53 protein-coding genes and 3 pseudogenes (1 of these 56 only partly in view) are annotated in these 56,631 nt (G+C 61.7%); 35 read left to right on the top strand and 21 right to left on the bottom strand.

Going from position 1 to position 56,631, the window contains the following annotated elements:
* The 3 genes in view from AB4Z51_RS29280 to ligD are tightly spaced (at most 10 nt apart) and all read left to right on the top strand, a layout consistent with a single transcriptional unit that may run on beyond the window.
* Positions 1 to 1,498 carry the 3' portion of a PHP domain-containing protein gene (locus AB4Z51_RS29280; protein ID WP_441498547.1) on the top strand. The gene continues 185 nt to the left of window position 1, outside the view, so the window shows 1,498 of its 1,683 coding nt (coding positions 186–1,683); its start codon lies beyond the left edge, outside the window; its stop codon occupies positions 1,496 to 1,498.
* Positions 1,498 to 2,061 carry an MOSC domain-containing protein gene (locus AB4Z51_RS29275; RefSeq protein ID WP_441498546.1) on the top strand — a complete coding sequence of 188 codons (564 nt, stop codon included), beginning with the start codon at positions 1,498 to 1,500 and terminating at the stop codon, positions 2,059 to 2,061. Before AB4Z51_RS29280 ends, AB4Z51_RS29275 begins: the two co-directional genes overlap by 1 nt.
* A gap of 10 nt (positions 2,062 to 2,071) precedes the next feature.
* The gene (ligD, locus tag AB4Z51_RS29270; protein ID WP_441498545.1) at positions 2,072 to 3,019 is read left to right on the top strand and encodes a non-homologous end-joining DNA ligase; all 948 of its coding nucleotides are present in this window, start codon (positions 2,072 to 2,074) and stop codon (positions 3,017 to 3,019) included.
* A 32-nt stretch (positions 3,020 to 3,051) separates the two neighbouring features.
* Here the strand turns inward: ligD and AB4Z51_RS29265 are convergent, their stop codons facing one another.
* A complete protein-coding gene (locus tag AB4Z51_RS29265; RefSeq protein ID WP_441498544.1) occupies positions 3,052 to 3,876 on the bottom strand; it encodes a ribonuclease HII in 825 nt (274 codons plus the stop codon).
* A gap of 232 nt (positions 3,877 to 4,108) precedes the next feature.
* On the opposite strand from AB4Z51_RS29265, the gene AB4Z51_RS29260 reads away from it, so the two are divergent.
* Entirely contained in the window at positions 4,109 to 5,212 is a 1,104-nt protein-coding gene (locus AB4Z51_RS29260; RefSeq protein WP_441498543.1) for a DNA topoisomerase IB, read from the top strand.
* A 410-nt stretch (positions 5,213 to 5,622) separates the two neighbouring features.
* Here the strand turns inward: AB4Z51_RS29260 and paoC are convergent, their stop codons facing one another.
* Genes paoC through paoA form a run of 3 tightly spaced genes read right to left on the bottom strand, consistent with a single transcriptional unit; the run spans position 5,623 to position 9,430 of the window.
* The gene (gene paoC, locus AB4Z51_RS29255; protein ID WP_441498542.1) at positions 5,623 to 7,842 is read right to left on the bottom strand and encodes an aldehyde oxidoreductase molybdenum-binding subunit PaoC; all 2,220 of its coding nucleotides are present in this window, start codon (positions 7,840 to 7,842) and stop codon (positions 5,623 to 5,625) included.
* A complete protein-coding gene (locus AB4Z51_RS29250; RefSeq protein WP_441498541.1) occupies positions 7,839 to 8,792 on the bottom strand; it encodes an FAD binding domain-containing protein in 954 nt (317 codons plus the stop codon). The genes paoC and AB4Z51_RS29250 overlap by 4 nt, the downstream gene beginning before the upstream one ends.
* Entirely contained in the window at positions 8,789 to 9,430 is a 642-nt protein-coding gene (paoA, locus tag AB4Z51_RS29245; protein ID WP_441498540.1) for an aldehyde dehydrogenase iron-sulfur subunit PaoA, read from the bottom strand. Before paoA ends, AB4Z51_RS29250 begins: the two co-directional genes overlap by 4 nt.
* 140 nt (positions 9,431 to 9,570) lie before the next feature.
* On the opposite strand from paoA, the gene AB4Z51_RS29240 reads away from it, so the two are divergent.
* From AB4Z51_RS29240 to AB4Z51_RS29230, 3 genes are all read left to right on the top strand, one after another.
* Positions 9,571 to 10,869, top strand: coding sequence for a hypothetical protein (locus tag AB4Z51_RS29240; protein WP_441498562.1), 1,299 nt, complete (start codon positions 9,571 to 9,573; stop codon positions 10,867 to 10,869).
* A gap of 182 nt (positions 10,870 to 11,051) precedes the next feature.
* Entirely contained in the window at positions 11,052 to 11,489 is a 438-nt protein-coding gene (locus tag AB4Z51_RS29235) for a DUF2231 domain-containing protein (protein ID WP_441498539.1), read from the top strand.
* A complete protein-coding gene (locus AB4Z51_RS29230) occupies positions 11,486 to 12,805 on the top strand; it encodes a PQQ-dependent sugar dehydrogenase (RefSeq protein WP_441498538.1) in 1,320 nt (439 codons plus the stop codon). The genes AB4Z51_RS29235 and AB4Z51_RS29230 overlap by 4 nt, the downstream gene beginning before the upstream one ends.
* 691 nt (positions 12,806 to 13,496) lie before the next feature.
* Here the strand turns inward: AB4Z51_RS29230 and AB4Z51_RS29225 are convergent.
* The 3 genes from AB4Z51_RS29225 to AB4Z51_RS29215 are packed head-to-tail and all read right to left on the bottom strand — an operon-like array spanning position 13,497 to position 15,515.
* Positions 13,497 to 13,907, bottom strand: a complete 411-nt coding sequence (locus AB4Z51_RS29225; protein WP_441498537.1) for a DUF6527 family protein — start codon at positions 13,905 to 13,907, stop codon at positions 13,497 to 13,499.
* 5 nt (positions 13,908 to 13,912) lie between these two features.
* A complete protein-coding gene (locus AB4Z51_RS29220) occupies positions 13,913 to 15,097 on the bottom strand; it encodes a ThiF family adenylyltransferase (RefSeq protein WP_441498536.1) in 1,185 nt (394 codons plus the stop codon).
* Positions 15,057 to 15,515 carry a multiubiquitin domain-containing protein gene (locus AB4Z51_RS29215; RefSeq protein ID WP_441498535.1) on the bottom strand — a complete coding sequence of 153 codons (459 nt, stop codon included), beginning with the start codon at positions 15,513 to 15,515 and terminating at the stop codon, positions 15,057 to 15,059. Before AB4Z51_RS29215 ends, AB4Z51_RS29220 begins: the two co-directional genes overlap by 41 nt.
* 170 nt (positions 15,516 to 15,685) lie before the next feature.
* Between AB4Z51_RS29215 and AB4Z51_RS29210 the strand changes: the two genes are divergently transcribed.
* The gene (locus AB4Z51_RS29210) at positions 15,686 to 16,057 is read left to right on the top strand and encodes a helix-turn-helix domain-containing protein (protein ID WP_060913252.1); all 372 of its coding nucleotides are present in this window, start codon (positions 15,686 to 15,688) and stop codon (positions 16,055 to 16,057) included.
* A gap of 11 nt (positions 16,058 to 16,068) precedes the next feature.
* On the top strand, positions 16,069 to 16,932 hold the full coding sequence (locus AB4Z51_RS29205; RefSeq protein WP_441498534.1) for an ImmA/IrrE family metallo-endopeptidase: 864 nt from the start codon (positions 16,069 to 16,071) through the stop codon (positions 16,930 to 16,932).
* Between the two features lie 283 nt (positions 16,933 to 17,215).
* Here AB4Z51_RS29205 and AB4Z51_RS29200 read toward each other — a convergent pair whose 3' ends face one another.
* Positions 17,216 to 17,641 (bottom strand): hypothetical protein, encoded by a 426-nt coding sequence (locus tag AB4Z51_RS29200; RefSeq protein WP_441498533.1) that lies wholly within the window; start codon positions 17,639 to 17,641, stop codon positions 17,216 to 17,218.
* Positions 17,642 to 17,690: 49 nt separating this feature from the next.
* Here AB4Z51_RS29200 and AB4Z51_RS29195 point away from each other — a divergent pair, with 49 nt between their 5' ends.
* Positions 17,691 to 17,834, top strand: a complete 144-nt coding sequence (locus tag AB4Z51_RS29195) for a hypothetical protein (RefSeq protein WP_441498532.1) — start codon at positions 17,691 to 17,693, stop codon at positions 17,832 to 17,834.
* Between the two features lie 19 nt (positions 17,835 to 17,853).
* Here the strand turns inward: AB4Z51_RS29195 and AB4Z51_RS29190 are convergent, their stop codons facing one another.
* The 8 genes from AB4Z51_RS29190 to AB4Z51_RS29155 all read right to left on the bottom strand — a co-directional run bounded on the left by AB4Z51_RS29190 (position 17,854) and on the right by AB4Z51_RS29155 (position 23,657).
* The gene (locus AB4Z51_RS29190; protein ID WP_441498531.1) at positions 17,854 to 18,012 is read right to left on the bottom strand and encodes a hypothetical protein; all 159 of its coding nucleotides are present in this window, start codon (positions 18,010 to 18,012) and stop codon (positions 17,854 to 17,856) included.
* Positions 18,009 to 19,721, bottom strand: coding sequence for a hypothetical protein (locus AB4Z51_RS29185; RefSeq protein ID WP_441498530.1), 1,713 nt, complete (start codon positions 19,719 to 19,721; stop codon positions 18,009 to 18,011). Before AB4Z51_RS29185 ends, AB4Z51_RS29190 begins: the two co-directional genes overlap by 4 nt.
* Positions 19,721 to 20,215, bottom strand: a complete 495-nt coding sequence (locus AB4Z51_RS29180; protein WP_441498529.1) for an ABC-three component system middle component 2 — start codon at positions 20,213 to 20,215, stop codon at positions 19,721 to 19,723. Before AB4Z51_RS29180 ends, AB4Z51_RS29185 begins: the two co-directional genes overlap by 1 nt.
* Positions 20,203 to 21,204, bottom strand: a complete 1,002-nt coding sequence (locus AB4Z51_RS29175) for an ABC-three component system protein (RefSeq protein WP_441498528.1) — start codon at positions 21,202 to 21,204, stop codon at positions 20,203 to 20,205. Before AB4Z51_RS29175 ends, AB4Z51_RS29180 begins: the two co-directional genes overlap by 13 nt.
* A gap of 156 nt (positions 21,205 to 21,360) precedes the next feature.
* Entirely contained in the window at positions 21,361 to 21,756 is a 396-nt protein-coding gene (locus AB4Z51_RS29170; RefSeq protein ID WP_441498527.1) for a hypothetical protein, read from the bottom strand.
* Positions 21,757 to 21,794: 38 nt separating this feature from the next.
* A complete protein-coding gene (locus AB4Z51_RS29165) occupies positions 21,795 to 22,085 on the bottom strand; it encodes a hypothetical protein (protein ID WP_441498526.1) in 291 nt (96 codons plus the stop codon).
* 287 nt (positions 22,086 to 22,372) lie between these two features.
* Positions 22,373 to 22,990, bottom strand: coding sequence for a lyase family protein (locus AB4Z51_RS29160; RefSeq protein WP_441498558.1), 618 nt, complete (start codon positions 22,988 to 22,990; stop codon positions 22,373 to 22,375).
* Positions 22,991 to 23,072: 82 nt separating this feature from the next.
* A complete protein-coding gene (locus AB4Z51_RS29155) occupies positions 23,073 to 23,657 on the bottom strand; it encodes a lyase family protein (protein ID WP_441498525.1) in 585 nt (194 codons plus the stop codon).
* Between the two features lie 346 nt (positions 23,658 to 24,003).
* Between AB4Z51_RS29155 and AB4Z51_RS29150 the strand changes: the two genes are divergently transcribed.
* Positions 24,004 to 24,753, top strand: a complete 750-nt coding sequence (locus AB4Z51_RS29150; protein ID WP_441498524.1) for a hypothetical protein — start codon at positions 24,004 to 24,006, stop codon at positions 24,751 to 24,753.
* Between the two features lie 378 nt (positions 24,754 to 25,131).
* Here the strand turns inward: AB4Z51_RS29150 and AB4Z51_RS29145 are convergent, their stop codons facing one another.
* Entirely contained in the window at positions 25,132 to 25,458 is a 327-nt protein-coding gene (locus AB4Z51_RS29145) for a hypothetical protein (protein WP_441498523.1), read from the bottom strand.
* Between the two features lie 708 nt (positions 25,459 to 26,166).
* Between AB4Z51_RS29145 and AB4Z51_RS29140 the strand changes: the two genes are divergently transcribed.
* The 14 genes from AB4Z51_RS29140 (at position 26,167) to AB4Z51_RS29075 (ending at position 40,157) form a co-directional block, all read left to right on the top strand.
* Complete coding sequence (locus AB4Z51_RS29140) at positions 26,167 to 26,850, top strand: hypothetical protein (protein ID WP_441498522.1); 684 nt, start codon at positions 26,167 to 26,169, stop codon at positions 26,848 to 26,850.
* 108 nt (positions 26,851 to 26,958) lie between these two features.
* Positions 26,959 to 28,383: a hypothetical protein gene (locus AB4Z51_RS29135; RefSeq protein ID WP_441498521.1), complete on the top strand. Its 1,425-nt coding sequence runs from the start codon at positions 26,959 to 26,961 to the stop codon at positions 28,381 to 28,383.
* Positions 28,380 to 29,864 (top strand): hypothetical protein, encoded by a 1,485-nt coding sequence (locus tag AB4Z51_RS29130; protein ID WP_441498520.1) that lies wholly within the window; start codon positions 28,380 to 28,382, stop codon positions 29,862 to 29,864. Before AB4Z51_RS29135 ends, AB4Z51_RS29130 begins: the two co-directional genes overlap by 4 nt.
* Entirely contained in the window at positions 29,861 to 30,550 is a 690-nt protein-coding gene (locus tag AB4Z51_RS29125) for a hypothetical protein (protein WP_441498519.1), read from the top strand. Before AB4Z51_RS29130 ends, AB4Z51_RS29125 begins: the two co-directional genes overlap by 4 nt.
* 52 nt (positions 30,551 to 30,602) lie before the next feature.
* Positions 30,603 to 31,241, top strand: a complete 639-nt coding sequence (locus AB4Z51_RS29120) for a DNA-binding protein (protein ID WP_441498518.1) — start codon at positions 30,603 to 30,605, stop codon at positions 31,239 to 31,241.
* A gap of 598 nt (positions 31,242 to 31,839) precedes the next feature.
* Positions 31,840 to 32,130: a helix-turn-helix domain-containing protein gene (locus AB4Z51_RS29115; protein WP_441498517.1), complete on the top strand. Its 291-nt coding sequence runs from the start codon at positions 31,840 to 31,842 to the stop codon at positions 32,128 to 32,130.
* A gap of 1,450 nt (positions 32,131 to 33,580) precedes the next feature.
* Entirely contained in the window at positions 33,581 to 34,408 is an 828-nt protein-coding gene (gene fdhD, locus AB4Z51_RS29110) for a formate dehydrogenase accessory sulfurtransferase FdhD (protein ID WP_441498516.1), read from the top strand.
* A 68-nt stretch (positions 34,409 to 34,476) separates the two neighbouring features.
* Entirely contained in the window at positions 34,477 to 35,034 is a 558-nt protein-coding gene (locus AB4Z51_RS29105; protein WP_441498515.1) for a c-type cytochrome, read from the top strand.
* A 5-nt stretch (positions 35,035 to 35,039) separates the two neighbouring features.
* Complete coding sequence (gene coxB / locus AB4Z51_RS29100; RefSeq protein ID WP_441498557.1) at positions 35,040 to 36,041, top strand: cytochrome c oxidase subunit II; 1,002 nt, start codon at positions 35,040 to 35,042, stop codon at positions 36,039 to 36,041.
* Positions 36,038 to 37,951 carry a cytochrome c oxidase subunit I gene (gene ctaD, locus AB4Z51_RS29095; protein WP_441498514.1) on the top strand — a complete coding sequence of 638 codons (1,914 nt, stop codon included), beginning with the start codon at positions 36,038 to 36,040 and terminating at the stop codon, positions 37,949 to 37,951. The genes coxB and ctaD overlap by 4 nt, the downstream gene beginning before the upstream one ends.
* Entirely contained in the window at positions 37,948 to 38,550 is a 603-nt protein-coding gene (locus AB4Z51_RS29090) for a cytochrome c oxidase subunit 3 (RefSeq protein ID WP_441498513.1), read from the top strand. Before ctaD ends, AB4Z51_RS29090 begins: the two co-directional genes overlap by 4 nt.
* On the top strand, positions 38,547 to 38,885 hold the full coding sequence (locus AB4Z51_RS29085; RefSeq protein WP_441498512.1) for a hypothetical protein: 339 nt from the start codon (positions 38,547 to 38,549) through the stop codon (positions 38,883 to 38,885). The genes AB4Z51_RS29090 and AB4Z51_RS29085 overlap by 4 nt, the downstream gene beginning before the upstream one ends.
* 20 nt (positions 38,886 to 38,905) lie before the next feature.
* Positions 38,906 to 39,766 (top strand): cytochrome c oxidase assembly protein, encoded by an 861-nt coding sequence (locus AB4Z51_RS29080; RefSeq protein WP_441498511.1) that lies wholly within the window; start codon positions 38,906 to 38,908, stop codon positions 39,764 to 39,766.
* 1 nt (position 39,767) lies between these two features.
* Positions 39,768 to 40,157 (top strand): c-type cytochrome, encoded by a 390-nt coding sequence (locus AB4Z51_RS29075; RefSeq protein WP_441498510.1) that lies wholly within the window; start codon positions 39,768 to 39,770, stop codon positions 40,155 to 40,157.
* A gap of 3 nt (positions 40,158 to 40,160) precedes the next feature.
* Here the strand turns inward: AB4Z51_RS29075 and AB4Z51_RS29070 are convergent, their stop codons facing one another.
* Both AB4Z51_RS29070 and AB4Z51_RS29065 read right to left on the bottom strand, forming a co-directional pair.
* On the bottom strand, positions 40,161 to 41,078 hold the full coding sequence (locus tag AB4Z51_RS29070; RefSeq protein ID WP_441498509.1) for a c-type cytochrome: 918 nt from the start codon (positions 41,076 to 41,078) through the stop codon (positions 40,161 to 40,163).
* A gap of 467 nt (positions 41,079 to 41,545) precedes the next feature.
* Positions 41,546 to 43,867, bottom strand: a complete 2,322-nt coding sequence (locus AB4Z51_RS29065) for an FdhF/YdeP family oxidoreductase (RefSeq protein WP_441498508.1) — start codon at positions 43,865 to 43,867, stop codon at positions 41,546 to 41,548.
* A 126-nt stretch (positions 43,868 to 43,993) separates the two neighbouring features.
* On the opposite strand from AB4Z51_RS29065, the gene AB4Z51_RS29060 reads away from it, so the two are divergent.
* Positions 43,994 to 44,722: a DUF72 domain-containing protein gene (locus AB4Z51_RS29060; RefSeq protein WP_441498507.1), complete on the top strand. Its 729-nt coding sequence runs from the start codon at positions 43,994 to 43,996 to the stop codon at positions 44,720 to 44,722.
* Positions 44,723 to 44,836: 114 nt separating this feature from the next.
* On the opposite strand, the gene AB4Z51_RS29055 is transcribed toward AB4Z51_RS29060, so the two are convergent.
* Entirely contained in the window at positions 44,837 to 46,114 is a 1,278-nt protein-coding gene (locus AB4Z51_RS29055) for a hypothetical protein (protein WP_441498506.1), read from the bottom strand.
* A gap of 397 nt (positions 46,115 to 46,511) precedes the next feature.
* On the opposite strand from AB4Z51_RS29055, the gene AB4Z51_RS29050 reads away from it, so the two are divergent.
* From AB4Z51_RS29050 to glgX, 6 genes and pseudogenes are all read left to right on the top strand, one after another.
* A complete protein-coding gene (locus AB4Z51_RS29050; protein ID WP_441498505.1) occupies positions 46,512 to 46,700 on the top strand; it encodes a hypothetical protein in 189 nt (62 codons plus the stop codon).
* Positions 46,701 to 46,955: 255 nt separating this feature from the next.
* Positions 46,956 to 47,129, top strand: a complete 174-nt coding sequence (locus AB4Z51_RS29045) for a DUF2934 domain-containing protein (RefSeq protein WP_441498504.1) — start codon at positions 46,956 to 46,958, stop codon at positions 47,127 to 47,129.
* A 266-nt stretch (positions 47,130 to 47,395) separates the two neighbouring features.
* A pseudogene (locus tag AB4Z51_RS29040) lies at positions 47,396 to 47,717 on the top strand (DUF892 family protein); the annotation flags it as partial.
* Positions 47,718 to 48,068: 351 nt separating this feature from the next.
* Positions 48,069 to 48,584, top strand: coding sequence for a YciE/YciF ferroxidase family protein (locus AB4Z51_RS29035; RefSeq protein ID WP_441498503.1), 516 nt, complete (start codon positions 48,069 to 48,071; stop codon positions 48,582 to 48,584).
* A 245-nt stretch (positions 48,585 to 48,829) separates the two neighbouring features.
* A complete protein-coding gene (locus tag AB4Z51_RS29030) occupies positions 48,830 to 49,111 on the top strand; it encodes a DUF3606 domain-containing protein (protein ID WP_441498502.1) in 282 nt (93 codons plus the stop codon).
* Between the two features lie 25 nt (positions 49,112 to 49,136).
* Complete coding sequence (glgX, locus tag AB4Z51_RS29025; RefSeq protein ID WP_441498501.1) at positions 49,137 to 51,371, top strand: glycogen debranching protein GlgX; 2,235 nt, start codon at positions 49,137 to 49,139, stop codon at positions 51,369 to 51,371.
* A gap of 51 nt (positions 51,372 to 51,422) precedes the next feature.
* Here the strand turns inward: glgX and AB4Z51_RS29020 are convergent.
* A pseudogene (locus AB4Z51_RS29020) lies at positions 51,423 to 54,095 on the bottom strand (GAF domain-containing protein); the annotation flags it as partial.
* A gap of 436 nt (positions 54,096 to 54,531) precedes the next feature.
* Here AB4Z51_RS29020 and AB4Z51_RS29015 point away from each other — a divergent pair.
* From AB4Z51_RS29015 to glgA, 3 genes and pseudogenes are all read left to right on the top strand, one after another.
* Positions 54,532 to 54,744, top strand: coding sequence for a hypothetical protein (locus AB4Z51_RS29015; RefSeq protein WP_441498500.1), 213 nt, complete (start codon positions 54,532 to 54,534; stop codon positions 54,742 to 54,744).
* A gap of 21 nt (positions 54,745 to 54,765) precedes the next feature.
* Complete coding sequence (locus AB4Z51_RS29010; protein ID WP_441498499.1) at positions 54,766 to 55,242, top strand: DUF3833 family protein; 477 nt, start codon at positions 54,766 to 54,768, stop codon at positions 55,240 to 55,242.
* 168 nt (positions 55,243 to 55,410) lie between these two features.
* Positions 55,411 to 56,631: pseudogene (gene glgA / locus AB4Z51_RS29005) on the top strand (glycogen synthase GlgA); the annotation flags it as partial.

Genomic DNA, 56,631 nt, shown 5'->3' with positions numbered 1-56,631 from the left:
CGGCGATGCCATCGCCGACATAATCGCCAAGCTTCACAAGACGGGCACTCACCCGAGCCTCGAAAAGCTGCGGAAGGAGATTCCCGAGGGCGTGCTCGAGATGCTCGCGGTGCCCGGCCTCCGCCCGGAGAAGGTGCTGCGGCTCTACAAAGATCTGGGCATCGCCTCCCTCGCCGAACTGGAGGCCGCCGCCAAGGACGACCGCATCAAGAAGGCGAAAGGACTCGGCGCCGCGCTGCAGACCAAGATCTTGCAGAACCTCGCGATCGCGAAAAGCGGAGAAGGCCGCCTCCACCTGCACCGTGCCGCCGCCCTGCTGGCGCATGCCAAGGATTCGATCCGCAAGTCGCGGCCCGAACTGACGCGGGTCACGATCGCTGGCGATTTCCGTCGAGGCTGCGAACTCGTCGCCGACCTCGCGATAGTTGCGGAGGCTCCGGCGGCCGCCAAGGCACCGAAGTCGTCACCCGCCGACGGACTGCAGATTCGGCTGTCCGATCGCAAACACTTCGGCGCCACGCTTCTGTTCGCGACCGGCTCCGCCGCTCATATCGAGCAGCTCCAAGCTTTGGCCGCCGAGAAAGAGATGCGGTTAGAGGCCGATGGCTTGCACAAGGGGCGCACCCTGATCGCCGGCGAGGAGAGCGAGATCTATCACGCACTTGGTCTGCCCTTCATCGACCCCGAACTCCGGGAGGGGCGCGGCGAGATCGAGTTGGCTCTGAAAGGCGAGTTCCCGAAGCTCGTCACCGACGAGGACCTGCGCGGAATCCTTCACTGCCACACCGATGCCTCCGACGGCACGGAGACGCTTGAGGCCATGGCCAAGGCGACGCGGCAGCGCGGCTTCGAATACTTCGGCGTCGCCGATCATTCCAAGTCCGCTCACTACGCCGGCGGCCTGTCGGTCGAACAGATCGCCGAGCAGCACCGGGAAGCCGACCGCCTGAACAAGCGCCTCGGCAAGGATTTCCGGATCCTCAAAGGAATCGAGTCGGACATCCTGGCTGACGGCTCGCTGGACTATCYGGACGAAGTGCTCGATCGGTTCGATTTCGTAGTAGCCAGCATCCACGGCCGCTTCAAACTGGACCGCAAGGCGCAGACGCAGCGCCTTCTTCGTGCCATCAGCGATCCTCATACCACCATCATCGGCCACATGACCGGGCGACAGCTTCAGCGGAGGCCCGGCTACGAGATCGACGTCGAGAAGGTGCTGCGGGCCTGCGCCAAGCACGACGTTGTCGTCGAGATCAACGCCCACCCGTGGCGGCTCGACCTGGACTGGCGCTGGCACCAGGCGGCGCTCGAGTTCGGCTGCATGGTGAGCATCAATCCGGACGCGCACTCGATCCCGGAACTTGACCACATGCACTGGGGCGTCGAGATGGCCCGGAAGGGCGGAGTTCCCGCCGACCGGGTCCTGAACGCGATGACGCTTCCGGAGATCACGCGCTACCTTCGCCAGAAGCGGCGCTCGCTCGCCCGCGCCGCTTGATGCCGCAGAAGCAAGATCTCTCGCTGCAGGGAAAGGTGGTGGCGGTCGCTGCCGATCGCGGGCACCACTTCAGCAAACCAACGCAGGACCGCATAATCCTGGTGGAGGGCCAGGGCGTCGAAGGCGACGCCCACGCCGGCCCGTTCGTCAGGCACCGCTATCTGGCCCGCCGCCGGCCACGCCTGCCCAATCTCCGGCAGGTCCATCTGATCCCGGCCGAACTCTTCGCGACGCTACATAAAGCCGGCTTCGAGGTCGGCGCCGGCGACCTCGGCGAGAACATCAGCACCGCCGGCTTGGCCCTCGAGCGGATGCCGCTCGGGACGCTCCTCGAGTTCGGACCCACGGCGGTTGTTGAGCTGACCGGCCTCCGCACGCCCTGCGTTCTGATCGACCGGTTCAGGGCGGGCCTCAAACGGCACGTGCTCTCGTCGGCGGAAACGGGCCCTGCGTTCAAATCCGGAGTGCTAGGCGTGGTCCGGGCCGGGGGACCGGTCGCGGCTGGCGATATCGCGCGGGTTTGCCTTCCGTCGTCCTCGTTTCGGCCTTTGCCGGCCCTGTAGGAACCCTGTCATGGCCCGAAAATCGACCCTGCCTTATCGCCTGCAACCCATGCTGGCCACGCTGACGGATGCGCCGTTCGACGATCCCGATTGGGTTTTCGAGGACAAATTCGATGGTTTTCGTATGGTCGCKGAAATCCGGCGTGGTCAGGTCGCGCTCTACAGCCGCAACGGGAAGATCATCAGCCACTCCTACGTGGAGGTCGCGAAAGCTCTTGAAGGCGTGAAGATGGACGCCGTGATCGACGGCGAGCTTGTCGCCATCGGCAAGGATGGCGTCTCCCATTTCCAGTTGCTTCAGAACGCCCTACGCCATGAGGCCAAACTCTTGTACTGCGCGTTCGACCTCATGTTCGCGGACGGCGAGGACCTGCGTGCGCTGCCGCTCCTCGATCGCAAGAAGCGGCTAAACGCCATCCTGCCGCGCCACAAGCTGATCGCGTTCAGCAACCACCGCAAACGCGAGGGGACGAAGTTCTTCGCAGAAGCCGAGCGAAGGCATCTCGAAGGCATCATGGCCAAGCGCGCCGACAGCCCATATGCATCCGGACGCCGGACCGCCGATTGGCTGAAGGTGAAGACGGCGCAGCGGCAGGAGGTCGTGATAGCCGGCTTCACGGCTCCGAAACGAACCCGGCCCTTCTTCGGCGCCCTCGTCCTGGCGGTACGGGAGGGGGATGCATGGCGGTACATCGGCCGTGTCGGCACGGGCTTCAGCCACCACGTTCTCGAAGACCTTCATGGCAAGCTCATGAGGCTCAAGATAGGCAAGTCGCCGTTTTCCGTCCTGGTGAAGGATGAGCAAGTCACGACTTGGGTCCGGCCTTCTTTGGTTGCGGAAGTGAAGTTCGCCGAGTGGACCAGCAAGGGAGAATTGCGCCAGCCGGTCTATCTCGGCCTGCGGTCCGACAAGAAGGCTAAAGAGGTCGTTCGCGAAAAGAGTTGGTCGCGAAAATAGTGCCGCCGAGAAAGAGGAGACGTCCGACCCCGTCAGCCGGCTTCGCGCTCGGCTGCCGAAGGCCACGGCGGCAGGGGCGGCAACCCGAGAGCCTCGCGCACGGGTCCGAACGACCGACGGTGAGCTGCGCATGCACCGAGCCTTGCAAGAGCTTCGTAGTGGGCCGGCACGGGGTAGCCCTTATGATCCGCGAAGCCGTAGCCGGGGTGACGAATGTCGAGAGTCCGCATGACCGTGTCACGCGCGACTTTCGCCAGGATCGACGCGGCAGCGATGCTGGCGGACTTGGCATCGCCCTTGATGATCGCTTGCTGGGGGATGCTGATTCCCTTCAACCGTTTCGCGTCGATCAGCAAGTGCTGCGGCGTCAAGCCCAGCCCCCTGACCGCGCGCTGCATGGCCTGGATGCCTGCCCAATAGATGTTGATCGTGTCGATCTCCTCAACCTCCACGAGGGCGACACACCAACTCTCAGCCTTTGCCTTGATCTCCATCGCGAGTTCCTCGCGAGTCGCGGCGTCGAGTTTCTTGGAGTCGTCGATTCCGATTATCCGCGTGCCGGGCTTCAGGATCACGGCGCCGGCGGAGACCGGCCCGGCGAGAGGGCTCATTCCGGCCTCGTCCACGCCTGCCACCGCATGATGGCCGCTTTCCCAGAGACAGGTCTCGAAGCGGAGCATCTTGCGGAGGCGCTGCCCTTCGGACCTATTCTCAAAGCGGCGTTTATCGATTGAAGCCAGGATGGCACGGGCGCCCGCGCGGGTGTCAGCTCGCAAGATCTGCTCGACGCTAGTCTCGAGCGGTCTTTTCTCGACGACATAGCGTTGACGCAGCACATCGAGTGGAAACCGGGACATGGAAGCCTTCGCGGAGATTGACTGTGCGGGGAGCGTGTCGGTGAACTTTGTGGCGATTGTCTGAAGCTAAGCTGCGCCGCCCAGCGACTCCCAGCGTTGTCGAAAAGGAACCCGCCCGACCTCACCCTTGTATGGATTGCATCCACCAATCTCAGAACGGAACCAACCGGTGTCTTCCTCCCTTTACGAGGAGTGGAGCCTCGATCCCAGGGTGCTTCCGAGGGACAGGCTCATGCTCCGAGAGACCGGCAACGAAGAACAGGTTCTGGATCACACCGCCGAAGTGGCGGCCACCATCGCGCAAGAAGGGCTCCGGTACGTCAGCGACTCCGCGCCTGGCTACACGCGCAAGCGGACCGGTACGACCTTCAGCTACTACGACAAGGATGGAAAGCGCATCACCGATGCCACTGTCATCCGGCGCATCAAGTCGATCGGCATCCCGCCGGCCTACGAATCCGTGTGGATCTGCCCTTCGGCCAATGGCCACATCCAGGCGACCGGGATCGATGCGCGAGGTCGTAAGCAGTACCGCTACCACCCAAAATGGCGCGAGCTGCGCGACCAGAACAAGTACGAACACATCATCCAGTTCGCCGCCGCGCTGCCCACGCTGCGGGAGCGGATCGCCGCCGACATGAAGCGGGACGGACTGCCTCGCGAGAAGGTGCTGGCCACGATCGTCAGTCTTCTGGAGAAGACGTTGATCCGGGTCGGCAACGCCGAGTATGCCGAGAAGAACAAATCCTACGGGCTCACAACCATGCGGCGAAAGCACGTCGCCGTGGACCGCGGCGTCCTTCGGTTCGACTTCACTGGCAAATCGGGCAAGCAATGGAAGCTGCGAGTCGAGGATAAGCGGATAGCCGCAATCGTCAAGCGCTGCGCAGAGATCCCGGGACACGAGCTATTCAAGTACTTGGACGACGACGGACAACCCCGCACGGTCTATTCCGGCGACGTAAACGCCTACATCAAGGACATCACGGGCGAGGACTTCAGCGCTAAGGATTTCCGGACCTGGGCGGGGACGGTTCTCGCGGCGTTAGCCCTGGCCGAACTCAAGAAGTACGACAGCCAGGCCGAGGCGAAGCGTAACGTCGTCGCCGCGATCGAGAGGGTCTCCAAGCAGCTCGGCAACACACCGGCCATCTGCCGAAAGTGCTACGTGCATCCGGAAGTCCTTAACGCCTACATGTCCGGCGACCTCGTCAAGATGATCGAAGCCAAGGTCGCGCAGAAATTCAAGCGCCAGTACGCCAAGCTCACTTCCGACGAGATTATGGTGATGGCATTTCTTCGCAAGCGTCTCGATTCTCTGAAGGCTGCCGCCTAGCCACGAAGCGATCCCGCCGGACGCCATGGACAAGCTGTTCGAGCCGGTCTTCCGCGGAAAGGCCCGTGCAAGCAGACGAAGATTGGGGCTCGCCTCTTTATCGCGTCCTAGATGGCCGAGGCGCACGGCGGCGAACTTGTTGCGACGTCGAATCCCGAGGAGACGAGATTCACGTTCACGATGCCGTTGACCGCAAACTCCTGAAGGAGACCTTCATCCGCGGCAGCGGCGCGGTGGCCGGCAGACGTCGATCCATCGCATGAACACCAACCGTAAATCACGCATCTTCTGCAGGCGTCCGTCTATATGGTCAGGACGCGATCTGGCGGGACGTCGTCCAGCGCCTGTTGGACAACACGTGCGCTGCTGATGGTCGCCTCGACGAAGACGGCTGGCCGTCAGCGCCCCAGTCAAGAGACCGCCGGCAACCTGTCGAGGTGTTTGTCCAAAGTGATGGGATAATTGCGCACGCGGACGCCCGTCGCATTGTAGACGGCATTGGCGACGGCCGCCGCGACCCCGCATATGCCAAGCTCGGCCACGCCCTTCGCCTTCATCGGCGAGACCTTGTCGTCGGCCTCTTCCAGGAAGATCACTTCCTGATGCGGAATGTCGGCATGGACGGGTACCTCATAGCCGGCGAGGTCGTGATTGACGAAGAAGCCGCGTCGCTTGTCGACCGCGAGCTCCTCCATCAGAGCGGCGCCCACGCCCATGGTCATGGCTCCGATTACCTGACTCCGCGCGGTCGTGGGATTAAGGATGCGGCCGGCCGCGCAAACGGCCAGCATGCGGCGGATCCGGACCTCACCGGTGAAGCCGTCGACTGCAGCCTCGACAAAGTGGGCTCCGAACGTGGATTGTTGGTAGCTCGTGTCCAGGCCGCCCCATTCGATCTTGTCCTCGGCGACGAGTTCACCTTCGCCGACGGCGTCGGCGAGCTTCGCCGAGCGGTTTCCACTCATCACCTGGCCGTCCGAGAACGTCGCCTCCGCAGAGTTGAAGCCGAGCCGCTGCGCAACGGCTTCCCGAAGCTTTACGCAGGCCGCGTAGACGCCCGATGTCGAGCAGTTCGCTCCAAACTGCCCTCCGGATCCGGACGAGATGGGGAAGGTGGAATCGCCCAGGCGCACCACGATCTTTCCGATGTCGACACCCATCATCTCAGCGGCGGTCTGTGCGATGACCGTATAGCTGCCGGTGCCGATGTCGGTCATGTCGGTTTCAACGATGACGAGCCCATCTCTCCCCAGCCTGACGCGCGCACCCGAAGGCACCAGTAGATTGTTTCGGAAGGCGGCCGCGGTGCCCATGCCGACGAGCCAGTGTCCGTCCCGCACGGCGCCCGGGGTCGCGCTCCGGCGCGTCCAACCGAAACGTTCGGCACCCTCCCGCAAACACCGCACCAGGTTGCGCTGGGAGAAAGGACGGTCAGGCTTCTCGGGGTCCACCTGGGTGTCGTTGCGCACGCGCAGCTCGACCGGATCGAGGCCCAACCTCTCGGCCAGTTCGTCCATCGCGATCTCGAGCGCCATCATGCCAGGCGCCTCGCCGGGGGCGCGCATCGCGTTCCCTTCCGGCAAATCCATAACGGCGAGCCGCATAGAAGTGAGACGATTAGGGCCGGCGTACAGCAGTCTGGTTTGATTGATCGCCGTCTCTGGCTGACCGTCGGGGAGATCGCCGGACCCGCTTTCGTGCGCGATGGCAATGATGCGTCCATCCGCGCCCGCCCCGATCCGGATGCGCTGCCGCGTGGCAGGGCGGTGGGTTGTATTGTTCGGAATGAACGGCCGGGGTAACGCGACTTTGACGGGCCGGCCCGCCGCCTTCGCCCCCAGCGCAGCCATCACCGCGTCAGAGCGCAGGAACAGCTTGCCGCCAAAGCCCCCGCCGATATACGGCGACACCAATCGCACGTTGTCCTTTGGGATGCCCAGCGTGGTTGCGAGATCCGTCCTTCCCCAGTCTATCATCTGGTTGGACGTCCACACCGTCAGCTTGTCGCCATCCCAGGCCGCGATCGACGCATGAGGCTCCATCATCGAGTGGCTCTGGTCGGGGGTCGTGTAGAGTTCGTCGAGCTGCACAGGTGCCTGAGCGAAGGCCTGTTCGAAGTCCCCGGTCCGACTTTCGGGAGGCGCATCCTTTTCGGGACTGTTGGGGTCCTTTGCAAGCTGTGCAGTTTTCAGCGCCTCCTCGAGATCGAACCTGCCATCGACGGGCGCGTATTCGACCCGTATGAGCGCGGCCGCGGCCGTCGCCTGCTCGAAGGTCTCCGCTACGACCACCGCGATTGCCTGGTGATAGTGATCGATGTCAGGGCCGCCGAGCAGTTTGGCAGTGTTGAACTTTCCCTTGCCGAGCTTGCCGGCGTTCTCGGCGGTCACGACCGCCAGAACGCCGGGCGCGCGCTCCGCCTCCGCGAGAGACATGCTGGCGATGCGCCCCTTGCCGATCGCGGACCCGAGGACGGCCCCGTAGGCCAGATTGGCCATAACATCGTGGTGCTCATAGGCATACGGTGCCCTTCCCGTCGTTTTCAGGGGGCCGTCGATGCGAGGCTGCGCTCGCCCCACCACCTGCATGCGGTCGATGGGGTTGGCTTCGGCGGGTTTGTCGAATCTCATCGCTGCCTCGCATCGTTCAGAGCGGCGGCAACCGTCCGCTCGACCAGGGGTATCTTGAACGCGTTGCCGGTTGTCGGCTTCGCGTCGGCGAGCAACCGCGCGGAGAAGGGCTTGGCACCCTTCGACAGATCGGGTTCGGCCTCTTCGACCCGCCACGGCTTGGGGGCGACGCCGCCGATGGCCACCCGTCCGGACCCGTCCCGCTGCACGACGGCCGCGACGGACACCAGCGCGAACGCGTAGGACGCTCGATCTCTGACCTTTCTGTAAACATGGGTGCCGCCGACCGGCCGCGGCAGCGTCACGGCCGTGATTAGTTCGCCGGCGGTCAACGTCGTTTCAATGTGCGGCGTATCCCCCGGCAGGCGGTGGAATTCGGCGATCGGGATCTTGCGAGTTCGACCCCTGTCGTCGACGGTCTCTACCTCAGCGTCGAGCGCGCGCATGGCGACGGCCATATCCGAAGGGTTGGTCGCAATGCACGATTCGCTGGTACCGATCACGCCCAATTGTCGGCTCACGCCCTCGATCGCTGCGCAGCCGGAGCCGGGGCTTCGTTTGTTGCAGGGCTGATTGATGTCGTAGAAGTAAGGGCAGCGCGTGCGCTGGAGAAGATTTCCGGCCGTCGTGGCCTTGTTGCGGAGCTGGCCGGATGCGCCGGCGAGGAGAGCGCGGCTGAGCACGCCGTAATCCTTCCGGACGCGCATGTCGGCGGCAAGCGTGGTGTTTCTGACCAACGCGCCGATACGAAGTCCGCCATCCTCGGTATTCTCGATCTTATCGAGGCCCAGACCGTTGACGTCGATGAGATGTCGCGGAGTTTCGATCTCGAGCTTCATCAGATCGAGGAGGTTGGTGCCCCCGGCGATGAATTTCGCGCCTGGCGTCTCCCGCGCCTTGGCTGCCGCTTCCTGGGGCGAGGTGACGCGTTCGTAGGTGAATTCCTTCATGTGCTGCTCCCGGCGACCTCTGCGATCGCTTCGGCGATATTGGAGTAGGCGCCGCAGCGGCAGATGTTCCCGCTCATGCGTTCGCGCAGTTCGGCGTTCGTCAGTTCAGGAGGAGCGGTCAGGTCGGGGCTGACATGGCTCGGGATTCCTGCCTTGATCTCATCGAGCACCGCCACCGCCGAGCAGATCTGGCCGGGCGTGCAGTAGCCGCACTGATAACCGTCATGTTTGACGAAAGCCGTCTGCATGGGATGAAGCCGCTCGGGCTCGCCCAATCCCTCGATCGTGGTGATCCTGTCTCCTTCATGCATGACGGCGAGGGTGAGACACGAATTGATACGCACTCCGTTCACAATCACCGTACAGGCGCCGCACTGACCGTGGTCGCATCCCTTCTTCGTGCCGGTAAGCCTGAGATTTTCGCGCAGGGCATCGAGAAGCGTCGTGCGGTTGTCGACTTGAAGGCTGCGCGGCTTTCCGTTCACCTCGAATGATACGCCGGTCGGACGCTGCGAGGGCATTTGAGACGAGGGTGGTGATTGCGCCCGTGAGCCGGGGACGACGCCGACCATAGCCGTCGCAGTGCCGGCAGCCAGAAGGCGCCGCCTCGATACTTCCAGTTTGACCGGTTTTGGCATGTCGTCTCCTGGATTTCCCCCGATCTGGGGCATGTTCCGACGTTAATTCTCATGTCGGGCTGGGGTTCGACCGCGCTGCGACGCAATCTGCGTTGAGCCAGATAGTGCGGTGTCTGGAGGAGCGCCTGGGAATTCGATTGTTGAACCGCACGACCCGCAGCATCACGCCGACCACGCCGGCGAGCGCCCGTTCTCAAGCCTGGAGCCGAGTTCACCAAAATGGTGTCGATCTCGCCGAACTGAGCATGGTGCGGGAGAAGCCGCCGAACCATCCGTTGACCGCGACCGAGTACGCCCTCCGCCGAGATTTGTTGCCGGCCCTGAGAAAGCTCCTGCCCAAGTATCCCGACATTCATGTCGAGGTTGGTCACGACTACGGGCTCACCAACGTTGCGCCGCAGGTCGACGCCGGCATCCGCCAAGGCAAACTCGTCGCCCAGGATATGACCGCAGTCCGCATCAGACCCATCTCCGAACGGCCGTTGTCAGCTCGGGGTCCCAAGTTTCATCCGAGGAACTTGCCGCCAAGGTGCGCATTTAATGGGCATCAACGGCTGAAGGAAGGAAGCGTTATGGCTGAAGGATTCGCACGAACTGCGGCGGAGGATGTTGCCGAACCGTCGGTCGCCGGCGTGTCCTGGGCGGCCGTATTGGCGGGTGCTGCGGCGTCGCTCGCCATAACCCTAGTGCTGCTGTCCTTCGGCACGGGCATGGGCTTCGCGGTCGTGTCGCCGTGGGGCAATTCCGGCGTGTCGGCGACGACGTTCAAGATCGGCACCGGTCTCTATTTCATCGTGATGGCGATGTTGTCGTCCTCGATCGGCGGCTATCTCGCCGGGCGTCTCCGGACGAAGTGGGTCGGGGTGCACACGACCGAGGTCCTATTCAGGGATACGGCCCACGGCTTCCTGGCCTGGGCGGTCGCGTCCGTGATCGGAGCAGTGCTGCTGGCCTCGCCCGCCAGCACGCTTCTCGGCAACGCTCTCGGCGGCGCCGCCCAAGGCGCGGCAAGCGCGGCGAACTCTGGGCCGATGGCGGGTTACGTCGACACGCTGYTGCGTCYCAACGATCCGTYCGCACAGGCCCAAGGGYAATCYGATYCGCGTCYAGAGATGGTGCGTCTGCTGACCACCGACTTCCGTACCGGAAGCGATGTGAACGCGAACGACAAGGCCTACATCGCCAAGGTCGTGGCCGCTCGCACCGGCCTGAGCCAAGCCGATGCCGAGAAACGCGTGAACGACGTCGTGATCCAAGCCAAGGCCGACCTCGATGCCGCTCGCAAGGCCGCGATGCAAACGGCCATCTGGCTGACCCTGTCGTTGTTCATCGGTGCATTTTCCGCGACCCTCGCCGCCATGGAAGGCGGCGGACTTCGGGACGGGACTTGGGGAAAAAAGCGCTCCGCAGCCGGTCAATCATCAGTGGCAAGAACCTGAGGAGATAGAACCATGCCCATTCTGCTTTGGCTCGTTGGAATTCCGATCCCGCTCATCATCTTGATCATGCTTCTGCGCTGAACGGGGTACGCCACGCGGTCTTCGGCCGCGTGGCGACCTTTTATTTCGACAACCGGCCGCCCGTCGCTCGGCGCGAGCCGTCAACCCCTTTCGGAGAGTACATGGCAACATCGGCGCCCGAAGCTCGTCCGAGGTCTCTGCTGCACCCCGGCTTCATCGGCGCAGGGGCAACGCTGCTGATCGCCGCGCTGGCTACCGACATCATGTACTGGGACACTTCGAATTGGCAGTGGGCTAACGCGGCAGCGTGGCTGATTGCCGCCGGTCTGGTTCTGGCTCTCATCGCTACGATCGCCCTATTCATCGATTTATTGACGCACCGTGCAGGGCGCATCAACTGGATCTCCTTCTTACTCGTCGCGGCGGCCGCCCTTCTCTCTCTTCTGAACGTTTTCGTCCATAGCCGCGACGCCTGGACCTCGGTCGTGCCGCAGGGGATCTCGCTCTCCGTGATCGTGACGATTCTGCTCCTTATGGCCGCAGTCAATGGATGGAAGGTGACCACGGTTCGTACCATCGCGACCGGAGAGAGCCTGTGACTCATGAAACGCTGCGAATCCTGTTCGCCCTCTGCGCTCTGGTCGCATTGACCGGATGCGATCAAGGCGGCGATCCCATGCGGCAATACGGGGCTGATCCCTATCTCCCTGAGCCTCAGAACTATCTGTTGCCGCCCATGAGCGTTCCCAAGGAGGTGGGCTGGAAACCGGGGGAGACGCCGACGGTCTCCGGTGGATTGAAAATTCACGCGATGGCAACAGGGCTGCTGCATCCCCGCATCGTCTACCCTCTGCCGAACGGTGATATCCTGGTCGTCGAAGGTAACAGTCCCGGCACCACACCTTTCCGGCCCAAGGACTTTATCCAAGGAAAAGTGAAGGCGAGAGCCGGAACCGCCGGCAAGGGCGGCAATCGCATCACCCTTCTTCGCGATGCCGACGGCGACGGGAAGCCGGAAGAGCAAACGATATTAGTCGACCACCTTCACTCGCCTTACGGCGTGACTTACGTGGACGGCACCCTCTACGTCGCCAACACGGACGCGATCATGGCGTTCAAATACTCGCTGGGGCAGACTCAGATCAAGGAGCCGGGTATCAAGCTTGCTGACCTTCCGGCGGGACCTATAGACCACCACTGGACCAAATCGATGGTCGCCAGCGCGGATGGATCCAAGCTCTATGTCGGGGTCGGATCCAACAGCAATATTACCGAAAACGGCCTCGACGTCGAAGAAGGCCGAGCGGCGATCTACGAGGTCGACCGCCTGACGGGTGCCAAGCGCATTTATGCCTCCGGCACGCGTAACCCGACCAATCTCGCAATAGATCCCGAGACTGGCCGGTTGTTCGCCGTCGTGAACGAGCGGGACGAGATTGGTCCCGACCTGGTCCCGGATTACCTCACCATGGTGCAGGAGGGCGCCTTCTATGGCTGGCCTTACAGTTACTGGGGCGCGCACGTCGATGTCAGAGTTCATCCGCAGCGCCCCGACTTGGTGGCCAAAGCGGTCAAACCCGACTACGGATTGAGTTCGCATGTGGCAGCGCTTGGCCTTGCATTCAGTCAAGGCGAGAAGCTCTCACCTCAATTCAGCAACGGTGTGTTCGTCGGTGAGCACGGCAGTTGGGACCGCAGCCCGGTCAACGGCTATCAGGTGATTTTTGTGCCGATGGTGAACGGCCGACCTGAAGGCAAGCCCGTCCCTGTCGTTACCGGATTTCTCGGCGACGACCACGGAACGGTGCGAGGCCGGCCTGTGGGCGTAGCACTCGATCGCACTGGCGCACTGGTGGTCGCCGATGATACCGGCAACGCGGTGTGGCGCATCAGTTCGGAGAAGTCGGCGCAGTAGGCAGCGGCATCTCATCCAGCGCGGCGAGGGATAATCGGACGAGCAAGGAATGGATGGACTGCCAGTTGGAGACCCAAACTGTCATGGGCTATGACCACTGGATCGTGGACTTGGAATTTGAAGCCAACGGGCGCTTAAGCGACGCGCGCGTAATATCCTTTACTTTTTCCTTTGACGGTTGGGGGTAATTTCCGCTGTTGGCTCCCCGTCGCTGCTCCGCCGGGCGTGCCGTGAGGTCTCCTTTCGATAGGTGAGATTGACAAGGTTCGCTGGTTGTTGAGGGCCATCGACCTCAACGCGCTTCCGCCGTCAGGTCCGCCACAACTCCCGCAGGACGCCTCGAAATCGTCCGGCTTTGACGGCCGAACCAGCCGACGAGGTGGTACACAGCGGTGGTCACAAATCGCGGCCGGGCTTTCCGGGAATCCTTGTTTTTCGGCGGTTTTCGCGCATCCGGCGCTCTGGGGAAGAGAGTCCCACTCTCTCCGCCACCGAATTTCAGTAGCGAAAAAGTCCTTCAAAATCAGGGTCTTCCTGAGCCGCCGGTATTCAGCGGTGGAGCAACGTGATCCCCCTAAAAAACACTGCTACGGGCGGTCTGCGCCGTCAGCAATAATCTGCATCACTGACGGAGAACTTACAGTCTTCTCGAGCAGGGGACACGCGGCCCGGGATCGCGTGCCTCACCGTATCACATTCGCAACATCTGCTTGAGCCGTCCGAACGCCCTTGCTGCGATCATGCGGATCCAATCCGTCCAAGTCTGCAGCTTGGCTTCGCGGTCGACATGCCGAGCGATCTGCCCGCGCATCGTCGCGGAGGCCATGGCGTCCGAGAACGCGGCGAGCCACTGCACCTTGCCGGACGTGATGATGTAGTGGGACTTGCAGGGCGCGTCGCAGACCGAGATCGATGGCCGCACGGTCGCGAAACCGTTCTGCTGCGACACCTGATGACTGTCGGGCACCAGGAGCATGACGCGATGTCCGCAGCCGCAGGCGCAGGAAAGCGCCGCGACCTCGAATTCTGCAGAGTGATAGAGGACGCCTTGTTCGAGTTGTTTGGGCAGGCGTTCAACGGCCCGGTATGAGAAACTGACCATACGTTCTATTCCATCTCCATCGTCGCAGTATCGAAGATGTATGATGTCGCCTCGTCGAGACGATCGAGCAGCTTGAAATGCTGCTTGAACCTGATCATGGCCATGATAGCGTTCATCGCGTTCAACTCCGTGATCTGCGCCTGCTTGCGATACTCGTTCTCCTTGGCGTTCTCGACGGGGAGCCGCGCGCTCCCAACGTTGTCGTCGTATGCCTTGCGATCGGTGCCGGTGATGCGGACGAACCCGCTCAGACCTACCAGAGACCGGTCCAGCCCCATCCCGCAGTCGACGTAGGGAATTTCCCGTGCGCTCAGCCAATCGACGATCAGCTTGCGTGCCGGGCCGTCGTCGACGGACACGAACACGAAATCGAACCCGGCCAGGCGGTCGATGTTCGCCGAGGTGATGCGCTCGGGCACCGGCTCGAGGCCCGAGTGCCAGTTGCCGTACTGCCGCGCCAGCGCGTCCACCTTGAGGCTGCCGATGGCATCAACGATGAATCCCGGAATCCGGAAGATCGTGTGGACGTGCACCTTGTCGTCGTCGAAGAGCGCGATGCGATCGAGATGCGTTCGCGCGACGAAATCGAGGATGTAGGAGCCGGTCCCACCCAGCCCGACGATGGCGACGCGCTTCCCGCGCAGCAGGGAGGAGATGTCGTTCATGTGATACCTCGAGGACATCATGTCGGGAATGCGCAGTGGACTACCCTGGGCCGCGGCCTTCACCGCGATGCCGCCAAACGGCGTCGCCTCCGGATACGCCGCCATCGCCGGCGCCGTGATCGCGTCGAGATAGGTCTGCACCTTCTCCTCGAACGAACGGTAGTCTCGGTTCGTGCCGTTCTCCTGCAGTTTGAACGAGAACGACTGATCGGTGATCAGATCCGCGGCGACCGTCACTTGATGGACGCCGCCGCCGAGCCTGATCTGCCGCTTCTGCTGGTCGAACGGCCGGGTGCCCCGCCACCATACCTGGTGGTTGTTGGTCGGCGGATCGATCGCCGCTCCATTGAGGTCGAGGGTGCTGGCGAGGTCGCCGTACTTCAGCCTCCCCTCCTCGTCGAGGTAGGGCAGACGGTAGATGACGAAGTAGCCACCGACGAAGTCGAGGTGGTAACCGAGTTCTTCCAGGTCCCTGACGAAGGGGTTACGATTCGCCAGTTCCGGCAACCCTAAAGCGCATGCCATCTTTCACCACCACCTTCTGTCCAGGAGCCAAAGTGCCGCTCGTGTTTTCCGCCGGGCCGTGGGAATACTTCACCAGGTATTCGGTCGACGGACTGCCGCCGCCGCCGAGATAGAGTTCGACCACCTGCGCGTAGGAGATGTGTTTCTTCTCGACCTGGTGCTCGTCCGTGTTAACGAAGATGTCGAACACCTTCTGACTGTAGAAGTGCTCGTCTTCCCTTAAGTGGATGGGCTCGCCGTCGCGCGGCACCGGCTTGTCCTCCTTGTCGTCGTCGACCTCGCGGTAGAGACGCTGATGCGCCGGGATTTCCGCCAAGGCATAGAGCGCCTCGCCGGTGGTCGGGTTCGGCGATTCGAAAGCCTCCCGGTTGATGTGGATGCGCACAAGGTGCGCGGCGACTTCGACAGACATATCCATTACCTTTCCCGCCCTTCGGCGCTTGCAATTTTTCCGAGTCGATGTAAATCGGTGTCTAGCCAGACAACAGTTCGGCCCCGAAAAACGCCCGTGTCCGGCTTACGACCAGAGGGCGTGTTGTCCATACAGACAACACCCAAAATGCGGCGAAATTCTGACGAGGAATGCCAATGCCGGAAACGGCGCTAGGGACGTGGTTGAAGGATTTGCGCAATCGCCGCGGCTTGAGCCTGCGCGATCTTGCAGAGCGCAGCAGCGTCGATCACGCCTACATCTACCGCCTGGAAACCGGCGCGAAAGAAGCCCCCTCGGACGTTGTGGTCGAGAAGTTGCTGTCGGCGCTTGCGCCGCCCAAACGCGATGAGGAGATTCTGCGCTTCTTGGTCGACCACAGTAACATCGACATCAAGCTCCTCGATTTCGTTCGCGACGATCCGAAGGTCGCGTTCGACGAATTCCATATGCTGACAACGACGGTCAACCGCGGCGCGCGGCCCGACTATGCGACTATGCTCGCCCGCATCCGGAAAATCATGAAATAGGAGCCCGGACTATGCTCGATGAACTCGATATCGCTACGAAGGCGCGGGAGTTCATCAGGCATTGCGGGCCGCTCGCGTTGCCGGTTTCGGTCCACGCGTACGCGGCGCAGATCGGCGGGACGGTGGTCGAAGACACGCTGGGAGAGAAAGAGGACGCGTGGTCCTTCCGTGAACCCCGCGGCAAGCTCCACATCTGCGTGAACTGCGCCCAGACCGCGCGGCGTCGGCGCTTCAGCGTGTGCCATGAAGTCGCCCACGTAGTCTTGGGCATCGAACCAGACCATTCGGCGCCAAGCTGGAGCTACGCTCGCCGGCCGCCGGGCGAGATCGCATGCGACGACTTCGCCGCCGAACTTCTGCTGCCCTATAAGCTGTTCAAGCCCCGGGTCGACAGCGCCGACATGGGGCTTTCGGCGATCGGTGCACTGGCCGACGAATTCGACGCGTCGCTACAGTCCACCGGTTCGCGGTTCGCGACCTTCTCGCGCGAACTGTGCGCGTTCCTCGTCTCGGAAGGGGGCAAGATCAGCTACAGCGCGCGATCGCCGCGTCTGCGCGAGGCGAAGGGCTGGATCAGGCGGGGCATGCCCGTGCCGGCGGATTCCTACAGCGCGCGCGTCCGCGCCGGCGAGGGATTGTCGAGCCCCGAGGAGGCCGAGCCCGATCAGTGGTTCGAGGACTGGCAGCGCGACGGAGTGCTAATCGAAGACACCCTTCATCTGGGACAATGGGACCAGACGCTGACCCTGCTGTGGTTCGACGACGATGAGTTGGCGCCGCCCGCCCCCGAACGGAAGCAGTGGGATGAAGACTCCTTTCGGCTGCGCGAACTCGATGGCGTGCTCCCCTGGCCTGGCCGCTCCAAGCGCAAGTAGAGCAAGAGCGCGGCGGCGCGGAAGGACCGAGCGCGCCCGCTTGGTCGCCTGATCGGTTGACGCAGAACCAGCGTCGCAATGCGCTTTCGATCATCCAAGCCGGTTCTTCCTTCTGCAATGCACCAACTCAGATGCACGGGGTGCCGCAGCGCACCGTTTGCTGCGTCCGGTCGCGAAGATATCTCAGCACTTCGTCGGGGCGATCGGTTCGGTGGAAAACGGCCGCACGCAGCACTTATTTTGCGAAAGGCATTTCAATCAGAGGTTTATTGCGTGTGATACATTATTGCGATCTCGGAGCCGGTTGCTGTCGGAAATCTGCGCTGGCCGACGAGCTTCTTAAACATCGGATTTCCACGCGAACGTTGTTGTTGGACGAGGGTTGCGCGAACGAACGCGATGCGCTGATCGAGGCAGGTAAGCGCTCGGCCTCGTCGTCCTCGGGGCAGCGCTGGCGGCCGACGCCGAGCATGAGCTCCGCGTTGTAGAGGTCGGCCGGCGTGTACATGCGCTCGGTGAAGACGAGCAGCCGATTGACGAGCATCGGCGGGATCTGGCTCGCGATCAGCGAGTGCGTCTCGCGAATGCCGCTGCTCTCGACCCGGGCGGCGGGCTTGACGTCGACGGCGACGATGCTGCCGTCGCGGCGGAAGACCTTGAGGTCGAACACGTGGGTGCGGAGCTTGCCGACGCCATCGAGGTACTGCACCCGCGGCGACTACTCGAAAAAGGGAAAGCGAACTCCGATCGGCGACCGGGTGACGTTCATCGCGATGATGGACAAGGACGTCATCGCGGACATCAAACAAGTCGCCCTCGACGAGCATCGGACTGCTTGGGACGTGATGGAACAGGCAGCGAGGGAGTTTCTGAAGCGAAGGAAGGCGAAGAAGGCGCCGTAACGGGCGCTGTTGGTCGCGACTAGAAGAAGCCCTTTCGGCCCTCTTCTCCCTCGTTGCCTACGAACGAGAATATCGTCGCGTGGCCGGCGGCGGAATCGGGCGGCGGGTCGTTCTCGATGATGATGAATTGCGCCTCGGCGCTCTTCTCCCTGAGATAGACGAAGAAGCGTTCCTTCACGCCGCTGGCCTTGATGGCCTTCTCGTCCTCGGAAAGCTCTCCGTGGCGGGACTTCTGCCCTTGGCGATAGGTGAGCAGTGGGCTGTCGAGCACCAGGACGCCGGGGTGTGGTAACTGCTTCTGCCTGCAATAATCCAGCAGGGCGATCTTGAAGGCGGCATTGAGGAGCGCGCGGACGCCCTTTCCGTTCGACCGGCGGTCTTTGCCGTTGACGAGGATGTCGTGCGAGGCGTCGTCGAACGACACGTTGGGATCGCCCGGGAAGTGCCAGGCGCGCAGGACCGACTGCACCGCCATGGCGAGTTCGTGTCCGATGACGCCGCCGATGCCGACGTTGATTTCCGACTTGGCGACTTTGGTCGCCGTGAACGAGTCCAGTTCGCTCTTCCGCTGTTTGAGTGCCTCGACGCGCCTCGCCAAAGAGAGGCCATCCGGACGTTGTCTCGCGTGCGAGCGATTTCCTCATAGCTGGATCGGCTTGCCGTTTCGCGCGGGCGTCCTTCGGCGATCCGCCCGTCGACGGCCTCCAGGTCCCGCTCGATCCGCTCGGCGCGGCGGGCGAGGCCTTCCTGTTCGACCCGGAGTGAGGAGGTGGCCTTCATCAGATCGGATCGCTCCAGTTCGATCTTGGCGATTTCGGCGCGTATCGCCCGTTGCGCCTGTTCGACCTCGTCGAGACCATGCGCATGTCGCTGGTGTTCGGGGTCGGCGCCGCAGAGCGGGCAGGGCCGTTGAGCCGTGGCCATCAAGGCTGCGCCGCCTTCCTCCAGCGAGGAGAGGCGCTCGACGTCGCTGTCGTAGATGTTCTTCAACAACGCGAATCGCTCGAGGGCGAGGACGAGCTCGGTTTGCCGTTCCTGGGCCTCGGACAACGAATCGACGGCGAACCGTCGATCGTGACGAAGCTGATCCAGTTCGTTTTGGCGCTCGACCAGCGTCGAATGAAGCTCGTCGCTGGCCTTGTCGAGTTTCGCGAGTTGGGATTCTAGGTCCGCCGGATCGGGATACTCGCGGTTCAGCTCCTGCTCCGCGGTCGCGAGCATTTCGTCGACCATCTGGATTTTGCCGGAGTTGATCGATCGCTGGGCGTCCACCCCCGGCGTCTCGAGAACCGCGGAATCGTCGACGCCGGTCGTGATGAACTTGAGCACGTTCTTGTCCAGCGTGTCGCTATTGAAGTCCGAGATCCGGATCGGGCTCCACTCTCCCATCATGTCCGTCTCCTCCGTGAAGAGGTAGGGGACGAAATGGCGGAACGAAAACGAGGCTTTCGCGCCGTGCTGGGTTCTGGAAACGGATTTGTCGGCGATGCCGATTTCTGCGAGCAGAAACGCGGAAAGGCTGTCTTTTCCCTTGTGCTCCGGCGAAAGCGTGCGGGTCGCTTTTTCTTCGGTGCCGGGCTCCGCCCAATGATCGTACAGCCCGAAGCTGCCGCCGGCGAGCGCGCGCACAAGAGTGACCTGGCCGGACTTCGGGAGGACCAGGTGAAGCCAGGCCTTGTCGTAGCCTTGCCGTTCGTTGATGTTGGGAAGCATCTTCGGCTTCGCCCCCGACAGGAAGTCGAGGAGCTTGACGATGAAGGACTTGCCGGTGTTCGACGCGCCCCAGACGATGTTGACGCCGTCCGCGAACAGCAGTTCGGCTGTCGGGACCTTGGGGCCCGTCACGGTCAGCCGACGAATGATGAAGCGCGCGACACCCACCGTCATCACCCTTGGAGCGAGGTCCCGCCGGTTGTGCCGAATGCCTCGGTCCAGTCTCCGATCTGGGCGCGCACGAAGTTCTTGAACTGCGTTTTGCCGAGCGACCTCAATTGGAGTGCGACCCAGTCGGCGCTGTCCTTCAGCTTCTGGGAATAGTGCGTCTCCAAAAGCTCGATGTAGCCGGCCGCTTCGTCGGAAGCCCTGTACATTACGCCTTCGTCGGTGATCTCCTGGTCGACGAGGTGGCAGCGGCGCATCAGGTCGAGGCTCCGTTCGACGAGGCGGCGCCTGACGAGAAGCTCGCCTTTGCGGTCGGACAGATCCGGATGCAGGCTCGGCGGACCGCCGATGTCGGCGGTGTGCACCACCATGTGGTCCAAAAGCACCATCTCGGCGAGATCGGCGGCTTCCGGACGCAGCTTCTCCAGCACCACGACGGCCCTTATCCCTGCCTCGAGCGGGGAATTGAACAGCTTCCCGAAGTTTTCTACGGAATCCATTTCATCCGCCCCTCGTTGGCCAAGTGATGGCACATCCCCTGCTTGACCGGCACTCGCACGACGCGACCGATAAGACCGGCCGGCAAGGTCGAGGCGTGCCGCATCACGGCGTCCAAGCGTTCCAGCCTGCTCGGATGGCTCTGGCGATGGACGTCGATGACCCCATGGTAGACGTCTTCCCGGAAAGCGGCCAACGCTTCCGTCGGCGTGCTGTCTCGATGGAAGCGCAGGAAGAACTGGGCGTCGAAGTAACGGGTCCGCTGATCGTGGAAATGTTGGCCGTGCTCGGCATGCAATTGGATCTCGTCCGCCGTCGGGATCTCGCTTCCGGATGCCTCGCTGTAGACCCGGCGAAGCTGATCCACGTAGGCAAGCTCCTCGGGCTGGATGGAGTCTGGCGTGACCCCCGGCGGAGCCTCTTCCGGGATTAGGTTGAGAACCTTGACCAGGGCCGGGCGCGCGGCCGGATCTTTGACGATCAGGGGGGCCGTGAGATGCTCGACGTTGGAGTAGTCGTAGCCCTCGATCAGGTCCTTCAAATTGTCCGTCAACGGGACCGGCACGTTCGTGATCTTGTTCTTGCAGTAGCTGTCCCAATTCCCGATGAGCGCAGCGGCCACGGTCGAAGGATTGTAGAGCAAGGTCATTAACGGGCCCACAATGCCCCTCGGCGAGACGAAGATAATCCTGATCGGGAGCGTGGCGTAGGCTCCCTGGGAGTGATGGTAGAAGACCTTCCCGAGCTCCAGCAGTGCCTCCGGAAGGCCGAGCTTGGAGTGCAGCGTCTTCCGCTTGCATTGGTAGAGGTCCCAGGGACCTTCGTGCCGCTGGCGCGACAGAAACCCGATGACGTCACGGCCCTTGTCGTTGGCTCCGCCGACCCGCTCCACGCTCAGATATTGATGGGACTTTTGCGTGGCCCAGATGTCGATGAATTCCTCGAGGTGGTCGTCGTCCAATTCCTGAATTCGTATGGCGAGGCTGGTCATCGTTGTCTCCGGCAGACTGGGCCGGATATAGCAAGCAACACCCAGGGTTGAGAAGGACTAGCTCGGCGCGAAGCCGAAGCGCTGAACGAGCATCCATAGAAAGAGACCCCGCCGTCGCTGGCGGGGTCTTTTTTTATCCAGGGTGTGGCCGTTTCGCTACTGGACCTCGTCGCCGTCTTGAAAACGGTCGTAAACCGTGTCGCAGGCTTGGCACATGAACTTGTGGCCGACGGGGAAGAGCTTCTGCTGGCCGCAGCAGGAGCAGACCTCGCTCAGGTACGAAGTCTGCGGAGAAGCGGGATTGGACGACAAGATCTCCCAAACCTCGTCGGCGATCTTCTGGACCCGAGCCGCAACCGCAGGTCTCGCGAGCTCCTCTTGCACCTGCTCGAAGTAGATGCACGCGGCAGCCAAGCTCACGCCGGCCTGTACGGACACCTCGTCTGCCGAGGAGAGGACGCGCGCGGTGGCGTCGTTGATAAGGAGCGCCCCGCCGAAGACCATGGCCTGGTGCTCGGCAGACTTGAACTTTGGGATCCAGGCCGGGGTCACATTCCCCTCGCGACGCCGTGGAAGCGTCGCTCCCTGCATCAACTGATCGATGTGAAGAACGGCGTGGCCGAGTTCGGGGCAATGGTGTATCGCGCATAGCCGTCACCCATGAAGGCCTTGTGCCGGATCCGCCTTGGAATCTTCACGACGATGCATGTGCCGTCGAAAGTGGTCAGTCCGGAATCGTCGGGGAGTTCGGCATCGGGCACGACTTCCAGCCTAAACGGCTTTTTCCCGCGAACGGTCCAGATCTCGTTGACCGATTCGATCGAGAGGATCGACCCGCTCGGAATTCTCCCAGCCCAGAGATCTGCGCAAGGTCTTCGCATGCCCGTGGACTTCGAGGTCCCGCAGCGGATCGACTATGAAATCGTCACTCGACACCGAATTGACCTCGCCGAAACGAACAATTCTTCACTCAGTGGTGCCTGGGGCACCTGGGCCTAGGGCCGGGTAGATGCTGCCGGCGGCAGGGCCGATTGGGGCCCCCCGTCGGCTGGATTCCCCGCGGTTTTGCGGGGAATCGCGGATTTTGAGGCTCCGCGATCGCGGGCATCAGACTGGTAATCGCAGGCTTTCTTTAGTGAAAACGACAGTCGGCCCAAGCCCTTTCACGTCAAAGCTCGCTGACGAGGTCGGGCGCCAATCCCGTGTACGTTGCGGGCGTGAGGGCCTGGAGGCAAGGAATAGGGATCGTGATCCGCGAGCGACCGGCAACGATTTCAGCGCGAACGACAGTCTGAATCGCCTCCGCGAGCACTTCCCAATTTGCATCGAGGTCGACACGAAGCACGTCCTCTGCGAGGAGAATCTCGCCAAGGCCGCGCTCCAGGTTGTCCAAGGCGAGCAGCGAGTGCCCGAACGCGACCCCTATGTTGCGCTGAGTCGTGGAATCGGTGAGGTCCCGTTGAAGGCGTGAGGTGACCAAGGTCTGTGCGATCGTACTGAACAGCCCTCCTGAAATCTCTAGGTTTGCCTCGGCGTTCTCGAAGCGGATGGGGTTGACCTTGTGCGGCATCGTGGACGATCCGGTCGCGCTGTCGACAGGAATTTGCGCGAAATAGCCCATGGAGATGTAGGTCCACATGTCAGTAGCGAGGTTGTGCAGAATTCCGCCGACATGCCTGACACGGTCGTAAAGCTCCACCTGCCAATCGTGTGACTCGATCTGAGTGGTGAGAGGGTTGAGAAAGCCCGAGCGATTCGATGAACGCGCGGCTGAGAGCCCGCCAATCGACGGTGGGGTCAGCGGCCATGTGGGCCGACCATGTGCCGGTGGCGCCGGAAAACTTCGCTGTGTACTCCGATGCCTCGATCTACTTTGCGACGCGCTTCAGCCGCCACGCGAACACCCCGATCTCCTTGCCCATCGTTGTCGGTGTCGCGGGTTGCCCGTGGGTACGGGCGAGCATGGGAGTTGAGCGGTGCGACGCCGCCAGCGCCGTCAGCGAGCCGATGATGGCGTGCAGCTTGGGCAGCCATACCTCCGTCACTGCGCGCTTTACGATGAGGGCATAGGCAGCGGAATTGATGTCGTCGCCGGTGCAGGCGAAGTGCGTCAGTTCGCCGATCGCTCCGAGGCCTAGTTGCTCGAGCCACTCGCGGACGAGGTATTCGACGGCCTTGACGTCGTGCCCGCGTGATCGCCTCGAGTTCGGCGAGCCGATCGATCTCGGCTTGGCCGAAGCCCGCGCACAGATCCCGCAGCCGCTGCTTGTCGGCGGCGACAACGGGCGAGGCGCCGAACATCGAGCGTTCCGCGAGGGCGAGAAGCCATTCCACTTCGACTTCGACCCGGGCCCGGTTGAGCCGGCCTCGGAGAGATAGTCCGCAAGCGATGACACGGTCGACCGATAGCGGCCGTCCAGCGGACTGAGCGGCTGAGGGGGGAGGGAGGTCACGAAATCTCCGGGCAAGGACTGTTATCGACATGCGGAGCGGATCGGGCGCCGGACGAGGACCGACCGCCGTCCTGGATCATACACTGGGTCGGGTCCACGCTCCATTCGCCACATGTAGGCTCCTTCCGAGCGTCATCAACGGAGCGGAATCGATCAATTGAAGGGCAAAAGTCTATCAACCTCCGCGGGATCGTTGAAGAGTTAGCTTCCCTCCGCTTCGTTTTCCCCGCATTTCTGGTCATTGCGCGCACGCGAGCCTTTCCTTGCATTCTCTTCCGTGCCCACGCTGGCATGTGCCCTCGTCCGGAGCCGGGCAGGTGCCGTCACAGAGTGAGGAGTAGACAGTTTGCGAGGCATCAGAGCCATCTCGATCGATCCGGCGGCGCGGTCGATCACCACCATCCAGATCAGCCCCGAGAAGTGGTCGCTGCGTGCGTTCTTCGGCGAGAAGCCGATCGTGACGGCGAAGCTTCCGAAAGGCGACGTGTTGCTCAAGACGGTCCGAGAGCACGGGGAGGCCTTCACCGTCGGCGGATCGCGGCCCATCGTGGGTAACGGCCTGATCGTCGGCCGCCCGGGTGAATGGGGTAGGCGTGTCTCCGCTCGTATCGCTCTCGACGACGTCGTCACGATGGTTCGCTGGACCTCCATCGAGAAGCCCGTTCCGCCGGTGCTGCCCCCGGCGCCAGAAAGCGTGCGCGCAATCATCATCGACCCAAAATTGGGCATCGTCGAAGAGGAAATCATCGCGGCCAATATGTCGGCGGCGGAGCGCTTGCTGGGAGGCGTGAACGACTGGCATATGTGCCTTCCGAGCGATGACTTCCTGCTTTCTGCCAAGACCGACCGGAGCTACCGCTGGTGGGTCCGCCTCTACGGCGAAGTGAAGCTCATCGGCCGCTGCGTGATCGTTGGCCATGACTCCGAGACGGACTATTTCGCCGACGTGGCGGTCGGGCTCGATCACGTTCGGGAGCGTGTCGAATTCCGCGGGCCCGACGACAAGCTTTGGATCAGCTATGCCGATCGCCAGGCGATGGGCGCGCCGGTGGCGGCCGACGATCGTTCGACCGCGTCGCACGAGAAGGAGCGATGAGGGCCCTTCGGCGCGGCTATGCCGCTCGGATCCGTAACGCAATGTAACGCTACGTAGCGTTACGTAGCGTTACATTGCGTCGAGCATCGCCGTAACCACGGGGGCTGCGCAGTGCTCGGGCTCCTATTGATTTCTCCTTTGAAGGTCTGAGCACGCGGTCCATCCGCCAGGGCCGACGGCTGTCGGATGAAAAAGGCCTCGTTCGATCTTCCATCGATGAGATACGCGGAAGGGTGGCGCCCCTGCCGGCAAGCGCTCGCAAGGGCCGGGCTTCGCCGCGAAGGACGAACTCGGAGAGATCGTCGGCACTTCACCCCCGGCTGATGGCGGAGACGGCGACCGAGTTCGGCCGGCGCCCACGTCGAAACGCCATGTCGACTAGCCCGAGGTCCGGCGACCCGCCGCCGCGATGTGGGCGAAGACGTTCTTCTCGGTGAGCGGGCCATCCAGCGAAGCCGGCTCGTCCGAACGGGGCGAGCAGACGCTCAGCTCGCTAAGCGCGGCCTTGGTCGTGAGATGCTTGCCGGCGACCACGGTGATGGCCAACCTTCCGTCCCGGGCCGCGGTCCGCAGCGAGGCCGCGCGCAGAGGGCCGTTCGGCCACATCAGCAGGGCCGCCTCGGGTAGCGTCAGCAACTCGTCCGGCGCCCACTGCGCCGGGTTGGGCCTGGCGTGCACCCTGCTCAAATTCGGTTTGGTCGGCATGCTCATCACTCCTACGTGGCCGCGGAAACTTCCGGCGGCTTCTCACTGATGTGATAAATCACATAAAACGGAAGTCAAGATCGGTTATTTTAAATAACCGAAATCGTTGGCCTATAGGTTAACGAGTTCTGTCAAAGGCGGCGCGAAAGGGCGGGACTGAATCCTTGAAAACGGACAGGATTGGAGTTGCGGCCGTTCCAGGTGCCGGCAAGCAGGTGAAGCGGATCGGCGTCGGTCAACAAACGGGTGAAAGATCGAGGCAGGGGGCACGAACGCCGTTTCGACGATGACCCAAAGCAACTGGCATATTTTCCATCCGCTACCTAAATACCGTCATTTCAGCGTCCTCCGTGCCACAATTGAGAGGTCGAGCATACCGATTCGGACCGGTCGGGAAGTATTCAAATCAGGTTCAATACTTCCAAAAGAAGCCAGAATGCTTCAAGTTGGATCAAAAATGGCGTGGAGTGATGTGTATGCTGTAAGACACGGCCGCCTGCTAACGCATTGATATAACCGAAAATTGCGCCATTTATCGGAATTTTCGCCACATTTCCGACACACTCGCGAGATTGGTGCAATCTTCTTCCAATCGGAGCATATCGTCGCAAAGCGGCTCACGCTTTACTTTCGCAGATCCACTTTCTATTGTCTTTTGGACGTAAAGGGGAGCCGGCGCTGGCCACGTCCACACAACTCATAGCCGTCATGGCGAAGATCGTCCACCGAGATCCCGAGACCGTGGCCGTCGCCATGCGCCGGCTCCGCGAGGCGGGCCTGGTCGAGGTGACGGGCAAGGGGCGAGCGGGCAAACAGATGAGCGCGCGCGACGCCGCCACACTGCTTCTGGCTGTCACCAGCGGCGCAACTCTCAAGGACTCGCCGGCGACGATCCGGGGCTACTGGAATCTGCAGCCCGTCGAGCGCCCCCACGCGGGCGCGAGCTGGGGGCACGCTCCCGGCTCGAGACCGTCGCTCGGCGGCAAATACTTCGCCCGGCTGTTCACCAAGCAGATCGGCCCCCTGGACCCCTTCGGAGTGGCCCTGACCGCATTGATCGAGGCCGCGACGGAGGGGCCTCTCTTCCCGGCGCCTCTTGCCGGCGACTGGATGAGCCCGGCGCCGAACGGCGACGGCGAGGTCCCGGGCGGGCACCTTCACTGTGGTCTCGAGGTCCGGATCTTCGGCCCGACCAGGGCGGCCTCGATCGCCGCCCATATCAACTACCGCCAGTGGCAATTCGAGCGCCACTACGCAGCCCCGGGCGAGGTCGGGTCCGCCACTGGCGAGCGAGAGCGAGCGGACCGTCCGGCCTCCGGGAGCGGCCCATATCTCGAAACCCGCATGATTTCAGTCGGCGCAATCCTAGCGATCGGCGAAAGCCTCCGCTAACCGTCCTTCCGATCATGGTCTAAAAGACGCTGGACTCTGACAATCGGACTGATTAGACAACATTTTGTCTGATCCTAAAGTCCTTTTATCCGAGTTCAGGAGCCTTCCGTGGCCAAACTTCCGACCGCCAAAGAAATCGAAACCCACATTTCCGAATCGGGACTGGGCCCGCTCGCCAAAGCCGGCAAGACCGTCCGCCGCATGGCCCGCGCCGAAGCGCGCGCCAACGATCTCGTCTGTGCGGACGGGGTCTCGGCCCGCGACAGCGAACTCGCGGTCAACTGGCCCGAAGTTCTCGACGACGCCGGCTCGGCGCACGCGATGACGGCACTCGAGGACTACCGGCGCCGGCTCGGCACGATCGATGAGAAGGAAGTCCTGATCGGCGCAGCGCTCCTCGAGGAGCTCGGCCCCGAGCCGCCTGCCAACGCTCCCAAGGCTCAACGCCGCACGTGGAAGCAGGAGAAAAAGGCCATGGAACGCATCGGTCTCTTCTGGGGGCCGATTCCGTACGGGGCCGTGTCCTCGTTCACGACCGACCGCTACCAGCAGGCCTGCAAGCTCATCCCCAACAAGAGGTCGGGCAAGATCGGGTTGGCCTACAGCACCGTCAAGACCGACATCGAGAAGGTCCAGCTCGCGGTGAAGAAGTTCGCGCGAATGACGAACCTCTCGTTCTACCCCGTGCTCGAAATCCCGAAGCACAAGGTCAAGCGGGAGTTCTACCTCCTGCCGAACGAGGATGCCCGTCTGCTCTGGGCCTGCCGCGGACGGGTCTGGAATCACGAGACGATGGACTGGGTGAAGACGATCGGCCCCGACGGGCGCCTCGTCAACGCCATCGACGAGGAGACGCTCGAGAACTCCAAGGGCATCGCGCGCATGGTCGTGACGGAGGTCTGGTCCGGCTGGCGCGACGAGAACATGCGCCTCGCGACCTGGAAGCGCCGCCCGTCCCACGGCAGCCTCGACCCAGAAAACGGCAAGATCCACCGCACCGGCTATTCGGCCCCGCCGACCAAGAAGAACAAGTACCCGTCCACGCGAATGCCGGTGCGGCTGCAGCAGCATTCGGCGCGCTGGAAAAAGTCGGACGACCGTGACGGCCACGACTTCATCTTCCGCAAAGGCGACGACCAGCCCTACGCCAAGGTGACGGTGCAGTACAACAACCTGGTCGAGGCGGCGGGTCTCAGCGCCGAGGTGATCCTGCACACGCATCGCCACACTTTGGCGACGTGGTGCGCCCACATGGGCGTTCCGATCCAGTCGGCCGCCAAACTGATCGGCGTGACGCCCAAGACGCTCCAGCGCATCTACGAGCACTTCTCGCCGCAGACCGAAGACACGGCGGTCGAGATGCTCGCCGACCCGAACTGCCGCAAGAAGCTGCGCAGCCTGACCCGCGAGGCCAACGTCAAGGCCGTCTCCTTCAACGGCGTCATCGCTCCCGAGCGCGCCCCCACGCGAAAGGTCAAGGTGCTGCAGCGTGTCCAGAAGATGCGCGACAGCGACGCGGCGGTGCGCAAGTGAGCCGCCGCAGCGCCCTGTCCGCCGACCGGCTCCGCAAGGCCCTGTCGCCGCAGACCTACAACTCGAGCTGCGCGACGGACTACTGGGTCCAATGTCTCCGCGCAGCCATCTCCGCCGTCCGCGCCTGCTGCGGGCTCACGAATGCGGAGGTGAGCTATTTCCATCGCGCCAACTGGCTCGAGGATGAACGGATCGTGCGCATCGTCGACATGAACGCGTTCTTCCAGCGCGACGTCCCGATGATGGACGCGGCCCGGCTCGTCGTGAGGCGGTACATGGACGCGATGCCGGCGCCGTTCAAGGAGTCCCGGTATCTCTTCGTGTCGCCCAAAGGCAAGCGCCTCGACGTGGCCTCGATCAAGCAGACGATCGATCAGGCGGCGCAGCGCAACGATCTCTCCCAGAACCTGTGGGGCGACCTCGGCGCGACCTTTTCGAAGGCGGTCCACTCCGATCCGGAACTGGACGGCGCCGCTCTGGTCCTCACCCGCAAGGGCCTCGCCGCGCACGGCCTCGACGACAACAACCGGCCGGGCATCGAACGTCTGGGGGAATGCCTCGACCGGCATCCGCTGGCCAAGTACGGCGACGTCTCCTTCTTCGAGGTGAACGAGCCCAGCTCGCGCCTCTACCGCCGGATCCGCGTCTGCTGGGAAAAGCGCGACCTGACGGATGACCAGCGCAGGAACCTGCGGCTCACCGAGTTTCCCGAAGCGATGGAACTGCACGACCGCGGCCTGATCACGCAAACCATCATGGCGCGCTACTTCGGCCTCAAGGACAAGCAGATGCGTCACTGGCGCGATCATTATGTGCTGAAGGGCGAGGCTTCTCTCCGCGGCAACCGCTCCGGCACCATGACCCAGGAATGGCGCACGAAGATCCAAACGCTGTGCGTCGACCGACCCGACACCGAGACGCGGCGAGAATTCCACGCCTTTCTCGTCGAGAAGCACGACTTCCCGTGGAAGCTGGCCACCCTCCAAACGTTCCTGGCGTCGATCGGATACCGATCGGAACACCGATATCGCAAGGTTTCGATCGCGTTCGGCGACCTCATCGAATCGGAGTACGCCGAGCTTTCGGCGCCCCCGCGTCTTCCGTCGTTCCATCGGCAGCTTCAGGCCAAGGGCTTCACGTACGGTCCCGAGGCCTTGCGCCGCTTCATGGACGACAATGGCTTGGCCCACATGCCCGACAAACACGGTCGCGCGTGGCAGCAGCGTGTCGTCGACGTGGCACGCGCGACCCGACCCAAGACGTACCGGGAGCTCCATGCCGTCATGGTCAAGAAGGGCTACCCGTGCTGGCCAGGCACAATGACCAAGTGGCTTCGCGAGGCCGGCATCGAGCTCAGCGCCAGGGCTCCGGGTGGCCGACGCTTCGGACGGCCGGGCGCTGCCGCCGACCCCGACAAGCAGAATCCGTGCAGCTCAGTCGCAACCTGCGTCCCCGCAATGGTCGAGGAGAAATCAACGTGATCAAGTCGCAAGAAGTGAGGCGCCATCTTTTGGGTTCGGACATGATCCGCGATGAAATCGCAGCGCGCCTCGAGTTGAACCCCAAGCTGGTCTCGACCTCCTTGGCCGACCTGATCGACGCCAACGCCGTGCCGTGCGACCTGCGGGACACAGCCGCGGCGCTGGCGTTCGACGGGGCGGCGGTGTTGATGGCCATCGGCGGTCGGCAGCGTCACCCGCCGACCGCGATGCGCACCGTGACCCGGTTGAGCGCGATGCCGTTGCGCAACGAGATCGGCGACGCGGCTCCCGACGGCGGCACCGCCGACACCTACCCGAACGAATCCGATCGGTTCGGACAAGCCATCGGCGAGCTGCTGCTCAAGCTTTGGACGGCCTCCAGGGACCCTTCCACGAAGGCCTTCTCCGGCGTGTCCGTCGGCATCTTCTGGAGCGCCGCTCCGGAGGACCTGCTGTTCGGAACGATCGAGCACAAAGCGACGTCGCGCCGCCGCGTCTACGCGGGCGAGCCGCCGCCCACCGACGGGGCTTGGCCCGCGCCGGTCGGGGGCATCATCTTTTCGCCGAGGTCCATTCTTCGCTTCGGCGCACTTCTCGATGCCGCGGTGACAGATACGCCGGCGGCATTGAAAGATCCGGGCGTTCCGATGCGGAGGAGCGTGGCGACCGATACGAAGTCGACCTGAGGCCGTTCGGCCATTCTGTTACCTGTTACGTAACGTTACGGAGGTGAGTACGATGTTGGATAGAGTTCGTGAAGCTATGAAGGACCTCGAAACGCGTGGAAGCGCAACGTCGGTGCGCGAGGTGAGGAAGCTCATCGGGGGCGGTTCGATGACGGACGTGGGTGCGGCGATCCGCAAGGTGAAGGAGGAGCGCGATGCCCTAAACACCGTTCGGACGGATTTGCCGCAGGCGCTCCAGGACAAGGTGTCGATCCTCAGCGTCGACTACTGGAAGGCGGCGCAGGAACTGGCCAACCGAGCGATCGAGGACGTCCGCCTGGGCGCCGAGGCGCGCATCGCGGCGGCGGACAACCAGGCCAGAGAAATGCTGCACGAGGTCGACGACGCCGAGCGGCGGCTCGACGACCTGAAGAAGAGGCTCGAGGATGCGGATCGGGCGCGCTCCGACCTCGAGCAAACGCACAAGAAGGCCGTCGCCCGCGCAGAGAAGGCCGAGATGCGCGTTGTCTCGCTCGAAGCCGAGGTGAAGGTCTCGCTCGATCATTTGAGGAGCCGCGACAAGGAGTTGGAATGGGCGTATGCGAGCCTCGAGCGCATGACCGCCGCGCTGACGGACCCGCGCAAGGGGAAGGCGTCGGCTCCGAAGCGTCCGAGCAACGGCGCCGATAAGCCCGAGACCGTGGCGGAATAGCGTCACTCGAGTTGTCACGAAATGAATGCCCGCCGCCGGCGGGCTTTTTTTTGTCTCGATCACTTGGCCGCTGATCGGTCATCAGGGAAGGCGTCTCGTCACTGAGGAGCGAGTGGGCGGCTCGAAGCCACGATGTCTAGAACGCCACTGGCTGTCGTGCCCGCCCGTTCGCCGCGAGAAGTTCGGGCTCAATGGCTAACGCCGAGCCGTCGGCGAACCGGTCTGCCAGCTATCGGCATGGCTTCCCCAACGGGAGAGACGCCCTGGCACAATGGCCACGCTTCCCGGCGACCGTTCTGCGTGTTCTAGCCGACCAAGCGTCAAGGATGACATTGCGCGTCTGGAAGGCAAGGTCCCCATCACGGAACGCGGCAGCTAGAACATCGCCCACGTCGTTGGGGCGCCGACCGGACGCGCATCTTCGGTGAGCCGTGGATCGCGAGCTGGATTCTACACGCTGCGAAGTAAGCGGTGGATGGTTATGGCTTTGCGGCACTAACCCGTTGAGATCTTAGGCCCTGGCATTCAAGGTTTCTTGGTCGAGAGGTCGAGCATCCGACAGATCGAATACATGCTCCAGGGGATCAGGCGCCTTCCAATGGCGAGAAAAAAGAAGAAGGAGCAAAAGCCTTTCGCAGATCGTTTTCCGACGCGCGAGTCCACGATTCTTGAGCGCCTAGGGGAGAATGTGCGTCAGCTTCGCGAAGAATGCGGGCTTTCTCAGGAGGCCCTGGCCGATAGAACTGATATCCAGCAGACCGAGATAAGCAAAATCGAGAACTGTAGGTCGAACCCAACGGTTCTTACCCTTGAGCGCCTTGCCGAAGCATTTGGAGTGACGGTGCCGGAACTGTTGCAGCCGGGCGTGGTGCAAAAGCGGAATTCCTGAACGGACCACGGCGGGACCGGCGGGACGCAACGCGGTCTTCACTAAGAAATCTGCTGAGAGAAGCGGATTTCGAGGACATGGTCGACTTGAAAGCGACTACCGTCCCATGGCATGGCCAGTGAGCGTTCATAGACTTTCTCGACTGCAAATGCAGTGAAGGATTTTGGTGTCGGCAGCGAAGGAGGCTCCGAAGCCTTGGAGGGATACCTCACTACTAAGCTTACTCAGGCGCGTATCTGCTAATTGGCGCGGTCTGGACGCGCGCGGGCGCACTTGCGGCGAGCACATTCGTGTCTCATGTCTGGCGGCGCGCCGGAGAAGAAGCGGCGAGGTGCCCGGGCATGAGATTGTAGGAACCGATAGGTTCCAAGAACGCTTGCTCAACGGCGTTTGTAGAAGGATCCCATAGATGCAAGCGATACGTCAGCGATAACTGAGGCACGAGGGCTGACAAGGGCTCAGGACCTGAGAATTCTCCGGGGAGGTCGGCGACGCGGAACCAAACTATTCTCCGACGGTCAGCAGAAGAGTTAGCCGGGCAGCTCCGGCAGATGGCCATGGAGGCGCCGATGCGTTCACTCTTTGCGGCCTTCGCGTTGGGAATATGGTTTGCCCGTCGGCGTTGAGGTAGTACGCCACGGATGGTGGCGCCTCCACGCTGCAAGTGGAGACAAGTACCGCGCAAATTCGCCGAGGGAAGGCCCGGGACGCTTAGACTGACGTGGCAGGACTTCGCTTCCCTCCTATGTGTTATCCGGACTGGCGGATCAGCGCCCCCGGAGTTCGTCGGAAAGACCTTGTGCGGACGATCGCTCGAAAGGAACGTCGTTTACAGCAAGACGTTGGCGGGCTGCGGCAGGACCAACCTGACGCCAAATGGCTCATTCGGAGGATCGCTATGAAATTGTTCGTAGGTGCGCTTGCAGTCGCGTTCGCTCTGTCGGCTTCCGGGGCGAGCGCTCAAACCAGCCAGCCAAACGCCGCCAACGCCCCGAGCTCTCAGAATTCTGGAACCGGGATAGCCGGCCAGCCCGGAAACAAGAACGGACCCGCGGGCAAGCCGGGCGATACGGTCGGCTCATCCAGCGGCACGAATTCGACAGTCCAGCAGCAGGATACGTCCAGCGTGAAGGGACTTCCTGGAAGTAAGAGCGGACCAGCCGCCAAAAAGCCGGATCGAAAGTAAGGACGCTGCCGTAAGGCGGCGCATTCACCGCACCGCAATTACGCCGGCAAACCTTCGAAGATCCTTTTCGATCGAGACCTTAGCTGGTCGATCGATAGTTTGCGAATACGGCGCGCTCTGAGCAGCGACGGAACAACCTCCGATCCCTAGCTGAGTCGTAGCGGCCGTGAAGATGGGGAGCGGCGCTTCGCTGCCATCACTTCGATGAGTTAGTGCCGGGAACCATCGCTCATTGCAGCGTCGCATATTTCTTTGGAGGTTGCAGTGCACGGTTCGCAGTTCGAGAGCCAAGAGAGATTGCAGAATGCCATCGTCGAAGCTGGTTACAGCAACCAAGATGGGCGGCTTGCTGCCCGCAAGCTGGCGGAAGAAACCCCCGTAGCGTTCGTGTACAATGGAACAACTTTCGCCGTCGTGATGGCGACCCCCGCCGATCTCACCGACCTCGCCTTCGGCTTCAGCCTTACTGAGGGAATTATTGCCGCGCCATCAGAGATCGAAAAACTCGAGATCGTTCGGCACGGGGATAGTGTCGAGCTGCGAATGTGGCTCACTTCCGACCGAAGCGACCGTCTCGCGGCACGGCGGCGGAGGCTGGTCGGCCCGACGGGTTGCGGCCTCTGCGGGATTGAAAGCCTGGCTGATGCATGTCCGCCCATCCCATGCGTTACAAGCGATCTCTCGCTTGGCCCCGAGGACATCTCGTCTGCTCTGGACGCTCTGACAGCCGCGCAGGAGATCAATCGTGCGACCCGAGCAACGCACGCAGCCGGAATCTATCAGCCGGGTTCAGGATTGTTGCTGCTGCGCGAAGATGTCGGCCGGCATAATGCTCTCGACAAACTCGCGGGAGCGATGGCCGCCGAGGGCGTGAAAGGCTCCTCCAGCGCCCTTGTTCTCACCAGCCGCGTATCGATCGAGCTTGTGCAAAAGGCTGCCGTCATCGGCACAGGCATTCTCATTGCGGTCTCCGCGCCGACCGCGCTCGCAGTCCGAACTGCATCTGCGTCGAGGATCACGTTGATCGGCATTGCGCGCGGCAGAGAATTCCAGGTCTTTAATTGCCCGGAGCGCATTAGAGCAAAGACTTGAACTTCCAGGAACCAAGCAAAAACACACCGATTGTTAGTTCCCTTGAGTTGACGGGTCAGATGAAGCGGATGGCCAGCATTTTCCTTGCAGTTGCGATGGCGCTGGCGGGCTGCCAGCGGGAACAGCGACAATTGCGGCTCGATCCACCCGCAGCCGATGCGCTCGACAAGGTCGCGCTGATGCCGAACGGCATCGCCGGCGCGCCCCCGCAGGTCTATTTCGCGCTGGGCCAGCCGTATGAGGTCAACGCCTACAATCTGAGCCAGGGCAAGCGGCTGTATGCGTGGTTCGGCTGCAAGAGCTGCCATGGCGACGGCCAAGGCGGCAGCGGGCCGGCCTTCCTTGACGGCTGGTGGTATTACGGCCCCGAGATGGTCTCCATCTTCGCCTCGATCCGGGATGGGCGGCCGCACGGCATGCCGTCGTTTCGCGACAAGATGACGACGGATCAGATCTGGCAGCTTGCAGGCTATGTGCAGACCATCGGCTCCTATGAAGGCAAGACCGCCGCGCCGAGCCGCAACGACGAGAAGCAGACCCGACCTGCCGAAAATCGCGCACCAGCCAAGCTGCTATTCGATCAGGGACCCTCACCGGTTCATTTGGATCAGGGACCGACGCCGTGATCCGCGTGCTGCGCAAGGCCTGTTTGAGCGCAACGCTCGCCGTACCGCTGGCCGCATGCGGCAGCAATTGGCAATCCGCACTCGACGTTCACGGCACCTCGGCGATCAGCCTGAAGCATCTCATCCTTCTGATCGTTGCGGTGTGCTGCGTCGTGTGGATGCTGGTGATGGTCGCGCTGATCTGGGCTTTGTGGCACCGGCGGGAAGGCCGGCCGACACCACCTCAGCCCGCCCGCGAACGTCGCATGACCATCGCGGTCACTGGCGCCGTCATCGCCACCACCGTCATCATCGGCACGTTCACCATCATGAGCTTCTTTGCCACGCGGAGCCTCAGCGTTGCCGGGCAGGACGATCTGACGATCCGGGTGCGCGGCCTGCAATGGTGGTGGGGCCTCGAGTATATCGGCCCGGATCCATCCCGGCGATTTGAGACCGCCAACGAAATCCACATTCCGGTGGGCCGCAACGTGCGGCTCAAGCTCGAGGGCCTCGACGTGATCCATTCGTTTTGGGTCCCAAGCCTTGCGGGCAAGCAGGACCTGATCCCCGGTCGCTCGAACGAGTTGGTTATCCGCGCCGAGAAAGCTGGTGTCTATCGCGGTCAATGCGCAGAATATTGCGGCATGCAGCACGCGCACATGGCACTGCTGGTGATCGCGGAGTCGCAGGACGATTTCGACAAATGGGCGAACGCGGAGCGGAATGCGGCGGCCCAGCCGGTCGAAGAGGAGGCCGCCGCGGGGATGCAGACGTTTCTGACGAAGCCGTGCGCGGCCTGCCACACCATCCGTGGCACCCTTGCGGCCGGCACCACGGGGCCTGATCTCACCCATGTCAGCAGCCGCCGGACCATCGCGGCGGGGCTGTTCGAAACCACGCGCGGCTCGCTCGCAGCCTGGATCGCCGATCCACAGACCATCAAGCCGGGCAACAACATGCCGATGGTGCCGCTAACGCCCGACGAGCTGCGCGCGGTCTCCGCTTATATGGCGAGCCTGAAATGAACAGCCCCGCCACAGCATCCAGCCCGCGCGACATCGACATCCAAGGCACGCGCCTGACAGAGGCGCTGACGGAAACATGGAAAACGCCGCCCGGCGTCTGGGGCGCGCTCACCACCGTCGACCACAAGATCATCGGGCGCCGTTACATCTTCACGGCCTTTATCTTCCTCGCCCTCGGAGGAGTTCTCGCCGCGCTGATGCGGATTCAACTCGCGCAGCCGGAAGCGCGCCTGCTCGGCGCCGATCGCTATAATCAGATCTTCACCATGCACGGCTCCAACATGATGTTCCTGTTCGCCGTGCCTGTGATGGAAGCCGTGGCGGTCTACCTGGTGCCGCTGATGGTTGGCACCCGCAACATCGCCTTCCCTCGCCTCAACGCATTCTCCTACTGGATCTATCTTGCCGGCGGCGCGCTGCTATGGATTGCCTTTGCGCTCGACATGGGACCCGACGTCGGTTGGTTCGCCTATGTGCCGCTATCCGGGCCGCAATATGCGGCCGGCAAGCGCGCCGACATCTGGGCACAGATGATCACCTTCACCGAAGTCTCCGCGCTCGCGGTCGCGGTCGAAATGGTCGTCACCATCTTCAAGCAACGCGCGCCGGGCATGACGCTCGACCGCATCCCCGTGTTCGTGTGGGCGATGCTGGTGACGTCCTTCCTGATCATCATGGCGATGCCGGCGATCATGGTCGCCAGCACCAGCCTGATCCTCGACCGCCTCGTCGGCACGCACTTCTTCAATCCGGCCGAGGGCGGCGACGTGCTGCTCTGGCAGCATTTGTTCTGGTTCTTCGGCCATCCCGAGGTCTACATCATCTTCCTGCCCGCGGCCGGCATGGTCTCGACCATGATCGAGCCTTTCGCACGGCGGCCGGTGTTCGGCTATCTCGGCCTGGTGATGGCACTGATCGCCACGGGAATCCTCGCCTTCGGCCTGTGGGTCCACCACATGTTCGTGACGGGCCTGCCACGTCTCGGAGAGAGCTTTTTCACGGCGTCCAGCATGGCCATCGCGATCCCTGCCGGCGTTCAGATATTCTGCTGGCTGGCAACGTTGTGKGACGGCAGGCCGGTGTTCAAGACGCCGCTCCTCTTCATCATCGGGTTCTTCGTCACGTTCGTCATCGGCGGCCTGACTGGTGTGCTGGTTGCCTCCGTGCCATTCGACACCCAGGTGCATGACACTTATTTCGTCGTCGCGCATTTCCATTATGTGCTGGTCGGCGGCGCCGTTTTCCCTCTGCTCGGCGCCATCCACTACTGGTTTCCCAAACTCACCGGACGGATGATGAGCGAGACGCTCGGGCAATGGTCGTTCTGGCTAATCACCATCGGCTTCAACGCGACCTTCTTTCCGATGCATATCCTCGGTTTGGAGGGCATGCCGCGGCGCATTTACACCTATCAACCCGACCTGCCGTGGCACGCTCTCAATTTGTTCGCGAGCCTCAGCTCTGTCGTGCTCACCGCCGGGTTCCTGGTCTTCTTCATCAATGTCATTCGAAGCGCGCGCGCCGGCGACGTCGCGTCCGACAATCCCTGGGGCGCACCTACTCTGGAGTGGGCCACCACATCGCCTCCCCCCAGCTACAATTTTGCGATGATCCCCGTGGTCAATAGCTTGCATCCGCTGTGGGACAGCCGCGACGCGCTTGCAGTTGCCGAGGGCCTGCGCACGGATCGGCGCGAGCTGGTGGTGACGTCGCTGAATACCGCCGAGCCACAGGCGCGCGAGGCCTCGCCGCGGAATTCGATCTGGCCTCTGCTGACGGCGATCGCAACCAGCATCATGCTGATCTGGTCGATATTCACCCCATGGGCGGTGGTGTGGGGCTCGATCCCGATCGCGGTCGCGCTGATCGGCTGGTTCTGGCCCAAGGGCACGCCAGAGGATGAGGCATGAAGGAAAGGATCGTGCTTGATCTCGGCAAGTTGCCGTTACACGGGATGGGGACACAGAGTGCCACCTGGTGGGGCACGCTCGCCTTCATGCTGATCGAAGGGACTGGCTTTGCCCTGYCGATCGCGGTCTACCTCTATCTGATGGGCCTGGCGACCACCTGGCCGATCAACGCTCCCCCGCCCGACGTGCTTCCCGGTACATTGGTGACGCTGATTCTGCTCGTCAGCCTGGTGCCCAACATCCTGATCTCGCGCTGGGCGGAGCAGCAGGATCTGCGCAAGGTCAGGATCGGGCTCATCGTCATGTCGATCCTGGGAATCGCGCCGCTGATCGTGCGCATCTTCGAATTTCCTGCGCTTCGGATCAGCTGGGACACGAACGCTTACGGCTCCGTGGTCTGGCTCCTGCTTGGCCTCCACACCACGCATATCATCACCGACCTCGCCGATACCCTGGTTCTCGGCGTGCTGATGTTTACGCGCCACGCGCAAAATGCCCGTCGCTTCGGCGACGTCCAGGACAACGCCATGTATTGGAACTTTGTCGTTGCGGCCTGGCTTCCGATCTATGGCTGCATCTATTGGCTGGCACGGATATGATTTCAAAGTTCCTGACCCATCTCACGATCTGGGGCGGCCTTTGGTTCGCCGCCTTGATCTGGGCCCTGAACATGCAACTCGGACAAATACTTCCCGATGTCGACTGCCGATCCCCGCTGCATATCTCTGCCATCATCTCCCTTGCAGGCGCGACCTTGACCGCTCTATCGGGCGTCGCGTCGTGGTCCTGCGCACCACGGCCGGGTGTCGCGAGCGCCCCGGCTCACACGATCGATTTCGCCCGAGCGGTCAGCGCCCTCTCCGCCTGCCTTTTCACCTTTGCTCTTGCGATGCAGGGCATGGCCTCTCTGGTGTTGACGGGATGCGAAAGATAGCGGCAATCACAACTGGCCTGATGGCGAGCGGTGCAGCACATGCCCACGAACTGACCCCGGACGTGAGCGGCGCTTGGACGCTCGATCCCTGGATCGTCCTTCCTCTAATTGCTTTCGGCTTCATGTACGGCATTGGCGCGCTTGTTCTGCTCCGGCGACGGGCTCGTGGTCCTTGTGCCGGACTCTGGCAGGTCGCTGCCTGCACGGCCGGCTGGCTCTCGCTGATCGCGGCGCTGGTGTCGCCGCTGCACTGGCTTGGCGAACGGCTGCTGAGCTTTCACATGATCGAGCACGAGATTCTGATGGCCGTATCCGCGCCGTTGGTGGTGATCGCGCGACCGGTTGGAACGCTGTTGTGGTCCCTGCCCCGCCGCGTTCGGTTGTCGATCGGCCACTTGATGCGGCTGCCTGCCACTGACGCCGTGTGGGGCCTGCTCAGCACCGGTCGCAACGCCACGATTGTGCACGGAATGGCGATCTGGGGCTGGCACGCGCCGCTCCTGTTCGATGCAGCCGTTTCCAACCTCGTCATGCACAGGGCGCAGCATCTCAGCTTCTTCCTGACGGCCGTCCTGTTCTGGTGGTCAGTGTTCAGGCGAAGTGAAACCGGTGCCGCCGCCTGGCATGTCTTCATCACCATGCTGCACACCAGCGTCCTCGGTGCCTTGATGGCACTTGCGCCGCATCTGCTCTACCGGGAGCAACAGGAGGCCGCGGCGGCGTGGGGGCTAACCCCGCTTGAGGACCAGCAACTGGCTGGCATCATCATGTGGGTGCCGGCGGGAACCATTTATGCCGGCGCGGCCCTTGCCCTGATTGCGCTTTGGATCACGCGTGCCGCGAAACAAACGGAGCGTACCAATGCCCTTCGTGCGCAGTAGAATGTCCATCTTCCTGATTGTCGCAGCCGGCGCGCTGACTGCCTCGACCGTCGCAGGCGTCGTCGCCCAAAGGTATCGCAAGCAGACCGAGAACACCGCCCGGGCCATGACCGCGGGCGATCCAGCCCGGGCTCCTGCCCTGATCCGCCGCTATGGCTGCGCCGGATGTCATACTATTTCCGGCATCCCTGGCGCCGACGGTCAGGTCGGAAGTTCCCTCGTCGATCTCCGTCAACGCGTCTATATCGCTGGCGTGATGACCAACTCGCCGGACAATCTTATAGGATGGATCGTAACGCCGCAGACCTTCTCGCCGAGGACAGCGATGCCGGCCACGGGGATCAGCCAGGCGGAGGCCCGCGATGTCGCGGCCTATCTCTATGCGCAGTGAGGATCAGGGTCGAGGCGTCGGCCGGGGCGGGAGCGACTTCACATAGACGGCGATCGCCTTGCGATCGCTGTCCGGCAACATCGCCGTATTCGTGACGACATCGGCCATCGACGAGCCGACGCGGCCGTGATTGGGCGTATTACCGGTCTGCAACATCTCCGCCACCTGTTGCTCCGACCAATCACCGATCCGCGCCGGCGTGATGTTGGGATAGAAGCCGGTGCCTTCGGCGTCCGGCCCCCCGGCATAACGGGTCCCTGATTTGATGCCGCCGAACAAATCGCGTGATGAATGGCATTCCGCGCAGTGAGCGAGCGCCTCGCTCAGATATCGACCCCGATTCCAGGATTCGTCATGCCCGGCATCGGCCACGATAGGACCCGGCTTGAAGTAGAGCTGCTTCCAGAACCCGACAAAGCGGCGAATGCCGAAAACCAGATTGAGCTCGTGATCGGGCGCACGTCCCTTCACAGCCGGCAGCGTGCGGAGGTAGGCCATGAGATCCTGCACGTCACCGGAGTGCATGTGCGTGAAGCTAGAATACGGAAACACGGGATAGTAGTGCCGGCCGTCGGGAGAAACACCACGCAGCAGCGCGTTTGCGAGATCCTTCGTAGTCCAGCTTCCGATGCCGTCTACCGGATCCGTCGAGATATTGGGCGCGCGAAACGTCCCGAAAGGCGAGGCCAGCGCCAATCCGCCGCCGAGATGCAAGCGATCAGTTTGTCCCGGCGAGGCATGACAGGACGCGCAGTCGCCGGCCGTAAAGACGAGTTTCCCGCGTGCGGCATCGCCGGCGGTGTCAGAGACACCGCCGGCCTCCGTTGTAGTGAAACGCCCCGGCGCCGTCAGGAACCAAATGCCTCCAGCGGCGACCATGACCGCGGAGATTGCTGAGGTCACCCAGAGGCGTCCGCGCATCTTTCCCCTCGTTCACCGCCGATGCCAAGCCCGCCGTGGTCAGATCACCAGCGTCGATAGTGGCGATAGTAACGACGATGACCGTAGTAAGGTCCGCCGTAAGCATAGCCGGGGCCGTAGGCGTAAGCGGGGCCATAAGCGTAGCCGGGGCCATAGCCCGGACCATATCCTCAAGGGCCGTAGGCGCCGTAAGCTCCTGCCGCGAGTGCTCCGGCTGCGATTCCGAAACCGATTCCCGGGCCGCCCCATCCGCCGCCGCGCCAATGCGCATCGGCGGGGGTGACCGCGACTGTTGCCATCACGGCTACAGCGGCTCCAAATATTCCGATTGTCTTCATCTCAAACTCCAATCATCAAGTCGATGATGGTTCAATTCGGAAGGACCGTCGAAGTTTCTGTTCACCTATGGCGCCAGGGGTGAGCTCGGGACTTACGGACGACACGAAGGCTTGGCACTGCAGCCGGGCTCAGCCGGTCGAGATCGGGACCTCTCCGCCTTCGATGATCTCTGGAATAACATCCTTGAACAGGCGCACTGGAACGGACTTCGCCGCGGGCACCTTGCTGCCTTCGGCATAGTGCCACAGCGGGATCAGCCCGTTGCATTCCGGGTAGTAGCCCGCAAGGCTCTTGCGCGGAATATCGTAGGGCACAACCTGGAGCTCACTCAGGCTGCGTTCGACACCATCGCCCGCTTCGGTGACCAGCGTGACAGTATCTCCGGACTTCAGCCCGTCGTCCTCCATATCGGCTGGATTCATCAGGAGGACATAACGACTGCCCTGGATACCCCTGAATCGATCGTCTTCCGTATAGATCGTCGTGTTGAACTGTCCATCGGCACGCATTGTCATCAGCTCATAGATGCCGTCGCCCTCTCGCGGCGGCGCGAACGCCGCCTTCGGCACAGTGAAGTTCGCCTTGCCATTGGGCGTCTTCCATATGCGCTCCCGGGCTGGGAGTGGCCGAGGGAAGCCACCGGGTTCGAACATGCGTTCGTTGAACTCCTTGAACTGATCCGGATAGGTGCGTTCGATGGCGTCCCGCACCCGCGCATAATCAGAGACCCAGGCATCCCAGTCGACCGCGGGATTGGGCCCCAGCGTTGCCTTGGCCAGCGCGGCCACGATCGCCGGCTCTGACAAAAGATTGTCAGCGACCGGCTGGCGCTGACCGCGTGAGCCATGAACGCAGGTTGTCGAATCCTCCATCGATACGGCCTGCGGGCCGCTTGCCTGCCGGTCGATCTCGATCCGACCGAGACACGGCAGCAGATACGTCACCTCGCCCGGGACGATGTGGCTGCGATTGAGTTTTGTCGCGATCTGTACCGACAGGCGCAGGCCCGACCATGCGGGCTCCATGAGCGATCGCTCCGGGATTGCGCGCACAAAATTTCCGCCAAGGCTAACGAAGCTGCGCACATCTCCTTTCAAAATGCCCTCGCAGGCATCCACGGTCGAAAGGCCGTCCCATCGCGGCGGCTCGAAGCCGTAGAGTTCGGCGAGCTTGTCGAGCGGCACGAGTTTGGTCTTTTCGGAGATGCCGACGGTGCGCTGGCCCTGCACGTTGGAATGTCCGCGGATCGGTGAAATCCCCGCGCCGGCCTTGCCGATATTGCCGCGCAGCAGCAGCAGATTGACGATCATCTTGGCGGTTTCGACGCCGTGCTTGTGCTGGGTGATGCCCATGCCGTAATTGGCAATGACGGCATCGGCCGCCATATAGGTGTTTGCCGCGTCAAGCAGAGCGGTTCGCGGAAGTCCCGATGCCCGTTCGATCTGGTCCCAATCCTGGGCACGACAGAAGGCGGCAAACTCCTCGAAGCCAGCCGTATGCTGTTCGACGAACGCGACATCGACCACACGCGGACCACCGTTCGTTCGCGCGAAATCATCCGACTCGATGACCCATTTACAGATGCCGGCGATGGCCGCGGCGTCGCCCCCGATCCGCACCTGATGATATTGCGAGCTGATGCGCGTACCGCCCGCAATCATCTGAACAGGGCTCTGCGGATTGACGAAGCGCTCCAGCCCGCGCTCCCGGAGCGGATTGAATGTCACGATCGGCACGCCGCGCTGGGCCGCTTCCTGAAGCGGATGCAGCATCCGCGGCGCGTTCGTCGTGGTGTTGTGGCCGAAGAAGAAGATGCAATCGGTCTCGTCGAAGTCCTTCAACAGTACCGTTCCGACCGGGACGCCGATCACTTCCGGCAACGCCACCGAGGTCGTTTCGTGGCACATGTTCGAACTGTCAGGGAAATTGTTGGTGCCGTACATCCGGCCGAACAGCTGGTACATATAACTCGCTTCCAGCGAGGCACGGCCGGAGGTGTACATAATGACCGAGCGCGGATCGAGCGCATTCAATTCTGCGCCGATCTCCCGGAAGGCTTCGCTCCAATCGACCGGCAGATATTTGTCGCTGCCGGGATCATAGCGCATCGGCGTCGTCAGGCGCCCCTGCTCCTCAAGTTGGTGATCAGACCAAGTTCGCAGCTCGGTGAGCGTGTGCTGCGCGAAAAACTCCGGCGTGACCGTCTTGCCTGTTATCTCCCAGGCAGTCGCCTTGGCTCCGTTCTCGCAGAACTCGAACATACGGGGGTTCGCGGGCTTGGCCCAGGAGCAGCTCACGCACATGAAGCCACCGGTCTTGTTCTGCTTCAGCAAGATCTCGCTGCCGAGAAGCGCAACCTCTTCCTGCGTGAGGATGTGAGCAACCGCACTGAGCGAACCCCAACCCCCGGCCGGCGCATCGTAGTTTTCAATCTTTGCCTTTTGCCGCATGCTGGGCTCCTCAACTAAGGTCTGTCATGGGAAAACCTGAGAGAACATCGCCAGTTCCTCAAGATCAGGAACATTGCTTTGGCATGAGCGTCGATAGGTCGTTGGAAGCGTATGGACGACCTTAGAATGGCACGCATTCTTATCGGCACCTCGGGCTGGCACTACGCCTCCTGGCGAGGCCCGTTCTTTCCCGCAGACGTCCGGATTAAAGACCAGCTCAGCTATTATGCCGATCAGTTTGACACCACGGAGCTGAACGGGGTGTTCTACCGCACGCCGACGCCGGAGGCGGTGACGGCATGGCGGGAGCAGACTGGCCCCGATTTTGTCTTTGCCTGGAAGGCGTCGAAGTTCATCACGCACTGGAAGCGTCTTTCCGATCGCTCCGATAACAGCCTCGAACTATTGGAGGACCGAATGTCGCTGTTGCGCGGCAAGGCGGGGCCGATCCTGTTTCAGCTACCGCCTCAGTTCAAGCTGGACGCCGAGCGGCTCGGCTCGTTTTTCAAGCTCTTGTCCAGGAAACGTCGCTACAGTTTCGAATTTCGCCACCCGAGCTGGTATCAGCCGCGCATTCTTAGAATGCTGTCCGACGAGAACATTTCGCTTTGCCTGTCCGACCATCACGATGCGCCGGCGCCTTGGAAACGCACAGCGGACTTCGTCTATGTCCGTGGCCATGGCCCGAGCGGACGCTATCACGGCCACTATTCGCGGGCGGCGCTCTGTCAATGGGCAGAGCGCCTGAAGTCTTGGAAGCGTCAAGGCTGCGACGTCTATGTCTATTTTGACAACGACCAAAAGAGTGCAGCCCCCGCCGACGCGAAGGCTCTCAAAAAACTGCTCAGCGGTTGAACGGCGAACAGCAAGTGTGAAGATGTAGCCAACGCGAGCGAGAAGTGCCCCCCGTACGACAACGCCCAATAGAGATCGAGAGTTTACCTCGTCATGGTGACTCGGCGAAGCGCTTTACGAAGCACATGGGCGATCAAACTCGCTCCACCATCGTGCGATAGCTTCGCTTTGCTCGTCCCAAATTGCGGTGGGAAGGTCCGGGAACGCTATGCGAACCGCGAACCCCTCGCGTCCGATGTCGCGAACCCACTCCGCGGCCCCGAAGTCGAATCCGAAGCTCCCAGCATGACGGATTCGATACCCAGCGCGCCGAAGATCGTGGCTCATTTCTGAAGCAGCCTCTCGTGCCGATTTTTCGTCCATCGGCCGCCTGCATTTCAAGGTCACATAAAGCCCGTGCGCGAAATCCAACTGGGCGACCAGGCCTCGCAAAGCACCGCGGAAAAAGTGAGCGGTGCGGCGGCCATTGCGTAGGATCGCTGCCACTCGCCTCGCCGTAAGTGTGGGATAGTCCCGTCTTCCTACATACGGTGGGAAGTGCGCGGGGAGTGCAGCCGCGCCAAGCAGCCTTACCGCGTTACGCATTTCGCCTCGTAGTTTTTTCAGGCCCGAGGCTGCCCAGATCTCGTCATTATGATACCGGACAAACATTGAGGACCCCAGTCGCCCGTATTCGGCACCGAGCGAGTCAAGTTTGGTATGGCTACGGACTAGAACCGTGGGAAGATGCGCGGTTCGGGCCTTTCTGAGCGCTCTCTTTATCTTGCCGGATCCGGAGGAGAAACACGTCGTATCGAAAATGCATAGGTCGAACTGCGCCCATGATGACCGAAGGCAGGCTTCGAAATCTTTAGCCAATGTGCAGGAGTCTAGAAGAAGGATGCGGGCCGTCGGGGAGCCTGTTTCGCCACCCGAACACCCGACGGCCGTAATCCTAAGGTGACGGCCGTATCCTTCCACAAATTCTATGGTCTCTCCGTACGAACCCGGCAGCACGACGACGTCCGCACTGTCGAAAACATGCGACGTAGCGAGAAGTAGGGCCGAGATGGAGGCCATGCCGGATGAGGTGTAGACGATGTCGCTTCCAAAGAAAGCTTCGTCGACGTCATAGAATGACGGGCCGACTACCTCGAGATCGGCGCGCTGGTAGTCATACGTGAATTCAAAAGGGCCGTCGCGACCTTTCTTGCCAGGCGACCAGGCTGTTTCTGTCGCGGTCCAATCGCTCAGATCGTGCTGAGCTCTAAGTGCGGCAGTAAGTTTGAATTTCAGTTCGATGCCTTCATCTATTGACCGAGGTGGCGCCGAGGCGATCGGTTCGTGCAGGCAACTGTCCAGCAGCCTCAGTTCTTCGTATTTTCGCTGAAGGTAGGCTTCGATAGTTTCCATGATGCTTCAACGTCCCACGCTTGCTTTGGCTCCTTTCGCCAATCGGCGAGGGTGAAAACGGCATGAACCTGCTCAGCCCGCTGGTGCCCACTCACGACTTCCCTCACGCCCGGAATCCTTCAGTATTCGCGCGGCAGAAGGCCCATCGCGGTCCACCGGCCTCGCCATGCAGATGAACCATTCCGTGCTGGCCGGTTTACGGCCAAGCGCTCTGGCGGTCATGCTCATTGTCGCGAAGACGTCCCCGATACGGCTGTCGAAGGGCCCGTGGTCAAAACACAACGGTCTCTGATTGCCTGGGGCGGCAGCGTACAATTTCTTGAACTGACCTAGTCAAACAGCCCCGGAGCTGGGTTCTTATCTGTCCGGCCCCGCCAAGTCCGCTGGACGAAAGCGGATGACCAGCTATTCAGAGTCCAAGGTCGGCAAGAGCCTGACTTTGATAATTGTTAAGCTGAAGCGCCCGATTTCGTCGATCCGCTCGCGGGCGCACGAGCGTGGTATCCATCTGCCGGGCACCCGCATTGGTCCAGCCCGAAAGCTTTCAGGGTTGCAGAGCGGGTGCTTTCCCGGCGATCAGCGTTGAGGAGACGAGCGGTCAAACATTTCATGGCGCGCACGGCTTGAGGGCAACCCGGCAGTAAAAGTTAGCCAGGCGTAGGAGAGTGAGCTACATCAGACAGGTTTGTAGATGATCCGCCCGCCCGACGACTCCAAGCCGGGATGACTCTGCGAATCACGAAGAGTACTTGGGGATCAACGTGCCGGCCTACGCTACACTTTTCAGCTCATAGGAACCGCCATTTTTGCGCGTGCGTTCTATCGTAAAGGAGATAGCACCATGGCCTTGACTGAAGAAGATATCCGCAAGCGAGCATACATCCTTTGGGAAAAAGCGGGTCAGCCGGCAGGGCAGATGGACACCTTTTGGTATGAGGCGGAAAAGGAACTCATCGCCGAGCGAAAATTGCAGGGCGAAATGTCCCCTCACTTGCCCGACTTGGCAGCGAACTAAGGACGGGGTTCGACAGAGGTTTCAGTGCATCCAACGTCCACATGGCCTTGGGGATCTGCTTGCGACCGCGCTTCTGTTCCTCGCAAGTAGCAGCCGCGACTTACCTGGCTCAACAAGACGCACACGCATTCCGATTGGCTAATGGGCTGAAATTGAAGTCTGAGCTTAGGAGGAGTCGGCACGCAGCCGATGTCCTAAAAGGGCCGGACGCTTGAACCACAATAAGCCAGCAGATCCGCCAAGTTCGAACATCATAGTAGTCCATCGCCAAGCCTTGCAAAGGGATGGCCGGCCTCGTCGAAGGAGGGCAGGAAGTCATCGGCGGGGACAACGAAGATGCCGCCGCCGATCTCGCCCTTATCAGTGCCGCCCAACGCGTCAAACACTGCGAGATCGACGGCGCGCAGCCTGGCGCAGCAACTGGGCCACAGTCAGATCGACAGCCACGTCTCGAAATAGCTGGCCGAAGAAGAGAATGCGGACCAATTGCTCAATCAGTCGCACGCTCTTTGATGACCGTCCAGAAAGATGCCGGCTGCAATTGAGAGAGGCGAAAGTGGACAGGCTTATGGGACCCTTCTCTCCTGACAGAAGACAACGTCGACGCGTTTCTCGGGAAGGGTTCCAAGTTTGCTGCGACAGGGACGAGAGCCGCAATGTCCCTTCGGGCAATAAACCGGTCTGCCATGCGGGAAAGCCGTTAACTTGAATGGGCTTAAGGCTCGATCACGTAGAGGACTTATTTTGTTTGTTCAGCAAGCGAGCCCCGGTTGCCGTCTATCTGGTGGTAAACAGCAAAGCTGCATGCCGACGCGCTGCCGCATAGGCCTGTGTCATCGTTGTTCCGGCCGTCCGTTCGCGCCAGAGCTGTTTGCCTCCACATGATCGAGGAACCGTGCCCTCGGAGCCGCRTTGCCGGTTCTTTCAGAGGAGGATCGGATGGGTTTATTCACAAAAGACATCAAGACGATGGACGATCTGCTGCTGCATGGTCTCCAGGACATCTATTACGCCGAACAGCAGATCTTGAAGGCCTTGCCAAAGATGATTGATCTCGCGACGAACCGAGATTTGGCGACAGGCCTTCGAAGTCACCTGGAGGAAACCCATAAGCAGGTCGAGCGCCTTGAGAAGGTTTTCGCGAAGCTCGGAAAGGAGCCCAGCGGCACGCAGTGCCCGGCGATTGATGGCATCATCAAAGAGGCGAACGAGACGGCCGGAGAGATCGAAGACAAGGCGGTTCTCGATGCCGCTATCGTGGCCAATTCCCAGGCGGTCGAACACTACGAAATGTGCCGCTACGGGACGCTAATCGCCTGGGCGGAAGAACTGGGGCACGAGGATATCGTACGCTTCCTTACGACCAACCTGAATGAGGAAAAGGCGGCGAATACCAAGCTCAATACGATTGCCCTGCGTAAGGGCGTCAATAAAAAGGCATCGACCGCGGCGTAAGGCGCGGAACAACCGTCGGCTCCGGAGGTTAGTGCGGCAAATCAGTGGTGCCGCAACACTTCCCCCGGTGATGTCGGCTTTGAAGAACCCCGCGCTCCCTGGCCGGGGTTTTTCTCATTTGGCCTGCCGTAGGCTCTTTGGTCGGAGTCGCGGTGCGCGTTGGATGGCTCCTGTCGGCCGGGAATAAATGATCGGCGGGAACTTCACTCTTTGCTCCCTGTTACGGCTAGGGACAGGAGAACGTTATGCGTCGGTCAAAGCCGCAGCCAATTCGAAACAAGCTCGATCTCGGCGATCGCGTGCAGGTTCGCCTCATAAAGAAGCGGCTGGGTCTCTCGGAAACGGAGCTGACCGCAATTGTCGGACGGATCGGCAACTCGATTTCCGCGATCAGCAAGGAAGCAACGGCGCAGCGGGCAAGCATCATTCCGCAGCCGCCGCAGATTCCACCGGCTGCTGTCATTGCGACCGTAGCAGGATCCGATCAGGCAGCATCCGATATCATAACGACCGAACAGGCCCCCTAGCAGGGGCTATTCTTTTGGGGCAGCAATGATTGAACGAACATCGTCTCATGACGAATTGACGCGGGCGGCCGCGAGCCTGCGGCGCTCTCGTGTGACGGAGGGCAAGCCATTCCCTCTGGGAGCCACGTGGGACGGCCTCGGGGTCAACTTTGCGCTGTTCTCGGCGCACGCAACGAAGGTCGAGCTTTGCCTGTTCGATGAGACCGGCGCGACCGAACTCGAACGTATCGAACTTCCCGAATACACCGATGAAGTCTGGCATGGCTATTTGCCATCGGCCCGGCCTGGCACCGTCTACGGTTACCGCGTCCACGGTCCTTACGAGCCGGATGCCGGTCATCGCTTCAACCCCAATAAGCTGGTGCTGGATCCTTACGCGAAGCAGCTGGTTGGCAAGTTGACTTGGGGGACCGAATTATTTGGTTATCAGCTCGACCATTCCGACAAGGACCTATCGTTCGACACGCGCGACAGTGCTGACTTGATGCAGAAGTGCCGGGTCATCGATCCGGCCTTCACCTGGGGAGCTTCACCCAAGCCTGAAGTACCGTGGGAGCGGACTATTTTCTATGAGATGCACGTCAAGGGCTTTACCCAACTACATCCTCTCATTCCAGAAGCCGAGCGCGGCACCTTTCTTGGTCTGGCACATCCTGATGTACCCGGCTACTTGCGATCGCTCGGTATCACGAGCGCTGAACTTTTGCCGATCCACGCCTTCGTCGATGACAGCTATCTGGCTGAAAAGGGCCTGCGCAATTATTGGGGCTACAACTCGATCGGGTTTTTCGCGCCGGAGCCGCGTTATCTGAAAACACCATTCCCGTCCGAATTCAAAACCATGGTCAACCAGTTTCACGCCCATGGCATCGAGGTCATCCTTGATGTGGTCTACAATCACACCGCTGAAGGCAATGAACTCGGGCCCACCCTCTCGTTCAAAGGCATCGACAACGCCAGTTACTATCGTCTGATGCCGGATAAAAAGCGCTACTACATCAACGATACCGGCACCGGTAACACGGTCAATCTGTCGCATCAGCGAGTGCTTCAACTGGTTGCGGATTCATTGCGTTATTGGGCGACCGAGATGCGGGTCGACGGCTTTCGCTTTGACCTGGCGACCATTTTGGCGCGAGAGCCTTATGGCTTTGATGAGGGCGGCGGGTTTCTTGATGCCTGTCGGCAGGACCCCGTTCTGTCGTCGGTGAAACTGATTGCCGAACCATGGGACATTGGTCCCGGTGGCTATCAGGTGGGGCAGTTCCCGCCCGGTTGGGCCGAGTGGAATGACAAATTCCGAGACACGGCGCGCGCCTTCTGGAAGGGCGACGCCGGCACGATGCAGGATCTGGCCAAGCGCCTCTCGGGATCCGGCGACCTTTTCAATAAGCGCGGCCGCCGGCCTTGGGCGAGCGTCAATTTTGTCACCGCACATGATGGCTTCAACTTGAACGATCTCGTCTCGTATAACGACAAGCACAACGAGGCCAATGGCGAAGACAATCGCGACGGTCACAGCAACAACCATTCCTGGAATTGCGGAATTGAGGGACCGACCGACGACCCCGAGATCACCTCTCTACGCGAGCGCCAAAAGCGCAACCTGCTTGCCACGATGCTGCTGTCACACGGCACGCCTATGCTTCTTGCCGGCGATGAATTCGGCCATACTCAGGCAGGTAACAATAACGCCTATGCCCAAGATAACGAGACGACGTGGCTGAACTGGATGGGCATATCCTCGCGAGGCCGGTCTCTGCGGGAATTTGTCCGCAAGTTGATCGCCTTGCGCAAGGCCTTTCCCATCCTTTATCGCAGCCGTTTCCTCGTGGGGTCGCGCAATGAAGAGCTTGACGTCAACGACGTCACGTGGCTTTCGCCGTCCGGCGAAGAGATGACGACCGAGCAGTGGCAGGATGGCAACGCGAAGTGTTTTGGCATGCTGCTGGACGGCCGTGCACAAGAGACAGGTATCAAGCGCCGCGGCTCGGATGCAACCATGCTTCTTGTCTATAACGCACACTATGGCGTGGTAAATTTCACGCTGCCCGCGGTGCCTGAAGGCCACTCCTGGTTGGGCTTGATCGACACTAACCAGCCTGAAGCGCAATTGCCTACCTTTGAATTTGGTCACGTCTATGCGGTGACGGGCCGGTCTCTGCTTGCCTTGGGCCTCGCTTCCGAGGCGCACGCGTCCCGGCGCCTGCGACAGGGTCTCGGCGCTTTGCTGGACATCAGCGAGACGCCGCTCGAATGAGAGCGGCGGTCGGTGTAAAGGATAGGATGGCCATCGTCCATCGTCGTGCAATTACGGTTCGTCCAGGATTTCCCGTACTTTTCTCGCAAGCTCACTGATCGCGAACGGTTTGGAGAGAAGATGTGTGCCTGGATCCAGAACGCCATTATGTACAATGGCGTTGCGCGTGTAGCCGGTCGTGAAGAGTATCTTCAGGCCAGGCCGCAAGGCTCCAGCGCCGTCGCCAATTCCCTTCCTGACATCTCCGGCATGACCACGTCGGAGAACAGCAGATCCGGAAGGGCGCCGTCCTTGATCAATTTCAGCGCCTGACCGTGAGTCGCGGCCTGCAGAATCCGGTACCCAAGATCGCTTAGGGCTTCGCAGGAAATCGCGCGAACACGATCATCATCTTCAACAACGAGGATGAGTTCACGGTTTTGGCCGTCGTCTACCATTCCGGACGCCGCTGGCTCGGACTTCTCCACATCACCAATATATCTCGGCAGATAGATCTTGATGGTGGTGCCCACGCTTGGCTCGGAATAGATTTTGACGTGACCGCCGGACTGACGAACAAAACCATACACCTGGCTTAGGCCAAGGCCAGTGCCCTTGCCGACCCCTTTGGTTGTGAAGAAGGGATCGAATGCTTTGCTTGCCGTGTCCGGATCCATGCCGATCCCGGTGTCGGTCACGGCGATGAGGACATACTGTCCTGGACGCAGGCCATAGTCGCCAGCATATTTGTCGTCGACCGACGCGTTCATGGTCTCAATCGTGAGCTTACCGCCTCGGGGCATCGCATCGCGCGCGTTGACCGACAGGTTCAGCAGAGCACTCTCAAGCTGCGTGGGATCGGCCCGAACTTGCCAAAGGCCCGCAGCCAGCACGGTCTCTACCATGACCGTCTCGCCGAGCGCGCGATCGAGCATCTCGCTCATGCTCTGGACAAGCCTGTTGAGATTGAGTGTTTCGGGCGCGAGGGGCTGCTGCCGGGAAAAGGCGAGCAGGCGTTGCGTCAGCGTTGCCGCCCGCTTTGCTGCTTCAGTGGCGCTTTCGACGAAGCGGCCGATATTGGTATCGCCTTTCTCCAGTTTTCGTTGCGCAAGATCGAGACCACCGATCACCACGGCGAGCATGTTGTTGAAGTCATGGGCTATGCCGCCGGTCAGTTGGCCAACCGCCTCCATTTTTTGCGCTTGCCGTAACTGCTCCTCAGCCTTCGAACGCTCGAGGATTTCCGACGCAACACGGCTTTCGAGATCGCGGTTGAGCGCTTGCAGTTCGGCCTCAGCTCTACGTCGCTGTTCGATTTCTCGGTTTGCAGCCTGAAACAAGCGCGCATTATCGATGGCTGTGGCAGCATGGCCTGCGATGCCAAGCAGGGCTGTTTCGTGCTCCAACAGAAATCGTCCGGGCTCGGAATGGCCAAAGAACAATCCGCCCAACACTTCCGCGTTGCGTGAAATAACGGGAACGGCAAGGTAGGATCTGACCGGCAAATGCCCTTCCGGCATACCCTGGCGTGGCGGGTTTCGTCCATAACGTGCGTCTTTCAAGATATCGTCCGATCGAACGACAGCGGTGCCGAGAAAGGTGGGCTCGAACACGGCGGTGGCGCGCGGCATCGGAAAATTCTCAAAGGCGCTTCGCGGCGCGCCTGAGAGGGCATACAGCATATAGCTGGCGCCACTGTCGTCCAGGACATTGTAGAAGAAGGCGCCGAATTCAGCGCCGCTCAACACCACCCCCGCATCGGTGACGATTTGAACAACTTTTTCAAGGTCGAGTTCGCGGGCGACGACGGCACCAGTGTCGTTTAGGACTCGCAGATGCTCCTCGGCTTTTTTTCTTGCTGTGATATCGAGGACGGTACCGACGAAGCGGACGGCATGACCGCCCTCGAAGATGGCTTCGCCGGTTGCAGAAATCCACCGCTCGATGCCGTCGGTCAAACCAATCGTACGATATTCGATGTCGAACGGTTCGGGGCGATCGGCGTTGAGTGCGCGCGCGACGGCTGCATCAGCACGATCGCGATCATCGGGATGCAAGCCAGCGAGAAAGGCGCCTTCGTACGAAATCGCGGCGTCGGCGGGCAAACCGAACAGGGCTTTGCAACGTTCATCCCATCGCAAATCGCCTGAGGTTGGATCGTAATCCCATGTTTCAATGCCCGACGCCCGGGTGGCGAGGCGCAAACGCTCGTCGGCTTGCGCCGCGAGCTGACCCGTGCGCACCCGCGATATGGGCCCAGCTGCGGTCTGTGACCTCGCGGACGAGCGCGAGTTCTTCCGGCGACCAGGCATGAGGGCCGCGATGATGGACTGCCATCAGCGCCGTTAGTCGTCCCTCGATGACCAGCGGCATGCAGATGGTGGCGCCGATGCCGATGGCCTGGAACGCGGCGGACTCTTCCGCCGAAAGCTCGCGCAGATTATCGGCGATGATGAGCGGCCGACCGGCCCCCAGTTCGGTGACTGCCTTCTTGCCGAAGTCGGCAAGACTGTAATGACCTGTGATGTGCATGGCGCCAGGCGCCGCCCAGTCGCCACGGATTGTGAATCCATCCTGGTCGAGATCCATGTCAGCGTAGGCGCAGCTGGAAAGGCCAAGGAATTCGCCGAGCATACGGGTTGTCGTGGCCAAAATCACATCGGCATCGGCGCTCTTGGCGGTCTGTTCACCCATGGTTTCAAGAAAGCGCTGGCGCAATTCACGCGTGCGAAGCTCATGCTCGGCTTCTGTAAAATTGCCACCGTTCAAATCCATGAGATAAACGCGCGCTAAATGGAGAGGGCTTAGTGGTCCGCGGCGGATCGGTCAATGTGCTCGGAGCAGAAACGCCAGCACGGTCATTGGGTTCCGCGCGGTAGGAGGCGCGATTGCCGTTCTCCTTTGGCGGGCCCAATGCAGCTGAAGAGGGGCCGGCGCTTCAACCTTCAACGGTCGGTCGCGCGGCGTATGCGACTTGCCAGGTCTACACCGTAGGCCGCCGCGACGGCGATCCGCCAATCCAGCGCCTTATCGTTGAATGAAGATCGACCACGCGAACGAGCTTGTCCCGTTCCAAACGCTGGTTGCCAAGGACTTGAGCACAAGCAGCCTTATTCAGCTCCCCATCCGGCGAGGAACCTTGATACGTCTCCGCCGATTGTTCGATCAGGAGGGACTTCTCATGACCGACATCCCATCTCCGGACGAACCGTCGACTTTTGCGTCAGCGAACGAGAGTGTGCGCGATGTCGCGCGTGGCGTGCGGCAGGCGCTTGATGACGGTCAGCCGCCAGGACAGTGGAAAGTCATTGTAAGCGATCTGGTCCGCGAAGCTCCCTTGAGCTCGCTCGGCATCGCTTTCCTGCTTGGATACGTGATTGCGCGGCGTCGATAGGCTCGTTCGGGGATTTTGAAGATGGCCATCGAAGACTTTGCCGGTACCAAGCCTGCCTTCATTCCCGAGGAATTTTTCGTCGGCCATCTTGAGGGCTGGGCTGTCTTCGAGAACCTTTTGGGCGGACTCCAACGGCGGGCGTCGATTGCTGCGGTCGGCTCCCTGGAAGAGGCGACCCAAAGTGTGATTTTTACCGAGACCTACACCTTCGACGATGGCCATACCGACACCTTGCATTGGATTATTCGGAAGCTCGCCGCGGGCAAGTACTCCGGCACCGAAAACGCGTTGTACGGTGAGGCGGTGGGTGAGCAGGCGGGCTGCGCCTTTCATTGGACCTACACGCGCGACGCGCCGCAGAAAGATGGAAAATCGATCCGATTGAATTTCGACGACTGGTTTTATGCGATCGACGAACGCGCATGCATCGTCCGGGGCAGCGCCGGCAGAGCGGGCATTCCTTTTGGAACGGCCCATGTCACGTACCGAAAATCATAGATCTCCTTGCGTGCACTTTTGCACAGAAGGCGGGGATGTAAGGTGCTTCGGAACTTTTGGTGCGATGCGGAATTAAGATCCGCGGCCTTTCGATAGCGAAAGAGCCAGTGGAAATCTCGAGATGGTTAGTCATGACCGCCGGGTTCTGTCTGCGGGTGGGTGCAGCGAATGAGAATTCTGTTCGCTACACCGGAGGCATCTGATTTCGTCCAGGTCGGCGGCCTCGCCGCCGTATCCTCCGCTCTCCCCCGAGCGCTCCGTGATTTTTCCGACATCAGGGTCATCATCCCGGGCTACCCGTCCGTCCTTCAAGGTTTGCATGACCTTACGGTCGTCGGCCGCTGCGCGCCCTTCGCAGGCTTGCCGGCCTTTGAGATCGGGCTGGGGCACGCCCCCGACGGCTTGGCCTACTATGCTGTCCTGTGCCCGGCCCTGTACGAGCGATCGGGGGGGACCCTACGGCGATGCTGCTGGGGCCGACTGGGCGGACAATCACGTTCGGTTCGCCACGTTTTCCTATGCGGCTGCCCAGCTCGCGCGCGGCTCCATCGATCTGGACTGGTCGGCAGATCTCGTCCACGCGAACGATTGGCAGTGCGCGCTCATCCCGGGCTACCTGGAATGGCTGTACGCCCGTGTCCCCACCGTTTTCACGATCCACAATCTTGCGTACCAGGGTGTCTTCGACCGAAGTGCGGTGGGTCAGCTGGGGATCCCGGAGGCGAGCTTTCATGCCGACGGCGTTGAGTTTTACAACCGTCTCTCCTTCATCAAAAGCGGTTTGGTCTATGCGTCCCACCTTACGACCGTAAGCCAGACTTACGCGCGGGAAATCACCACCACAGAGTTCGGCTGCGGCCTTGAAGGGGTTTTGCAGCAGCGTGCGGGCCGCAACGAACTCTCAGGCATTCTCAACGGCATCGACGAAAGTTGGGATCCTCGGACCTGCGTGTCATTAAGCCAGACGTTTGGCGCCGGTGACTGGAGTGAACGCTCCCTGAATGCTGACAGCGTACGCGAGCAATTCGGCCTCGCCGTTTCGCGTGGTCCGCTCTTTGCCCTCGTGGCGCGGCTAGTCCACCAAAAGGGCGTGGATTTGGTCATCGAGAGTGCGAAGACGATCGTCGAAGCCGGCGGGCAGATTGTTGTCACGGGGAAAGGTGAAGCGCGTTTCGAAGAGGCCTTGCGTCAGGCGCAAGCTCTGAACCCGCAGTCCGTGGCGGTCAAGATCGGCTTTGACGATGCCGAAGCGCGACGGATATTTGCCGGCAGTGACTTCACGTTGATGCCATCTCGCTTCGAGCCGTGTGGCTTGAGCCAAATGTACGCGCAACGTTTTGGCTCGCTCCCGATCGGCCATCGCACAGGTGGCTTAGCCGAGACCGAGAC

This window comes from Bradyrhizobium sp. 2TAF36 (genome assembly GCF_052114925.1).
Lineage (GTDB): Bacteria > Pseudomonadota > Alphaproteobacteria > Rhizobiales > Xanthobacteraceae > Bradyrhizobium > Bradyrhizobium barranii.
This window is presented reverse-complemented; position numbering and strand designations above follow the sequence as displayed.

What these genes read in the sequence shown, in the direction of transcription:
- AB4Z51_RS29275 (WP_441498546.1), top strand. Translation starts at nt 1,498, where the DNA reads ATGCCGCAGAAGCAAGATCTCTCGCTGCAGGGAAAGGTGGTGGCGGTC.
- AB4Z51_RS29265 (WP_441498544.1), bottom strand. Translation starts at nt 3,876, where the DNA reads ATGTCCCGGTTTCCACTCGATGTGCTGCGTCAACGCTATGTCGTCGAG.
- AB4Z51_RS29260 (WP_441498543.1), top strand. Translation starts at nt 4,109, where the DNA reads ATGCTCCGAGAGACCGGCAACGAAGAACAGGTTCTGGATCACACCGCC.
- paoC (WP_441498542.1), bottom strand. Translation starts at nt 7,842, where the DNA reads ATGAGATTCGACAAACCCGCCGAAGCCAACCCCATCGACCGCATGCAG.
- AB4Z51_RS29250 (WP_441498541.1), bottom strand. Translation starts at nt 8,792, where the DNA reads ATGAAGGAATTCACCTACGAACGCGTCACCTCGCCCCAGGAAGCGGCA.
- paoA (WP_441498540.1), bottom strand. Translation starts at nt 9,430, where the DNA reads ATGCCAAAACCGGTCAAACTGGAAGTATCGAGGCGGCGCCTTCTGGCT.
- AB4Z51_RS29235 (WP_441498539.1), top strand. Translation starts at nt 11,052, where the DNA reads ATGGCAACATCGGCGCCCGAAGCTCGTCCGAGGTCTCTGCTGCACCCC.
- AB4Z51_RS29225 (WP_441498537.1), bottom strand. Translation starts at nt 13,907, where the DNA reads ATGGTCAGTTTCTCATACCGGGCCGTTGAACGCCTGCCCAAACAACTC.
- AB4Z51_RS29220 (WP_441498536.1), bottom strand. Translation starts at nt 15,097, where the DNA reads ATGGCATGCGCTTTAGGGTTGCCGGAACTGGCGAATCGTAACCCCTTC.
- AB4Z51_RS29215 (WP_441498535.1), bottom strand. Translation starts at nt 15,515, where the DNA reads ATGGATATGTCTGTCGAAGTCGCCGCGCACCTTGTGCGCATCCACATC.
- AB4Z51_RS29210 (WP_060913252.1), top strand. Translation starts at nt 15,686, where the DNA reads ATGCCGGAAACGGCGCTAGGGACGTGGTTGAAGGATTTGCGCAATCGC.
- AB4Z51_RS29205 (WP_441498534.1), top strand. Translation starts at nt 16,069, where the DNA reads ATGCTCGATGAACTCGATATCGCTACGAAGGCGCGGGAGTTCATCAGG.
- AB4Z51_RS29185 (WP_441498530.1), bottom strand. Translation starts at nt 19,721, where the DNA reads ATGACGGTGGGTGTCGCGCGCTTCATCATTCGTCGGCTGACCGTGACG.
- AB4Z51_RS29180 (WP_441498529.1), bottom strand. Translation starts at nt 20,215, where the DNA reads ATGGATTCCGTAGAAAACTTCGGGAAGCTGTTCAATTCCCCGCTCGAG.
- AB4Z51_RS29175 (WP_441498528.1), bottom strand. Translation starts at nt 21,204, where the DNA reads ATGACCAGCCTCGCCATACGAATTCAGGAATTGGACGACGACCACCTC.
- AB4Z51_RS29165 (WP_441498526.1), bottom strand. Translation starts at nt 22,085, where the DNA reads ATGCGAAGACCTTGCGCAGATCTCTGGGCTGGGAGAATTCCGAGCGGG.
- AB4Z51_RS29145 (WP_441498523.1), bottom strand. Translation starts at nt 25,458, where the DNA reads ATGCCGACCAAACCGAATTTGAGCAGGGTGCACGCCAGGCCCAACCCG.
- AB4Z51_RS29140 (WP_441498522.1), top strand. Translation starts at nt 26,167, where the DNA reads ATGGCGAAGATCGTCCACCGAGATCCCGAGACCGTGGCCGTCGCCATG.
- AB4Z51_RS29120 (WP_441498518.1), top strand. Translation starts at nt 30,603, where the DNA reads ATGTTGGATAGAGTTCGTGAAGCTATGAAGGACCTCGAAACGCGTGGA.
- AB4Z51_RS29115 (WP_441498517.1), top strand. Translation starts at nt 31,840, where the DNA reads ATGGCGAGAAAAAAGAAGAAGGAGCAAAAGCCTTTCGCAGATCGTTTT.
- AB4Z51_RS29105 (WP_441498515.1), top strand. Translation starts at nt 34,477, where the DNA reads ATGGCCAGCATTTTCCTTGCAGTTGCGATGGCGCTGGCGGGCTGCCAG.
- AB4Z51_RS29085 (WP_441498512.1), top strand. Translation starts at nt 38,547, where the DNA reads ATGATTTCAAAGTTCCTGACCCATCTCACGATCTGGGGCGGCCTTTGG.
- AB4Z51_RS29080 (WP_441498511.1), top strand. Translation starts at nt 38,906, where the DNA reads ATGGCGAGCGGTGCAGCACATGCCCACGAACTGACCCCGGACGTGAGC.
- AB4Z51_RS29075 (WP_441498510.1), top strand. Translation starts at nt 39,768, where the DNA reads ATGTCCATCTTCCTGATTGTCGCAGCCGGCGCGCTGACTGCCTCGACC.
- AB4Z51_RS29070 (WP_441498509.1), bottom strand. Translation starts at nt 41,078, where the DNA reads ATGCGCGGACGCCTCTGGGTGACCTCAGCAATCTCCGCGGTCATGGTC.
- AB4Z51_RS29065 (WP_441498508.1), bottom strand. Translation starts at nt 43,867, where the DNA reads ATGCGGCAAAAGGCAAAGATTGAAAACTACGATGCGCCGGCCGGGGGT.
- AB4Z51_RS29060 (WP_441498507.1), top strand. Translation starts at nt 43,994, where the DNA reads ATGGCACGCATTCTTATCGGCACCTCGGGCTGGCACTACGCCTCCTGG.
- AB4Z51_RS29055 (WP_441498506.1), bottom strand. Translation starts at nt 46,114, where the DNA reads ATGGAAACTATCGAAGCCTACCTTCAGCGAAAATACGAAGAACTGAGG.
- AB4Z51_RS29050 (WP_441498505.1), top strand. Translation starts at nt 46,512, where the DNA reads ATGACCAGCTATTCAGAGTCCAAGGTCGGCAAGAGCCTGACTTTGATA.
- AB4Z51_RS29045 (WP_441498504.1), top strand. Translation starts at nt 46,956, where the DNA reads ATGGCCTTGACTGAAGAAGATATCCGCAAGCGAGCATACATCCTTTGG.
- AB4Z51_RS29035 (WP_441498503.1), top strand. Translation starts at nt 48,069, where the DNA reads ATGGGTTTATTCACAAAAGACATCAAGACGATGGACGATCTGCTGCTG.
- AB4Z51_RS29030 (WP_441498502.1), top strand. Translation starts at nt 48,830, where the DNA reads ATGCGTCGGTCAAAGCCGCAGCCAATTCGAAACAAGCTCGATCTCGGC.
- glgX (WP_441498501.1), top strand. Translation starts at nt 49,137, where the DNA reads ATGATTGAACGAACATCGTCTCATGACGAATTGACGCGGGCGGCCGCG.
- AB4Z51_RS29015 (WP_441498500.1), top strand. Translation starts at nt 54,532, where the DNA reads ATGACCGACATCCCATCTCCGGACGAACCGTCGACTTTTGCGTCAGCG.
- AB4Z51_RS29010 (WP_441498499.1), top strand. Translation starts at nt 54,766, where the DNA reads ATGGCCATCGAAGACTTTGCCGGTACCAAGCCTGCCTTCATTCCCGAG.